Annotated in this window: 56 protein-coding genes (1 of these 56 running past the window's edge); 23 read left to right on the top strand and 33 right to left on the bottom strand. The window is 65.1% G+C overall.

All coding sequences use genetic code 11. From position 1 onward, the window contains the following. Both MTX35_RS23520 and MTX35_RS23515 read left to right on the top strand, forming a co-directional pair. A protein-coding gene (locus MTX35_RS23520; protein WP_243597240.1) for an Lrp/AsnC family transcriptional regulator crosses the window boundary here: on the top strand, positions 1-96 show its final stretch. Its footprint begins 402 nt before the window's first position; 96 of the gene's 498 nt are visible here — the last part of the coding sequence; its start codon lies off the left edge, out of view; its stop codon occupies positions 94-96. After that, positions 93-1,238: an FAD-binding oxidoreductase gene (locus MTX35_RS23515; RefSeq protein WP_243597239.1), complete on the top strand. Its 1,146-nt coding sequence runs from the start codon at positions 93-95 to the stop codon at positions 1,236-1,238. The genes MTX35_RS23520 and MTX35_RS23515 overlap by 4 nt, the downstream gene beginning before the upstream one ends. 38 nt (positions 1,239-1,276) lie before the next feature. Here MTX35_RS23515 and MTX35_RS23510 read toward each other — a convergent pair whose 3' ends face one another. Next, a complete protein-coding gene (locus tag MTX35_RS23510) occupies positions 1,277-1,924 on the bottom strand; it encodes a TetR/AcrR family transcriptional regulator (protein ID WP_243597238.1) in 648 nt (215 codons plus the stop codon). A gap of 147 nt (positions 1,925-2,071) precedes the next feature. On the opposite strand from MTX35_RS23510, the gene MTX35_RS23505 reads away from it, so the two are divergent. Further along, on the top strand, positions 2,072-3,541 hold the full coding sequence (locus MTX35_RS23505) for an MDR family MFS transporter (RefSeq protein WP_243597237.1): 1,470 nt from the start codon (positions 2,072-2,074) through the stop codon (positions 3,539-3,541). A 1-nt stretch (position 3,542) separates the two neighbouring features. On the opposite strand, the gene MTX35_RS23500 is transcribed toward MTX35_RS23505, so the two are convergent. From MTX35_RS23500 to pdhA, 4 genes are read right to left on the bottom strand one after another with little or no spacing between them, the layout of a single operon-like run. After that, positions 3,543-5,690 carry a thiamine pyrophosphate-dependent enzyme gene (locus MTX35_RS23500; protein WP_243597236.1) on the bottom strand — a complete coding sequence of 716 codons (2,148 nt, stop codon included), beginning with the start codon at positions 5,688-5,690 and terminating at the stop codon, positions 3,543-3,545. 37 nt (positions 5,691-5,727) lie between these two features. Continuing rightward, positions 5,728-7,020: a dihydrolipoamide acetyltransferase family protein gene (locus MTX35_RS23495; protein WP_243597235.1), complete on the bottom strand. Its 1,293-nt coding sequence runs from the start codon at positions 7,018-7,020 to the stop codon at positions 5,728-5,730. Between the two features lie 45 nt (positions 7,021-7,065). Continuing rightward, positions 7,066-8,061, bottom strand: coding sequence for an alpha-ketoacid dehydrogenase subunit beta (locus MTX35_RS23490; RefSeq protein WP_243597234.1), 996 nt, complete (start codon positions 8,059-8,061; stop codon positions 7,066-7,068). Continuing rightward, complete coding sequence (gene pdhA, locus MTX35_RS23485; RefSeq protein WP_243597233.1) at positions 8,058-9,140, bottom strand: pyruvate dehydrogenase (acetyl-transferring) E1 component subunit alpha; 1,083 nt, start codon at positions 9,138-9,140, stop codon at positions 8,058-8,060. The genes MTX35_RS23490 and pdhA overlap by 4 nt, the downstream gene beginning before the upstream one ends. A 134-nt stretch (positions 9,141-9,274) precedes the next feature. Between pdhA and MTX35_RS23480 the strand changes: the two genes are divergently transcribed. Continuing rightward, the gene (locus MTX35_RS23480; RefSeq protein ID WP_243597232.1) at positions 9,275-9,754 is read left to right on the top strand and encodes an Lrp/AsnC family transcriptional regulator; all 480 of its coding nucleotides are present in this window, start codon (positions 9,275-9,277) and stop codon (positions 9,752-9,754) included. Positions 9,755-10,003: 249 nt separating this feature from the next. Further along, entirely contained in the window at positions 10,004-11,032 is a 1,029-nt protein-coding gene (locus MTX35_RS23475; RefSeq protein ID WP_279396211.1) for a Glu/Leu/Phe/Val dehydrogenase dimerization domain-containing protein, read from the top strand. A gap of 88 nt (positions 11,033-11,120) precedes the next feature. Here the strand turns inward: MTX35_RS23475 and MTX35_RS23470 are convergent, their stop codons facing one another. Together MTX35_RS23470 and gabT are read right to left on the bottom strand one after the other, a co-directional pair. After that, positions 11,121-12,572, bottom strand: coding sequence for an NAD-dependent succinate-semialdehyde dehydrogenase (locus MTX35_RS23470; RefSeq protein WP_243597230.1), 1,452 nt, complete (start codon positions 12,570-12,572; stop codon positions 11,121-11,123). A 1-nt stretch (position 12,573) separates the two neighbouring features. Then, the gene (gabT, locus tag MTX35_RS23465) at positions 12,574-13,938 is read right to left on the bottom strand and encodes a 4-aminobutyrate--2-oxoglutarate transaminase (RefSeq protein ID WP_243597229.1); all 1,365 of its coding nucleotides are present in this window, start codon (positions 13,936-13,938) and stop codon (positions 12,574-12,576) included. Between the two features lie 130 nt (positions 13,939-14,068). Between gabT and MTX35_RS23460 the strand changes: the two genes are divergently transcribed. Beyond that, the gene (locus MTX35_RS23460) at positions 14,069-15,565 is read left to right on the top strand and encodes a PucR family transcriptional regulator (protein ID WP_243597228.1); all 1,497 of its coding nucleotides are present in this window, start codon (positions 14,069-14,071) and stop codon (positions 15,563-15,565) included. 40 nt (positions 15,566-15,605) lie between these two features. After that, on the top strand, positions 15,606-16,310 hold the full coding sequence (locus MTX35_RS23455) for a YoaK family protein (RefSeq protein ID WP_243597227.1): 705 nt from the start codon (positions 15,606-15,608) through the stop codon (positions 16,308-16,310). Here the strand turns inward: MTX35_RS23455 and MTX35_RS23450 are convergent. The 3 genes from MTX35_RS23450 to MTX35_RS23440 are packed head-to-tail and all read right to left on the bottom strand — an operon-like array spanning position 16,307 to position 19,454. Further along, positions 16,307-17,992 (bottom strand): NAD(P)/FAD-dependent oxidoreductase, encoded by a 1,686-nt coding sequence (locus MTX35_RS23450; RefSeq protein ID WP_243597226.1) that lies wholly within the window; start codon positions 17,990-17,992, stop codon positions 16,307-16,309. The genes MTX35_RS23455 and MTX35_RS23450 overlap by 4 nt on opposite strands. Then, positions 17,989-18,825: a carbon-nitrogen hydrolase family protein gene (locus MTX35_RS23445; protein ID WP_243597225.1), complete on the bottom strand. Its 837-nt coding sequence runs from the start codon at positions 18,823-18,825 to the stop codon at positions 17,989-17,991. Before MTX35_RS23445 ends, MTX35_RS23450 begins: the two co-directional genes overlap by 4 nt. After that, positions 18,822-19,454 (bottom strand): helix-turn-helix domain-containing protein, encoded by a 633-nt coding sequence (locus MTX35_RS23440; protein ID WP_243597224.1) that lies wholly within the window; start codon positions 19,452-19,454, stop codon positions 18,822-18,824. Before MTX35_RS23440 ends, MTX35_RS23445 begins: the two co-directional genes overlap by 4 nt. Before the next feature lie 104 nt (positions 19,455-19,558). On the opposite strand from MTX35_RS23440, the gene speB reads away from it, so the two are divergent. Continuing rightward, positions 19,559-20,518, top strand: a complete 960-nt coding sequence (gene speB, locus MTX35_RS23435) for an agmatinase (protein ID WP_243597223.1) — start codon at positions 19,559-19,561, stop codon at positions 20,516-20,518. 4 nt (positions 20,519-20,522) lie between these two features. Here the strand turns inward: speB and MTX35_RS23430 are convergent, their stop codons facing one another. Both MTX35_RS23430 and MTX35_RS23425 read right to left on the bottom strand, forming a co-directional pair. After that, a complete protein-coding gene (locus MTX35_RS23430; protein WP_243597222.1) occupies positions 20,523-21,422 on the bottom strand; it encodes a universal stress protein in 900 nt (299 codons plus the stop codon). Further along, on the bottom strand, positions 21,419-22,858 hold the full coding sequence (locus tag MTX35_RS23425; RefSeq protein ID WP_243597221.1) for an amino acid permease: 1,440 nt from the start codon (positions 22,856-22,858) through the stop codon (positions 21,419-21,421). The genes MTX35_RS23430 and MTX35_RS23425 overlap by 4 nt, the downstream gene beginning before the upstream one ends. A gap of 177 nt (positions 22,859-23,035) precedes the next feature. On the opposite strand from MTX35_RS23425, the gene MTX35_RS23420 reads away from it, so the two are divergent. The 4 genes from MTX35_RS23420 to MTX35_RS23405 all read left to right on the top strand — a co-directional run bounded on the left by MTX35_RS23420 (position 23,036) and on the right by MTX35_RS23405 (position 26,303). Next, positions 23,036-24,253: a CdaR family transcriptional regulator gene (locus MTX35_RS23420; RefSeq protein WP_243597220.1), complete on the top strand. Its 1,218-nt coding sequence runs from the start codon at positions 23,036-23,038 to the stop codon at positions 24,251-24,253. Between the two features lie 202 nt (positions 24,254-24,455). Beyond that, positions 24,456-24,611: a hypothetical protein gene (locus MTX35_RS23415; protein WP_183130214.1), complete on the top strand. Its 156-nt coding sequence runs from the start codon at positions 24,456-24,458 to the stop codon at positions 24,609-24,611. Continuing rightward, positions 24,608-25,675, top strand: a complete 1,068-nt coding sequence (locus tag MTX35_RS23410; RefSeq protein ID WP_243597219.1) for a TerC family protein — start codon at positions 24,608-24,610, stop codon at positions 25,673-25,675. Before MTX35_RS23415 ends, MTX35_RS23410 begins: the two co-directional genes overlap by 4 nt. A gap of 79 nt (positions 25,676-25,754) precedes the next feature. Continuing rightward, entirely contained in the window at positions 25,755-26,303 is a 549-nt protein-coding gene (locus MTX35_RS23405) for a Dps family protein (protein ID WP_243597218.1), read from the top strand. Positions 26,304-26,372: 69 nt separating this feature from the next. On the opposite strand, the gene MTX35_RS23400 is transcribed toward MTX35_RS23405, so the two are convergent. Further along, on the bottom strand, positions 26,373-26,834 hold the full coding sequence (locus MTX35_RS23400) for a hypothetical protein (protein ID WP_243597217.1): 462 nt from the start codon (positions 26,832-26,834) through the stop codon (positions 26,373-26,375). Positions 26,835-26,952: 118 nt separating this feature from the next. On the opposite strand from MTX35_RS23400, the gene MTX35_RS23395 reads away from it, so the two are divergent. Continuing rightward, positions 26,953-27,150 (top strand): CsbD family protein, encoded by a 198-nt coding sequence (locus tag MTX35_RS23395; protein WP_243597216.1) that lies wholly within the window; start codon positions 26,953-26,955, stop codon positions 27,148-27,150. Positions 27,151-27,241: 91 nt separating this feature from the next. Here MTX35_RS23395 and MTX35_RS23390 read toward each other — a convergent pair whose 3' ends face one another. Next, the gene (locus tag MTX35_RS23390) at positions 27,242-27,970 is read right to left on the bottom strand and encodes an EAL domain-containing protein (RefSeq protein WP_243597215.1); all 729 of its coding nucleotides are present in this window, start codon (positions 27,968-27,970) and stop codon (positions 27,242-27,244) included. Then, complete coding sequence (locus MTX35_RS26135; RefSeq protein ID WP_243597214.1) at positions 27,967-29,172, bottom strand: CdaR family transcriptional regulator; 1,206 nt, start codon at positions 29,170-29,172, stop codon at positions 27,967-27,969. The genes MTX35_RS23390 and MTX35_RS26135 overlap by 4 nt, the downstream gene beginning before the upstream one ends. A gap of 377 nt (positions 29,173-29,549) precedes the next feature. Here MTX35_RS26135 and MTX35_RS23380 point away from each other — a divergent pair, with 377 nt between their 5' ends. Beyond that, the gene (locus tag MTX35_RS23380; protein WP_243597213.1) at positions 29,550-30,737 is read left to right on the top strand and encodes a triacylglycerol lipase; all 1,188 of its coding nucleotides are present in this window, start codon (positions 29,550-29,552) and stop codon (positions 30,735-30,737) included. A gap of 56 nt (positions 30,738-30,793) precedes the next feature. Here the strand turns inward: MTX35_RS23380 and MTX35_RS23375 are convergent, their stop codons facing one another. From MTX35_RS23375 to MTX35_RS23360, 4 genes are read right to left on the bottom strand one after another with little or no spacing between them, the layout of a single operon-like run. Beyond that, positions 30,794-31,636 (bottom strand): glycosyltransferase family 2 protein, encoded by an 843-nt coding sequence (locus tag MTX35_RS23375; RefSeq protein WP_243597212.1) that lies wholly within the window; start codon positions 31,634-31,636, stop codon positions 30,794-30,796. After that, the gene (locus tag MTX35_RS23370) at positions 31,633-32,640 is read right to left on the bottom strand and encodes a glycosyltransferase (protein ID WP_243597211.1); all 1,008 of its coding nucleotides are present in this window, start codon (positions 32,638-32,640) and stop codon (positions 31,633-31,635) included. Before MTX35_RS23370 ends, MTX35_RS23375 begins: the two co-directional genes overlap by 4 nt. Then, positions 32,637-33,746 carry a glycosyltransferase gene (locus MTX35_RS23365; protein ID WP_243597210.1) on the bottom strand — a complete coding sequence of 370 codons (1,110 nt, stop codon included), beginning with the start codon at positions 33,744-33,746 and terminating at the stop codon, positions 32,637-32,639. The genes MTX35_RS23370 and MTX35_RS23365 overlap by 4 nt, the downstream gene beginning before the upstream one ends. After that, on the bottom strand, positions 33,743-34,828 hold the full coding sequence (locus MTX35_RS23360) for a glycosyltransferase (protein WP_243597209.1): 1,086 nt from the start codon (positions 34,826-34,828) through the stop codon (positions 33,743-33,745). The genes MTX35_RS23365 and MTX35_RS23360 overlap by 4 nt, the downstream gene beginning before the upstream one ends. Positions 34,829-34,996: 168 nt before the next feature. Between MTX35_RS23360 and MTX35_RS23355 the strand changes: the two genes are divergently transcribed. The 4 genes from MTX35_RS23355 to MTX35_RS23340 all read left to right on the top strand — a co-directional run bounded on the left by MTX35_RS23355 (position 34,997) and on the right by MTX35_RS23340 (position 39,401). Further along, the gene (locus MTX35_RS23355) at positions 34,997-35,932 is read left to right on the top strand and encodes a WcbI family polysaccharide biosynthesis putative acetyltransferase (protein WP_243597208.1); all 936 of its coding nucleotides are present in this window, start codon (positions 34,997-34,999) and stop codon (positions 35,930-35,932) included. Further along, complete coding sequence (locus MTX35_RS26130; protein ID WP_243597207.1) at positions 35,929-38,250, top strand: glycosyltransferase; 2,322 nt, start codon at positions 35,929-35,931, stop codon at positions 38,248-38,250. Before MTX35_RS23355 ends, MTX35_RS26130 begins: the two co-directional genes overlap by 4 nt. 84 nt (positions 38,251-38,334) lie before the next feature. Further along, the gene (locus MTX35_RS23345; protein WP_243597206.1) at positions 38,335-38,565 is read left to right on the top strand and encodes a hypothetical protein; all 231 of its coding nucleotides are present in this window, start codon (positions 38,335-38,337) and stop codon (positions 38,563-38,565) included. An 11-nt stretch (positions 38,566-38,576) separates the two neighbouring features. Further along, a complete protein-coding gene (locus tag MTX35_RS23340; RefSeq protein WP_243597205.1) occupies positions 38,577-39,401 on the top strand; it encodes a CDP-alcohol phosphatidyltransferase family protein in 825 nt (274 codons plus the stop codon). Here the strand turns inward: MTX35_RS23340 and MTX35_RS23335 are convergent. Next, positions 39,349-40,185 carry a YihY/virulence factor BrkB family protein gene (locus MTX35_RS23335; protein ID WP_243597204.1) on the bottom strand — a complete coding sequence of 279 codons (837 nt, stop codon included), beginning with the start codon at positions 40,183-40,185 and terminating at the stop codon, positions 39,349-39,351. The two genes, MTX35_RS23340 and MTX35_RS23335, sit on opposite strands and share 53 nt — an antisense overlap. 33 nt (positions 40,186-40,218) lie before the next feature. Beyond that, positions 40,219-40,611: an OsmC family protein gene (locus tag MTX35_RS23330; RefSeq protein ID WP_243597203.1), complete on the bottom strand. Its 393-nt coding sequence runs from the start codon at positions 40,609-40,611 to the stop codon at positions 40,219-40,221. A gap of 213 nt (positions 40,612-40,824) precedes the next feature. Between MTX35_RS23330 and MTX35_RS23325 the strand changes: the two genes are divergently transcribed. Beyond that, complete coding sequence (locus tag MTX35_RS23325; RefSeq protein ID WP_243597202.1) at positions 40,825-41,778, top strand: ferritin-like domain-containing protein; 954 nt, start codon at positions 40,825-40,827, stop codon at positions 41,776-41,778. Positions 41,779-41,844: 66 nt separating this feature from the next. On the opposite strand, the gene MTX35_RS23320 is transcribed toward MTX35_RS23325, so the two are convergent. Beyond that, positions 41,845-43,026: a zinc-dependent alcohol dehydrogenase gene (locus tag MTX35_RS23320; RefSeq protein WP_243597201.1), complete on the bottom strand. Its 1,182-nt coding sequence runs from the start codon at positions 43,024-43,026 to the stop codon at positions 41,845-41,847. 127 nt (positions 43,027-43,153) lie between these two features. On the opposite strand from MTX35_RS23320, the gene MTX35_RS23315 reads away from it, so the two are divergent. Continuing rightward, the gene (locus MTX35_RS23315; protein ID WP_243597200.1) at positions 43,154-44,152 is read left to right on the top strand and encodes an iron-containing redox enzyme family protein; all 999 of its coding nucleotides are present in this window, start codon (positions 43,154-43,156) and stop codon (positions 44,150-44,152) included. Here MTX35_RS23315 and MTX35_RS23310 read toward each other — a convergent pair. Both MTX35_RS23310 and MTX35_RS23305 read right to left on the bottom strand, forming a co-directional pair. Further along, complete coding sequence (locus MTX35_RS23310) at positions 44,134-44,298, bottom strand: CDGSH iron-sulfur domain-containing protein (RefSeq protein WP_243597273.1); 165 nt, start codon at positions 44,296-44,298, stop codon at positions 44,134-44,136. The genes MTX35_RS23315 and MTX35_RS23310 overlap by 19 nt on opposite strands. Positions 44,299-44,359: 61 nt before the next feature. Continuing rightward, positions 44,360-45,046 carry a HemK2/MTQ2 family protein methyltransferase gene (locus MTX35_RS23305; protein WP_243597199.1) on the bottom strand — a complete coding sequence of 229 codons (687 nt, stop codon included), beginning with the start codon at positions 45,044-45,046 and terminating at the stop codon, positions 44,360-44,362. A 200-nt stretch (positions 45,047-45,246) separates the two neighbouring features. On the opposite strand from MTX35_RS23305, the gene MTX35_RS23300 reads away from it, so the two are divergent. Both MTX35_RS23300 and MTX35_RS23295 read left to right on the top strand, forming a co-directional pair. Further along, a complete protein-coding gene (locus tag MTX35_RS23300; RefSeq protein WP_243597198.1) occupies positions 45,247-45,633 on the top strand; it encodes a hypothetical protein in 387 nt (128 codons plus the stop codon). Beyond that, positions 45,630-46,829 (top strand): NAD(P)/FAD-dependent oxidoreductase, encoded by a 1,200-nt coding sequence (locus MTX35_RS23295; RefSeq protein ID WP_243597197.1) that lies wholly within the window; start codon positions 45,630-45,632, stop codon positions 46,827-46,829. The genes MTX35_RS23300 and MTX35_RS23295 overlap by 4 nt, the downstream gene beginning before the upstream one ends. Here MTX35_RS23295 and glsA read toward each other — a convergent pair. Further along, complete coding sequence (gene glsA, locus MTX35_RS23290) at positions 46,785-48,032, bottom strand: glutaminase A (RefSeq protein ID WP_243597196.1); 1,248 nt, start codon at positions 48,030-48,032, stop codon at positions 46,785-46,787. The two genes, MTX35_RS23295 and glsA, sit on opposite strands and share 45 nt — an antisense overlap. A gap of 112 nt (positions 48,033-48,144) precedes the next feature. Here glsA and MTX35_RS23285 point away from each other — a divergent pair, with 112 nt between their 5' ends. Beyond that, positions 48,145-49,143, top strand: a complete 999-nt coding sequence (locus tag MTX35_RS23285; protein ID WP_243597195.1) for a fumarylacetoacetate hydrolase family protein — start codon at positions 48,145-48,147, stop codon at positions 49,141-49,143. Positions 49,144-49,147: 4 nt separating this feature from the next. Here MTX35_RS23285 and MTX35_RS25820 read toward each other — a convergent pair whose 3' ends face one another. From MTX35_RS25820 to MTX35_RS23250, 8 genes are all read right to left on the bottom strand, one after another. Continuing rightward, the gene (locus MTX35_RS25820; protein ID WP_279392721.1) at positions 49,148-49,282 is read right to left on the bottom strand and encodes a hypothetical protein; all 135 of its coding nucleotides are present in this window, start codon (positions 49,280-49,282) and stop codon (positions 49,148-49,150) included. 146 nt (positions 49,283-49,428) lie between these two features. Beyond that, the gene (gene katG, locus MTX35_RS23280; protein WP_279392820.1) at positions 49,429-51,624 is read right to left on the bottom strand and encodes a catalase/peroxidase HPI; all 2,196 of its coding nucleotides are present in this window, start codon (positions 51,622-51,624) and stop codon (positions 49,429-49,431) included. 75 nt (positions 51,625-51,699) lie between these two features. Beyond that, positions 51,700-52,179 (bottom strand): Fur family transcriptional regulator, encoded by a 480-nt coding sequence (locus tag MTX35_RS23275; protein WP_243597194.1) that lies wholly within the window; start codon positions 52,177-52,179, stop codon positions 51,700-51,702. Between the two features lie 157 nt (positions 52,180-52,336). Continuing rightward, a complete protein-coding gene (locus tag MTX35_RS23270; protein WP_243597193.1) occupies positions 52,337-52,606 on the bottom strand; it encodes a metal-sensitive transcriptional regulator in 270 nt (89 codons plus the stop codon). A gap of 52 nt (positions 52,607-52,658) precedes the next feature. Then, a complete protein-coding gene (locus tag MTX35_RS23265; RefSeq protein WP_243597192.1) occupies positions 52,659-53,078 on the bottom strand; it encodes a DUF302 domain-containing protein in 420 nt (139 codons plus the stop codon). A 24-nt stretch (positions 53,079-53,102) separates the two neighbouring features. Beyond that, entirely contained in the window at positions 53,103-55,169 is a 2,067-nt protein-coding gene (locus MTX35_RS23260; protein ID WP_243597191.1) for an MMPL family transporter, read from the bottom strand. 253 nt (positions 55,170-55,422) lie between these two features. Next, complete coding sequence (locus tag MTX35_RS23255) at positions 55,423-55,887, bottom strand: MarR family transcriptional regulator (RefSeq protein WP_243597190.1); 465 nt, start codon at positions 55,885-55,887, stop codon at positions 55,423-55,425. Positions 55,888-55,899: 12 nt separating this feature from the next. Further along, the coding region (locus tag MTX35_RS23250; RefSeq protein WP_243597271.1) for a biotin/lipoyl-containing protein at positions 55,900-56,036 on the bottom strand (137 nt) is incomplete at its 5' end.

Genomic DNA, 56,036 nt, shown 5'->3' with positions numbered 1-56,036 from the left:
GGGATACTCTCGACGCGAACCTGGCTGATCTTCGACGAGGCGATCGGCCCCGGCGCGCAGTGGACCGCAGAGACAACGAACGAGAGAAATCCATGACTACGTCCGAGCGAGAACAGAACTCCACCGACGTCGTCGTGATCGGGGGCGGAATCGGTGGCGTCTCGCTCGGCTACGAACTCGCGAGCGACCGACGCGTCACACTGCTCGAGCGCGAATCCACTCTGGCCTTCCACACCACCGGACGCTCGGCTGCCCTGTTCCTGGAAACATACGGCAACAACGCGATTCGCGCTCTGACGACGGCCAGCCGAGCCTTCCTGGTCGACCCGCCGGACTACATCCGATCCGAACTGCTCGCCCCGCGTCCGCTGTTGCAGTTCGCGGCCACCGGCCGAGGTGACGCTCTCGAGGCGATGTACGCAGACGTCAGCCGTCTGACACCCGACGCGCAACTGGTCTCCCCCACCGACGCACGCACGCTCTTTCCGCCGCTGCGCCCGGAATTGATCGATTGTGCACTGTACGAACCTCACTCGATGGAAGTCGACGTCCACGCACTGCATCAAGGCTTCGTGCGGGGGCTACGCGATCGAGGTGGGCGAGTCCGCACCGGGGCAGGCGTGACGCGGATCGCACGCGTCGACGGACTGTGGCACGTGCACACCACGGACGGTGCGGTCCATACCGCTCCCCTCGTCGTCGACGCAGCAGGCGCATGGGCAGACGTGGTCGGCGCACTGGCGGGTGCCGATCCGATCGGACTCGTCCCGATGCGTCGGTCGGTCTTCATGGTCGCCGCGCCCGAGGATCTCGACACCGCGAAGCTTGCGACACTGAGCGATATCGACGAGAAGTTCTACATCAAACCCGAAGGCGCACAACTTTTGTGCTCGCCTGCGGACGAGACGCCCACCGAGCCCAGCGATGCACGCCCGGACGAGTTGGAGATCGCCCGCGCGTTCGACGACATTGCCGAGGCGACCACGTTGACGGCGCGGCACGTCCGGTCGTCCTGGGCCGGCTTGCGCAGCTTCGTTCCCGACCGAACGCCGGTCGTCGGATTCGATCCGAACATCGAGGGTTTCTTCTGGTGCGCCGGTCAGGGTGGGTACGGAATTCAGACGTGCGCGGCACTGGCGCGGGTGGGCGCGGCAATCGTTCGCGGAGAACCGCTTCCGGCCGATGTCACCGAGCGCGGGCTACGGGCAGGCGACTTGGCTCCGCACCGCTTCGGGTAGAGGCGCTCCGCGCCACGTGCACGAAAGTTCGACCCCTGCTACGAAGTTCCACTCACGTGCGGCGCAGCCGCTCTACCGACGACGCGTCGTAGATCGCGCAGCGTGGTTCGGTAGATGTCCACCAGATCGGCGTCCTGCCCGGCGTCGATGCGCTCGGCCCAGTCGTCGAAGGCGATTCGCATCGCCATCCCGGCCCCCTCGATCAGCAACCTTGCGTACGAACGTGATTCGTGGCCATTGAGCGTGGCGGCCACCGAGTCGGTGACGCGACACAACGTCATGGCGTCGGTGGCGAAGGCCGCGGCACGCAGGTGGTCGTCGCGCCCGATCAGCCGCCGGGTACGCAGCAGGCGATCTCGCGCCTCGTCCGGTGCAGCGGAAAATCGTTCGACGGATTGCTCGTACAGTGCTTCGATTGCAGCGAGGGTGACGTCCTCGGGTGCCCTCGATGCCAGCCAGGCGTCGATATCGAGCTCGAACTCGGGGGCGAGGCCGAGTACCGATTCTTCCTTGGATGCAAAGCTACGAAAGAACGTGCTGGGCGATACACCTGCCCGGCGCGCGATCTGGTCGACCGTCGTCGCGGCGCAGCCCTGCGTCTCGAACAGATCGAGCGCGGCGCGGGTGATCTCGAGCTGGGTTTCTCGGCGACGTCGCTCGCGCAGATCCGGTACGTGCTCGCTCATCGTCCTCCAACCATCGACCACACCTCGGTATTCTCGCCGTCAACTTACCAGTAATGTTCAAGTTGACAGTCACTGTCACAATGAGTCAGGCTGTCTCAACACGATTTCTCTTCACACTTCGAGCCCATACGCGAAAGTTCTCGACACATGACCACACCTGAGACCGACCACGCACCCGACGGGCAGCTCGCGCCGGGCAGCAAATTACTGATCGGCATCCTCGTCATCGCGGCATTCGTGATGATCCTCAACGAGACGATCATGAGCGTGGCGCTGCCCACCTTGATGGTCGACCTGAACATCACGGCGACCACCGCGCAATGGCTCACCACCGGATTTCTGCTGACGATGGCGGTGGTCATCCCCGTCACCGGATTCCTGTTCCAGCGCTTCACCTTGCGCCAGGTATTCGTGGCGGCGATGACTCTGTTCACCATCGGCACGCTGCTCGCGGCCTCCGCCCCGGGCTTCGAGCTCCTCCTGCTCGGCCGCATCACCCAGGCCAGCGGTACGGCGATCATGCTGCCGCTGCTGATGACCACGGTGCTCACCGTCGTTCCGGCGAACAAGCGCGGCGCAATGATGGGCGTGATCTCGATCGTCATCGCCGTGGCCCCCGCCGTCGGCCCGACCATCTCCGGAATCATCCTGAACTCGCTGGACTGGCGTTGGATGTTCTGGCTCGTGCTCCCCATCGCACTCGTCGCGTTCGCCATCGGTACCACTCTGGTGAAGAACGTGACCCGAACCAGTCGGCCGTCGTTCGATCCGCCGTCGGTCGTGTTGTCCGCGTTGGCTTTCGGCGGGATCGTCTACGGCTTGAGCAGCCTGGGACACTCGGCCGAGGAATCCGTCGTGCCGGTATGGCTGCCACTGGTGGTCGGAGCGATCGCACTCGTGGTGTTCGTGCTGCGTCAGATCGCCCGGCAAGATCAGGGTGGAGCCCTGCTGGACATGCGTCCGTTTCGCACCCCCACCTTCAGCATCGGCCTCGGCATGATCGCGATCTCGATGATGGCACTGTTCGGCGCTCTGATCCTGCTACCGATGTACCTGCAGAACGTCCGCGGTCTCGACACCCTTGACACCGGACTGATGCTGCTCCCCGGCGGACTGCTGATGGGCCTGCTCGCGCCGTTCGTCGGACGTATCTTCGACCGAATCGGACCGCGTCCGTTGGTCATTCCAGGTGCAATGGTGGTGAGCGCCGCGTTGTGGTCGATGACCGTCCTGGACGCGCAGTCCGCCCTTCCGCTCGTGATCGGTATCCACATGCTGCTCTCGGCAGGTCTCGCGCTCATCATGACACCGCTCATGACCTCCTCGCTGGGATCGCTCCCCACCAAGCTGTACTCGCACGGTAGCGCCATCTTCAGCACGGTTCAGCAATTGGCAGGTGCCGCAGGTACCGCACTGTTCGTCACCGTGATGTCGAACACCGCAGCGGCCCGTATCGCCGACGGCGCAACCGCTGTGGGCGGCTCCGAGGCCGGCATCCACACCGCATTCCTCTACGGCGGGGCGGTCTCGCTGGTGGCAGTGGCGGCGTCGTTCTTCATCCGCGCCCCGGCTCACAGTGATCGGGACGAGGTCGCTCCGGCACAGCCGGTGCACTGAGTCACCTCGATTCGGCCATCTCCACGGCGGCAGAAACGATCTCGTCCTCCGAGAGGAGGACGAGATCGGCCGCGCCGCCGAGCGGAACGAACGAGTTCTTGCTCGCCACTCGGCCGACCGTACCCTCGTATCCACCCTCGATCAGCGCAGTCACGACACCTTCGCCCACTCCCCCGTCGTGCCGAGTCTCGTCCGCGATCAACACTCGATCGAAGCCGACCAATCGGCGCAGAAGGTCGCCGACCGGCAAAGGAACTATCCAGCGCAGATCGACGACTGTCACGCCGATCCCCCTCTCACGCAACCTCGACGCTGCCCGCATGCTCATCACCACCCCGTTGCCGAAGGTGACGATGGCCAGGTCCGGACCGTCCGAACAGGTTGCGACGGTGCCGAATTCGGCGTCCGAATCATCCCCGCTCCGCAATGCCCCGTCGCCGTCGTGCAGATCGGCTCGGTGGTACAGCGCAATCGGCTCCAGGAAGACGCACACCCGCCCCTCCTCGACAGCCAGTGCCACACAAGTTCTCAGGAGACCGGCAGCCTCCGCCGCCGAACTCGGAACGGCGACGACGATTCCCGGAATGTCGCGCAGGACGGCCACCGCATTGTCGTTGTGGAAGTGCCCACCGAAGCCGCGTTGATACGCCAGACCGGCGATGCGCACCACCATCCCGTTGGTGAACTGCGCATCGGAGAAGAACCTCAGCGACGCCGCCTCACCGCGTAATTGATCCTCGGCGTTGTGCAGGTACGCCAGATACTGAATCTCCGGTATCGGAACGAAGCCCGCGAGCGCGGCACCAAGGGCGGTGCCGAGCACGGTCTGCTCATCGAGCAACGTGTCGAAAACTCTTGCTGCGCCGAACTTCTTGCGCAAACCCTTCGTGACTCCGTAGACGCCGCCCTTGACCGCCACGTCCTCCCCGAACACGAGGACCTCCGGTCGCGCCGCCATGACGTCGGTGAGCGTCCTGCCGATCATCGCGGCAAGAGTCAGACGCTCCTCGCCATGCGCAGCTCGCAGGCTTCGCTCGGTTGCCGCCACCGCCCCCGGTCGCCGTTCGGTGAGCGGAAACATCACCGCGTCCGCGGTCGCGAGGCGTGTCGACGCTCCGGATCGCAGTGAGTGGACCGTCGCCTCGGCCTCGGACATGACGGTCTCGCGCATCGCCTCGTACCGGCCCTCGACGTCGGCTGCAGTCAGCACTCCGGCAGCGATCAATGCACGGGCACTGGCCAGCAGCGGATCTCGCGCATAGTCGCCGACGATGTCTGCGCTCGTTCGATACGCGAGTTCGGCGTCGGAGCCGGCGTGGCCCATCAACCGCACCGTCTCGAGATGCAGAACCACCGGCCTGCGCCCCGACCGCACTGCCGCGACGGCCGCATCGACGGTGCGCATCAACGAAACAGGGTCGCTGCCGCCGGCTCGGAGGTACTCGATCGAGGCGAACCGGCCGAGCGACTGCTCGATCCATCCCTTGGGCGACCGGGTACTGATGCCGATGCCGTTGTCCTCGCAGACGAACAGGATCGGCATCGGGATCGACTGGTGCGCACAGTACGCAGCCGAGTTCAGCGCACCCACCGTCGTCGAATGGTTGGCCGAGGCATCACCGAAGCTGCACACCACGATGGCATCCTCGGGCCACGGAGTGCGATGACGCAGCGCCTTCGCGCGACCGAGAGAGAACGCCAGACCGACTGCGCGTGGAACCTGCGAACCGATCGTCGACGTCTGCGGGACGATGCCCAGATCCGGGTGCCCGAACACCTTGTGTCGTCCGCCGGACATGGGATCTCGAGTCGAGGCGACCAGACTCGCCAGCACATCCTGGATCGGTTTCGAACCCGGATACTGTTGTGCACGTGCAGCATAGAAGCCGCCGGAGCGGTAGTGCAGCAACGCCGGGTCGGACACCTCGGTCGCGGCCCCGACAGCTGCGTTGGCCTCGTGGCCGGACGAACCGATGGTGTAATAGCCGGAGCCCGTGGACTGCAACCAGCGAGCGGCGAAGTCGAGATGCCGACTCGCGAGTTGCGCGTCGAAGTACCGGATCAGTCGCTGCGGTTCGGCGACGACCGACCCATTGAGTCCGGTCGAACGAACCTGCTGCAGGAAGTACTCGTCGATCGCCTCGGCCACGCTCGCACCTGTTTCTCCCTCTAGCCGAGCTGGGACATCAGCTCAGGGCGATCATATCCATGGGAGCACTCAGCAACCGGCCGACGAGCGCAAGGAATTGCGATCCCTGCTGGCCGTCGACGAGCCGATGATCGAACGACAGTGACAGTGTCGTCACGGACCGCAACGCGATCTCGCCCTCGTGTTCCCAGGGCATGCGGCGGATCGAACCGAAGCACAGGATGGCAGCTTCGCCGGGATTGAGGATGGGAGTGCCTGCATCGACACCGAACACTCCGACGTTGGTGATCGTGATGGTGCCGTCGGCGAGATCGGCCGGACTGCTCTTGCCCTCCTTGGCCGTGCGCGTCAGCTCCGACAGCGCGCGGGCGATATCCACCAGAGAGAGCTCGTGGGCGTCCTTGATGTTCGGCACCATCAGGCCGCGCGGAGTCGCCGCGGCGATACCGAGATTGACGTAGTGCTTGGTGACGATCTCCTGGGTTGCCTCGTCCCAGGACGAGTTCAGCGACGGATTCGATTTCAGCGCAACGAGAACCGCCTTGGCGACCAGAGCCAGCGGAGTCAGCCGTACGTCGGCGAAGTGAGCCGAGGACCGTAGGGACTCCAGCAGTGTCAGGGTTTCGGTGACGTCCACGGTCACGAACTCGGTGACGTGTGGAGCGGTGAATGCACTGCGTACCATTGCATCCGCCGTGTGCTTGCGCACTCCCTTGATCGGGGTGCGCACTTCGCGGCCGACCCGGGACGGGATCTGCTCCCCTGCGGTGTCGGCTCCGTGCAGATACGACTCGACATCGTCGCGGGTGACGTCGCCGCGGTCCCCGGTGGGCGGCACGTCGGCGAGGTCGACGGCGTTGTCCTTGGCGATCTTTCGCACCGGCGGTGCCGCCAGCGGTTTTCCGTTCTGCGCGGTCGGTGTCGGGGTGACCGCTGCAGTTCCACGGCCGCCGCGTCGACTGGAGCCTTCCTTCGCCACTCCGTAGCCGACCAGAACCGGTACGCGTTCGTCCTCGTCCTCGGCCGCAACCACCTCGTCCACCTCGGACGCGGCGGGCTCCGACTCCACACCGTCCTCGTTGTCGGCACCGACCCTGATATCTATGATCGGCACCCCGACTTCGACGGTGTCGCCCTCCGAGACATGCAGCGCAGCAACGACACCGGCGAACGGTGACGGAAGTTCGACGGCTGCCTTGGCCGTTTCGACCTCGGCGATGTTCTGATTCAGCTCGATGGTGTCGCCGACCGCGACGAGCCAGGTCAGCAGGTCGGCCTCGGTGAGGCCCTCCCCGAGGTCGGGTAGTGGAAAGCTCTTGATCGTGGGCATCGTCGAATCCTGTTCGGTCGAAATCGGCGGTCGGTGAGCGCGAGGTCAGTGCGAGCGGCAGCGGTCGACTGCGTCGAGAATGCGGTCGACGTCGGGGAGGTAGAACTTCTCGAGTTTCGACGCCGGGTACGGGGTCGCGAAACCACCGACGCGCATCACCGGTGCCTCGAGGTTGTAGAAGCACCGTTCGGATACTCGCGCTGCGATCTCCGAGCCGAGGCCCATGAACACCGGGGCCTCGTGGGTGACGACCAGTCGTCCGGTCTTGCGCACCGAGGCCTCGATGGTCTCGAAGTCGATCGGCGAGAGTGAGCGAAGATCGATGACCTCGATCGACAGTCCCTCGTGGGCAGCCACTTCGGCGGCCTTGCGCGCGGTGGCGACGAGTGGTCCGTAGGCGATGAGGGTGACGTCGGTGCCCTCGGTGACGACCCGCGCTCGGTGCAGTGGGTACGACGCGTCGGCGTCGAGGTCGATCGGGCTCTTCTCCCAGTACCGTCGCTTCGGCTCGAAGAACAACACCGGATCATCGCTGGCGATGGCCTGCTGGATCATCGAATAGCCGTCGGCAGCGTTGCTGCACGTGACGACGCGAAGACCTGCGGTCTGCGCGAAATACCCTTCGGGAGATTCGGAGTGGTGCTCGACGGCACCGATTCCGCCACCGTAGGGCACTCTGATCGTCATCGGGATCTTCACGTTTCCACTGGTGCGGTAGTGCAGTTTGGCCACCTGCGAAACGATCTGGTCGAACGCCGGATAGATGAAACCGTCGAACTGGATCTCGCACACCGGCCGGAATCCCCGCATCGCCAGACCGACGGCGGTACCGATGATGCCCGATTCCGCCAACGGCATGTCGAGCACACGGCCGGGTCCGAAGTCCTTCTGCAGGCCGTCGGTGATGCGGAAGACGCCGCCGAGCTTGCCGATGTCCTCGCCCATCAGCAGGACTTTCGGATCGTTCTCCATCGCTCGCCGCAGACCTGCGTTGATGGCCTTGCCCAACGGAAGACTGGTGGGCCGTTCCAGGGTGGTCATGACATGGCTCCTTCGAATCCGGCTTGGTACGAGGCGAATCGAGCGCGCTCGTCGTCCAGGAGAGGGTGGGGATCTGCGTAGACGTTGTCGAAGACCGACATCGCGGCCGGTTCGACGGTCTCGAGGCAACCGCGGCGAAGCTCGGCGGCCACGTCGTCGGCCGTCTGCTTCACCGAGGCGGCGAACGCGTCGTCGAACACGCCGATTCGCCTGAGCAGCTTCTCGATTCGGTCGATCGGATCCTTGGCGCGCCACTCGTCGTCGGTGGCACCCGAGCGGTACCGCGTCGGATCGTCCGAGGTCGTGTGCGGGCCCATGCGGTAGGTGACGGCCTCGATGAGCGTCGGGCCGCTGCCTTCACGCGCCCGCGCCAGCGCTGCCCGGGTCACGGCCAGAACCGCGAGAACGTCGTTGCCGTCGACGCGGACCGACGGGATTCCGTATCCCTCGCCGCGGGCGGCGATCGTCGCCTTCGTCTGCACCGTCACCGGTTCGGAGATGGCCCACTGGTTGTTCTGGCAGAAGAACACCACCGGCGCGTGAAAACTCGCGGCGAAACCGAGTGCCTCGGAAATGTCACCCTGGCTGGTTGCGCCGTCGCCGAAGTAGGTGATGGCTGCGCCCTCGGCACCCTCGAGCTGCATGCCGATCGCGTACCCGGTCGCGTGCAGACCCTGCGATCCCACGATGATCGCCGGTGTCGTCATGCGGTACTCGTACGGGTCCCACCCCGACAGCGTCGATCCGCGCCAGAACCGCAGCATCTGGGTGGGGTCTACTCCGCGGCAGTAAGCGACACCGTGCTCGCGGTAGCTGGCGAACACGAAGTCCTCGGTGTCGAGTGCACGAGCGGATCCGACCTGTGCCGCTTCCTGTCCGAGCAACGGCGCCCACAAGCCCAGTTCGCCCTGTCGCTGCAGTGCGGTGGCCTCGGAATCGATGCGCCGGACGACAACGAGATCGCGGTACATCTCCATCATCGCGGCTGTGTCGATATCGGCGACAAGGGGCGAGTAGGTCTCGTTGCGCACCACTGTTCCCGATTCTTTGATCAGCTGAACCAGCGAGTTGGTGTTCATGGTCGTGGCACTCTCCGTCCTGATGTGATGTCCTTCACAAGAACACCACCGACATCCACCCTGCACAAGTGATGACTTCAGAACTGCGCAGCGTGCACAATATTGGGTAACGACCGAGCTACAGGAAGTGCGCAATGACCGATCTGGACAAGACCGACGCTCGACTTCTGCTCGCCCTCTGCGCGAGGCCGCGAGCCACCGGCGTCGAACTCGCCACCACATTGGGACTGTCTCGGAACACCGTCCAGGCGCGCCTCGGTCGATGGGACGACAAGGGGTCGCTCACTCCGATCGACCACCGCATCCCACCGAAGTCACTGGGGCGGCCGCTGCAGGCATTCGTCACCGCACAGGTCAATCAACACACGCTGGCCGCGGTGACCGAGCACCTGCGCACCATCCCGGAAGTGCTCGAGGTGTTCGGGCTGTCCGGAGCCGCAGACATGCACATCCGCATCGCGGCCGTCGACGCCGACGACCTGTATCGCATCGCGGGTCTCATTCTCGATATCCCCGGAGTCGAGCGCACCAACATGTCCATCGCGATGTCGGAGTTGATCCAGTACCGCACCAAGCCGTTGCTCGAACAGCTCGCCGAGGAGGGCCGACGCTGAGCAGCCAGACCAGCGCTGCCGCGTCGATCAACGCACCACCGTGCAACATGCACGTTCTCGGCAGCGGCGGTTGACCAGCGTGCATGCTCACGGCACTCTTCGACGGACATGTTCCCGGATACCATCCATTTCCGGGTACCGCCGCCTCATCACCGAAAGAGACTGCCTGTGTCCGTCGTTGCCGACCGCCCCGCCGCCGTACCCACCTCGATCGATCCCTTGCCGGCAGGGGTCTTCGATCGTTCCGACATGCCGCACGACTCTGCCCACGAGCGCGTCGTGTTCTGCCAGGATCGTGACACCGGTCTGCGTGCGATCATCGCAGTCCACTCCACGACGCTCGGTCCTGCCCTCGGCGGAACTCGCTTCTACCCCTACGCATCCGAGCAGGATGCGCTGACCGATGTTCTACGGCTCTCCCGCGGAATGACGTACAAGGCAGCCGTCGCCGGAGTCGACCTCGGCGGCGGTAAAGCGGTGATCATCGGCAACCCCAACGCCATCAAGACCCCGACACTGTTGAGCGCCTACGGCCGGTTCGTCGAATCGCTCGGCGGGACCTACGTCACGGCGGGCGATGTGGGGACCAACAGCGACGATCTCGACATCATCGGTGAGGAGACGGCGCACGTCGTCGGCAAGAACACCACCGCGGGCGGCACCGGCGACAGCGGCCCGCAGACTGCACTCGGAGTCTTTCTCTCGCTTCGGGCCGCAGCCGAATCGGTATGGGGCTCGGACGATCTGACCGGCAAGCGTGTCGGCGTCGAGGGCGCAGGCAAGGTGGGGTACGACCTCGTCGCGCTGCTTCGTGAGGCCGGTGCCGAGGTGATCGTTAGCGACTCCTACGTACCCGCACTCGATCGCATCGCCCTGGACTTCCCCGGGGTCACCATCGGATCCGACATCATCGGTGCCGACATCGACGTCTACGCGCCGTGCGCCATGGGTGCCACGCTCGACGCCTCGTCGGTGGCTCGATTGTCGGCGTCCATCGTGTGCGGTGCAGCGAACAATCAACTCCTCACCCCCGATGTCGAAGCGATGCTGGCTGCGCGCGGAATCGTCTGGGTACCGGACTACGTCGCCAACGCCGGCGGCCTGATCCAGGTGGAAGGCGAACTGCGCGGCAAGGATTCGGCCGAGGTGATGGCCACGATCGGGAAGATCCGCGACACCGTAACCGGCATCTTCGCCATCGCGCGTGCGGAGGGCATTCTGCTGGGAGCCGCCGCCGATCGTCTGGCCGAAGACCGGATCACGGCCGCCAAGGGCTGAGAACGCACCGGCACGTATCGCTCCACTTCCGGCCGTCGATCGGGAATTCCCGCACTGACGGTCGAGGAGTGGAGCGACACGTGCAGGACTACCGAAGCGCGATGTACTTCGTCTCGAGGTATTCCTCGATGCCTTCGGACCCGCCCTCGCGGCCGAAGCCCGATTCCTTGACGCCACCGAAGGGAGCAGCCGCGTCCGAGATGGCACCTCGATTGACCCCGACCATGCCGGTGTCCAGTGCTGCCGATACCCGCAGGGCACGGTCGAGGTTCTCGGTGTAGAAGTAGGCCACCAATCCGTACCGGGTGTCGTTGGCTGCGGCCACTGCCTCGTCCTCGGTGTCGAATCCGATGATCGCTGCCACCGGGCCGAAAATCTCGTCCTGCAACAGATTCGCGTCCGCGGGGATTCGGTCGAGCACCGTCGGCGCGTAGAAGAATCCGGGTCCCTCGGGCGTCGTACCTCCGGTGCGTACCCGGGCACCCTTGGCCACTGCATCGTCCACCAGTGCGGTGACCGTTCTACGCTGCTTGTCGTTGATGAGCGGCCCGATGTCGGTGCCCTCTCGGTCACCCGCACCGACCGTCAGGGCCTCGATCCGCGCGGTCAGTTTCGTGGTGAATTCCTCCCGCACCGAGTTCGCGACGTACAGACGGTTGGCCGCCGTGCATGCTTCTCCGCCGTTGCGCATCTTGGCGAGCATCGCCCCGTCGACGGCCGCATCGATGTCCGCGTCGTCGAACACGATGAACGGAGCGTTGCCGCCGAGCTCCATCGACGTCCGCAGGAGGCGGTCGGCTGCGTTGCGCACCAACAGCTTTCCCACGCCGGTCGATCCGGTGAACGTGACCTTCCTCAGTCTCGGGTCGTCCATCAACGGTCCGGTGACCGCCGCCGCGTCGGAGGCCGGAAGGATCGAGAGCACCCCACTGGGCAACCCGGCGTCGGCGAACACCTGCCCGAGCAGCAGCATCGTCAACGGGGTGTCCTCGGCCGGTTTGACGATGACGGTGCAGCCCGCCGCGAGTGCGGGGCCGATCTTACGGGTACCCATCGCCAGCGGAAAGTTCCACGGCGTGATGGCCAGCACCGGGCCGACGGGCACCTTGGTCACCATGATTCGGCCGTTGCCCGCAGGCGCGGGGGTGAACCGGCCACCGATCCGAACGGCTTCCTCGCTGAACCAGCGCAGGAATTCGCCGCCGTAGGTCACCTCACCGCGGCTTTCCACCAACGACTTTCCCATTTCGAGGGTCATCAGCAGAGCGAAGTCGTCCGCGCGCTCCTGCAGCAGATCGAACGCACGCCGCAGAATCTCTGCTCGCTCACGAGCGGGCGTCGCCGCCCACAGCGGTTGCGCCGCAGCGGCCAGATCGAGCGCGGAGACGCCGTCGGCCGCGGTGGCGTCGGCGACGGTGGTGAGTTCTTCGCCGGTCGCCGGGTTCAGTACGGAGAATCGGCCACCCGACGCCGACGGGGTCTGCTCACCACCGAGCCACAGATCGGTGGGCAGCGAGGAGATCAGATCGTGGGCCGACATGTCAGTTCCCCTGTGCCACAGTGCGAAGCGCGCCTTCGAGGACGGTGAGCGCGTCGTCCAGCAGCTCGTCGGAGATCACCAGGGGCGGCAGCAGGCGGATGACGTTGCCGTAGGTACCGCACGTCAGCACGATCACCCCGGCCTCGAGTGCCGCGGCCGCAACCGCTTTGGTGGCCTCGGGATTGGGCTCACGTCCACCGGGCACCACGAGCTCGATCGCGAGCATGGCTCCGCGGCCACGCACGTCGCCGATGATGCCGAGCTCGGACGCCAACGCGTTCAGTCGCTCGGACACGGTGCGTTCGATGTCGCGGGCACGGGCATTGAGGTCGAGCGTCTCCATCTGCTCGATGGATGCGATGGCCGCGGCGCAGGCCACCGGGTTGCCGCCGTAGGTGCCGCCGAGTCCACCGGGGTGCACGGCGTCGATCAGATCGGCACGGCCGGTGACGGCGGCCAGCGGCATACCACCTGCGATGCCCTTGGCCATGGTGATCAGGTCCGGCACGACGCCTTCGTGCTCGCTCGCGAACCAAGCTCCGGTGCGGGTGAATCCGGACTGCACCTCGTCGGCGATGAACACTACGCCGTTCTCCCGCGCCCAGTTCGCCAGTGCAGGCAGGAATCCTTCGGCAGGCACGACGAAGCCGCCCTCACCCTGAATAGGCTCGATCAGGATGGCCGCGAGATTGTCTGCGCCGACCTGCTTTTCGATGACGGAAATCGCCCTCGCCGCAGCCTGAGCACCGGTGACCGCGGAACCGTCGGCGTTCAGACCTTCGCGGAACGGATACGACATCGGAGCGCGGTAGATCTCGGGAGCGAACGGTCCGAATCCACTCTTGTACGGCATCGACTTCGAGGTCAGTGCCATCGTCAGGTTGGTGCGACCGTGGTACGCGTGGTCGAACACGACGACAGCGGAGCGTCCGGTGGCGTGCCGCGCGATCTTGACCGCGTTCTCGACGGCTTCGGCACCGCTGTTGAACAGGACGCTGCGCTTGTCGTGATCGCCGGGCGTCAGCTCGGCCAGCTTCTCGGCGACCTCGATGTAACCCTCGTACGGTGCGATCATGAAGCACGTGTGGGTGAAGTGCGCGACCTGATCCTGCACGGCGGCAACGACTGCCGGGTTGGATGCACCGACTGTCGTCACGGCGATTCCGGCCCCGAGGTCGATCAGCGAGTTCCCGTCGACGTCGACCACAACGCCACCGTCGGCATCGGCCACGTACACCGGCAGCGTCGACGCCACCCCTGCACCCACGACGGCCTTGCGGCGCTGTGCCAGCGCCGCCGATTTCGGCCCGGGGAAGGCGGTGACGATCCTGCGTTCCTGCGGAAGTCGGTACTCGATCGAGGCCATGGTCGCACCTTTCGTGTGGGCTGGTCGAGTCAGTATGCGACCGCTCCCACCCGAAAGTCCGGTGCCATTGTGTACACCCCAGGGTTCGATTGCACTCCAATTCGGCAGCCAGGGCGTTACAGTTCGTTCGGTGAGCATCGAGATGTCCTGGCTGCTGAGACAGCAACACCTCCGCCTGAGTCACCGCGGCGGGCCCGAGCGCAGTCCTTCACCCATCACCTTTGCGCAGGCGACCGAACTCACCGATCCAAGTCCGTGGTTGTCCGGCGGCGAACTGATCCTGACGACAGGACTGGGATTCGACTCCGACGGTCCGGCACTCGGCGCGTACGTCCGCACACTGGCCGCCGCTGGTGTCGCCTGCCTGGGATTCGGAGTCGGGTTGTCCCACAGCACTGTTCCCCGCCATCTGCTCGACGCCGCCGAGGAGGTCGGACTTCCCGTCGTGGAGGTTCCCTACGACACCCCGTTCGCCGCCGTCATCAGATCGGTCATGAAGCGGATCGCCGAGCAGGAGTACGAGCAGGTACTGCGCGCCGCCTCGGTGCAGACCCGAATCACGCGGGCGGCCCTGCACGGCGGCGTCGACGCGATCGTCCGTGAGCTGGCCGTCGCCACCTCGACATCGGTGGCACTGATCGGCAACCGAACCGAATCGTTCCATCCGGCAGCGGCAGCCGACCTCGTCGAGAGTTCCCGCCAGATTGCGCGGAGCATTCGACCGTCTGCGTCGCCGGCCACCGTGTCGGTCAGCGAACCCGGCTGCACCGTCACCCTGCATTCCGTCGCGGCCTCCGGCGGAGCATCGAGTTTTCTCGCCATTCGCACGACGGGTCCGGTGACGGGCATCGAACAGATCCTGCTCGGGCATGCCGTGTCGCTGGTGACTCTCGAACTCGAAAAGCCCACGCGGCTGCGCGCCGAGCAGTCCCGGCTCAACACGCTGGCTCTCGGTTTGTTGCTCGACGGGCACCTGCCCTCCCCCGACGACACACAGGTGCCGAGCTATCTCGCCGAGGCCGCCGACGACGACTCGCGGATCAGGGTGGCGGTGCTACGCGGACCGTCGGCACGCATAGTCGAGGCGATCGATGTGGAATGTCGCTCCCGGGCCCGTCCGACGTTCGCCCGGAAGACCGACACCGGAGCCGTGGTGTTGTTACGCGCGACGGACGACTCCGATTTCGTTGCACACCTGCTCGATTCACTGCCCCGATCGGTGTATGTCGGCCTCAGCTCCAGCCACCACATCGCCGATGCCGCCGTGGCGTCGAAGCAGGCGTCGCTCGCGTGTGCTGCGGCCGGGTCGAACGATCGCGTCGTCGAATTCACCGGATCGATGCTGCTCGCCGCCGAACCGGTCCAGGAGTCGTTGCGCGCCATGGCGGCCGTCACCATCTCGGTGCTGGCCGAGTACGACCGCACCCACACCGCGGATCTGGTCGGCTCGCTCCGGGCCTTTCTCGAGGCCAACGGGCATTGGGAGACTGCTGCGACGCATCTCGCCGTCCACCGGCACACCCTGCGAAACCGGATCACTCGCTGCGAGGAGTTGCTCGCGGTCGATCTGACATCGGCGCGGGTGCGAGCGGAATTGTTGCTCGTACTCCTTGCGGTACAGGCGTGAATGCGCTCGTGACCGCATGCCTGTGTGCCAAGCTCGGTCGGTGACCACGCCGCAGCCCCACATCGCCGTCGCGACCGCAAAATCGGTTCGGCTCGGAGTACTGCTGGCGGCGGTCGGTGGATTCCTCGACGCGTACACCTACATCACCCGCGGCGGCGTGTTCGCCGGCGCGCAGACCGGAAACGTGGTGCTGCTCGGGGTCGATGTCGCCGGCGGTCGGTGGGTCGAGGCGCTGGCTTTTCTGCCTCCGCTGGCGGCCTTCGTGCTGGGAGTTGCGACCGCGGAGTTCATCGCGTTGCCCGCGGTGGCGAAGATCGTGCGACGACCGGTACGGGCAGTGCTGGTGTTCGAGATCCTGGTCGTCCTCGTCGTCGGTTTTCTGCCGGCGACCGTCCCCGACGCCGTGGTCTCGGTGATCCTCGCTCACGTCGCCGGCGTGCAGGTGACCACCTTTCGCGTGCTGGTGGATTCGCCGTTCAACACCACCATGACGACCGGGAATCTCCGCAGCATGGCGATGGCCGCATTTCATCGGGTGGTCGAACACGATCTGGAGGCCGGAACGCGCGCCCGACGGTTCGGCGCAGTGATCTCCGGATTCTTCGGCGGGGCACTGATCGGCGCAGTCGCGGTCGAGCTGTTCGGGCTGCGGGCGATCTGGATTGTTGCCCTCATGCTGACCATCGCGCTGGCGCTGTTCGTGTTCGACGAGCGCTCCCCCCGGCCGCTGCGACCGAAGCGCTAGTCACCCAACCGAAGCGGCGCGATGGCGTCGAAGACATCGCCAGGTCCCGGGTTACCGGGTGCCGACGTGCCGCCCAGGTGATGCACGACGCCCCACACCGCATTCAGTGCGGTGTGAATGGCACCCTCGGCCCAGCCTGCAGTCCACGAGATGTCGTCGCCGGCAAGGAAGATGCCTCGATGTCGTGGGTCGAGCTCGTGCTGGACGAAATGCGTGAACAACCTTTCCTGGTAGCGGTAGTGGCCCGGCAGGTTGGCTTTGAAGGCACCCATGAAGTCACGTTCGGTCTCCCAGGACAACGTCACCGGTGTGGAGATGATGTGGCTGCGGAAATCGACACCGGGATAGATCTCCTCGAGCGATCGCAGCATGATGTTCATGCGTTCGGTGGGGTCGAGGGCCAGTAGCTTGAGCGAGTCGTCGGACCACGTGTACGACAGGCAGATCAGTCCGGGACGGCCCTCGCCCTGGTCGAGCAGATACGTGCCGCGGCTCATTCGGTCGGTCAGAGTCATGCTCACCAGATCGCGGCCGGTGACCGGATCCTTGTCCTTCCAGAACGGTCGATCGACGAGCGCGAACACCTTGGTCGACCCCATGTAGTGGGTCCGTTCGATGGCGGTCCAGTGGTCGATGGGGAACAGATCGTCGTCACACCTGATGTTGCTCAACAACATCCAGCTCTGAGCGGTCACGACGGCGGCGGCGTAGGTGCGGATGTTGCCGCGGTCGTCGTGGATCGTGGTGCCGCCGTCGGTGCGCCTGATCTCGGTGACGCGCGACATCGTGGTGCCGCCGTTCAGCGAGGCCACCGACGTGCCGGCGGGCCAGTGGGCCATGTTTGCCGGCGAGTCGGTCCACAGCCGCATCGGCAGTTGCTCTGAACCTCCGACGATTCCGCGGTGGTGGTCGTCCGCTGCCGTGATGACGACGCGAAGGATCTCGAGGATCGAGTTGGGATAATCGGTGTCCCATCCGCCCGTTCCGAAACCGACCTGGCCGAACAACTCCCGCATCCGAAACGACGAGAAGTGTTCGGAGGCGGCAAGAAAACCGTAGAAGGTCTGATCGTCGAACTTCACGATCAGCTCGTTCCAGATTCGTTTGATCTCGGCCACGTCCCGCTTGCGGATCGCACGCTGCAACGGAATCAGTTCGGCGTGGTCCTCCAGCGTTCGGTTCCACGCCTCGGCGACCTCGGCGAACACCGGTGGAAGATCATCGAGTTTGCGTGCGTAGTAGCTCTCACCCTTGAGATCGATCACCGTACTGGGCGTCACCTCGGCCAGCGGATTCGGAAACGGTGTGGTGTCGAGTCCGACGGCGTCGAGGTAGTGGAACAGCGCGGTCGACGACGGCGGAAACCGCATCGCACCCATTTCGGCCACCACTCCTGGATGCCCCTCGAACGGCACCGACCGCATCCGGCCACCGATTCGATCCGATTCGTACACAACGGGTTCCAAACCGAGCTCGAGTAGTTCGCGAGCGACGACCATGCCTGCCAATCCGCCGCCGATCACCGCGACCCGGGTACCGAGGGCCGCGTCGGGAACACGTCCCAGGCCGGCCGGATGCGCGAGGTAATCGTCGTACGCGAACGGAAAGTCCGGGCCGAACATCGTCAGCGGCTGGTCGTCCTCGGATTCGATTGCGCTGTCCGGGGTGACGGGTGTGCTCATCGGTCGGTCTCCTGCTCGGGCCGCGAGGACCCTGTCGGGTAGAGGTCATGGCGGCGATCGGCCAGATGCGTGTTGACGGCGCGGGATCGAGCGAGCTCGGCCGGATCCAGATCCACCGTCAGAAGTTGTTCGTGCGCACCGGCGCGCGCAAGGTCGGTGCCGTCCGGCGCGACGGCGCAGGTCAGTCCGCAGTACGTCAGACTCGTCTCGGTGCCACAGCGGTTGACGTAGGTGACGAACAGCTGGCTCTCGTACGCCCGTGTCGGGACGACGTGTGTTGCGATGATCTCGAACGGGGTCATCAGGCCGGTCGGAACGATCAACCACTGCGTTCCGGCGTCGGCGTGCGCACGAACGGTTTCCGGGAATTCGACGTCGTAGCAGGTGAGCAGACCGCAGCGCAGACCGCCGAAGTCGAACTGCACCAACAGGTCCGGTCCAGGCGAGAAGTGAGCGCGATCGAGTTCACCGAACAGGTGGGTCTTGCGGTAGCGCGCCACCGACCGTCCTGATGCATCGACCACCTGCACCGCATTGAACACCGTGTCGCCGCCGATCTCCGAACGAGTGCGTTCGGGATACCCGTAGACGATTGCGACGCAGCGAGATCGAGCGATTGCCGCCACCCTCTCGAAGATCGGCCCGTCGAACGGTTCGGCTCGTTGGAGCACGAGATCGCCGATGTCGTATCCGCTGACCGACATCTCCGGGGTCACCAGGATCGACGCGCCGGCTGCGGCCGCTCGCATGGCGGCGTCGTCGAGTGCCGCGAGGTTGGCGTCGACGTCGCCGGCCAGTTCGGGGCCTTGGAAGAGCGATACGGTGATCGTCATCGATGCAACTCCTGTTTCCTCATTGCCAACTCCTCGGGCAGCGCCGGTGCCAGCACCCAGAGAACTCGAGCGCCGCCGCTGCCTTCGGTACGGAAGCTGTGCCTGCGCCGCGGCGAGAAGGTGAACGCATCTCCGGGACCGAGCAGTACCTCCTCACCCGCGAACGTGCCGTCCGCCTCGGCTTCGAAGGTCACCCGTAACTCACCCTCGATCACGTGCACGAAAGTGACGTCGAGCGGAAGGGTGTACGCCTCGGCTCCGCTCCCGCCGCCATCGTCGATGTGGCCCAACAGCACCTGCACGCGACGCTCCCCCACCGGGGTCAGTAGGTACTCCGTCATCGCCTCACCGCCGAACATGATGCGCGGTAACGACTGTGCGCGGACCACCTCGCCGGACGGGGCGTCGTCGAACAGGGAGCCGACCGGTACGTCCAGGGCCGCGCAGACGCGAACCAGCGACGCCACCGAGGCGTTCACCTGATCTCGTTCGAGTTTGGACAGGTACCCCTTGGTCACCCCGCAGGTATCGGCGAGCGCGTCGAGCGTCAACCGCTTCTTCTGGCGCGCCTCTCTCAGCCGCGCGCCGATACGCGGCGCGTCGTTGTCGACCTGCGAAGCCACCGACACCGTTCTCGCCTCTCAGGAAACTCATGTTGACAAGACCGTGCATCAGAGTAACGCTTGCCGGGCGACCTGGTCGACCCGTCACCCCACTTCGGAAGGAATTCTCGATGAACCCGAGCAATCCCGAGCACCCACCGATCGGTCCGGTCGACGCCACCAAGGTCCCCCGCTTCGCCGAGCCGACCACCTTCGCCCGGCTGCCCCGACTCGACCAGGTGTCTCGGGCCGACGTGACCGTCCTCGGTGTCCCGTTCGATTCCGGCGTCAGCTACCGCCCCGGCGCACGTTTCGGCCCGGGTCACATCCGAGCGGCCTCGAAACTGTTGCGGCCGTACAACCCTGCGCTGAAGGTGTCGCCCTTCGCCCGTCAACAAGTCGCGGACTTCGGCGACATCGGGGTCAATCCCTTCGACATCACCGAGGCTCTGAACACGGTGCACGACGCGGTGACCGACCTGCGCGCCGACGGCTCGTCGGTTCTCACCCTCGGCGGTGACCACACCATCGCACTGCCGATCCTGCGGTCGCTCGCGCGTGATCACGGGCCGATAGCGGTCTTGCACTTCGATGCCCACCTCGATACCTGGGACACGTACTTCGGTGCTCCCTACACTCACGGCACCCCGTTCCGACGAGCCAGCGAAGAAGGTCTGATCGATCTGGAACGCTCACAGCACATCGGCATTCGCGGCCCGCTCTACAGCGAGCAGGATCTCGAGGACGATCGGGTGCTCGGCTTCCAGGTGATTCGCTCCGACGATTACGAGGTCGACGGGGTGGCCAGCATCGTCGAGAGGATGCGCAGACGACTCGACGGCGGTCCGGTCTACGTCTCGGTCGACATCGACGTTCTCGACCCGGCGCACGCGCCCGGTACCGGCACGCCCGAGGCCGGTGGCATGACGTCCCGGGAGTTGCTCAACACCTTGCGCGGACTGGTCGGCCTGAACGTGGTCGGTGCCGACATCGTCGAGGTCGCACCCGCGTACGACCACGCCGAAATCACCGGCATCGCCGCGGCTCACGTGGCCTACGAACTGCTCTCGGTGCTGGCCCTCAACCGATAAACCGTCACCGACGCGGCAGCACCAGGATCGGCACCGGCGAATGACGGATGATCTTGGTGGCCCGCGACCCGAGGAACACCCGAGCGATCGGCCCCAGCGGCCCGGACGATCCGATGGTCAGCACCTCACCGTCCTGCCACTGCACTTCGTCGAGGGCCTCGCGCCAACTGCCTGCCGAGGCCAACTCCGTCGTGACCTGGTCCGCCGGGAGTCCCACCGCGACAGCGTCGTCCACCGCAGCGGTCAGCGCCGCACTCAGCCCTCGGGCGAGTTCGGCGGCAACGTCGTCCTCGGCGCGCAGTCCGATCTCGGGCGGGTACATCGTCGCCCCGCGAACGACGAACGAGGCCAAGCGCAGTGGAATGCCCGCAGCCCGAGCCAGTTCCGCGGTGGGTCCCACCACGCGCGAGGCCTCGCTGTCACCGGAGAAGGCGCAGGTGATCCGCGTCAGAGTGGCGCGTTCGCGCATGCGGTAGCCGCGCGGAGCGAGGGCAACCGTCACCGGGGACGAGTGCAGCAGCTTGTCTGCGGTCGACCCGACGACCACCTGTCCGAGAGCGCCGTCGCCCGAGGAGCCGAGCACCAGAACCGAGGCCGAGATGCTCTCGGCCGCTTCGGTCAACGCCGTCGACACCGATCGGTGTGCCAAGCGATGGAACGATGCGGTGATGTCGGGAGCCCGGTCCTCCAGGTAGTGCCGCGCCTTCGCCTCCGATTCGGCTGCCGTCGCCGCCGCCCAATCCGCGAATTCGGCATCCACCCGTGCCATCGACGGCGTCGACCACGGCTTGGGCACCACCGTCGCCACATCGATGTCGCCGCCCGACGACCGAGCGAGTTGGGCACCGAGATCGAGAGCACCGACACTGCCTTTTCCCGGCGCGAAGGCGATCAGAACGCTCATTCCGCGTCCTTTCCAACCGATCGGAGCGCCGAATGATGCCGACCCCACAGGAAATAGAACGCGAGAACCACGGCGAGCCAGAGGCCGAACCAGAACCACGTGGTCCACCGCAGACCGGACAGGATGTACACGCACGCGGCGATCGACAACACCGGAGTCACCGGATAGCCCGGCACCTTGAACGGACGCTCCAGGTCCGGCATCGTCCGACGAAGCACGATCACCCCGATCGCCACGACGATGAACGCGACGAGGGTACCGATCGACACCAGATCGGCCAGCTTGTCGAGCGGAATGAACGCAGCGAGAATCGAGATGATCACCGCGACCACGATCGTGTTGTTGACCGGGGTGTGCGTGCGCGGACTGACTTTGGCAAACGCTTTCGGCAACATGCCGTCTCGGCCCATGGCGAACAGAATGCGAGTCTGCCCGTACATCGTCACCAGGGTCACCGAGAAGATCGAGATGACCGCACCTGCGGCCAGAATCGTTGCCGGCCAGGCCTGCCCGGTTACGTTCCGCAGGATCTCCGCCAGCCCGGCTTCCTCCTGGCCGGCGAAGTCGGTCCAGGGCTGAGTTCCCAGGGCGGCCACGGCCACCACGAGATAGAACACGATGACGACGATCAGCGCCGCGATGATGGCGCGCGGCATGGTCTTCTGCGGATCTTTCACCTCGTCGCCCGCGGTGGACACCGCGTCGAGTCCGATGAACGAGAAGAAGATCGTGCCGGCGGCCGCCGTCACCCCTGCTGCGCCCAACGGCATGAAGTCCGAGAAGTTGCCGGAGTCGAAGGCGGTGAATCCGACGATCGCGAACAGGGCCAACACACCGAGTTTGATGACGACCATGACTGCGTTGACGGCCGCCGACTCGCTCGCACCGCGAATGAGCAGAACGGCGCACAGCACGATCAGTACGACTGCAGGCAAATTCATGATGCCGGGATCGGAGTCACCCGGCGCAGCGGACAGCGCGTGCGGGATCGTGAACCCGAACAGGTTGTTCAACAGCTCGTTGAGGTACCCGCTCCACCCGACGGCGACGGCAGCACTGGACACTCCGTACTCGAGCAACAGGCAGGCCGCGACGCCCATCGCGACCACCTCGCCCATCGTCACGTAGGCATAGGAGTAGGTCGAGCCCGAAACCGGTACCGCCGATGCCATTTCGGCGTAACAGATAGCCGCGAGACCGGCCGCGATACCCGCGGCCAGGAACGAGAGCACCACTGCGGGACCGGCTTCGGGAACCGCGAGCGACAGTACGAAGAAGATGCCGGTTCCGATGGTCGCACCGACGCCGAACATCGTCAGCTGAAAGGTGCCGATGGTTCGTTGCAAGCCCCCGGTCTGCTGCTCTGCATCCACGATCGGTTTCTTGCGAAGCAACTGCGACCGCAGACTCGCTGCAGGCCTGTTCGACGAGGTCATGGCCGACACTCCCAACGTGGATACGAACTGTGCGGATCGGGTGATTGTGCTCCCGGATACCGGCTCTTGCACGTCGAACACGCCGCGCAATCGGAAGACGCGGACAGCGATCCGTTTCACCACCGACGCCGCGATGCCTACCATTGACCTTCAGTCGGATGGGAGACACGAGAACAGATGGCCACACAGCGGGATGCGCTACCGCTCGACTCGGTCGCTGCCCGGGCCGCTGCCGATGCCGGCGGGCTCGACGTGGCACTCCTGGGCAGCTTCCTCGACGTCCTCACCGACGCCGTGGACGCGGGTGTCCCACTGAGCCGGGCACAGCTGCGCGAGTTTCGCTCGCAGGGGGACGCCGCGGCGCGCGCGGGCGTTGCCCTGCGCGCGTTGCTCGACCTGTACCTGACCTCCGCGTGGCGGCTGTGGCGCGAGCTGCCCGCGGTGGTCGCAGCCGCCGACGACCCGGCCGGGGTCGTCACGGCGGGCGAGGTGATGCTGCGCGCCGTCGACGACGCGGTGGCCGAACTGGCCGAAGGATTTCAGCTCGCCCGCAGAACTCTCGTCAGAGCCGAGGTTCTGGCACGCCGCGAATTCGTCGACGATCTGCTCTCGGGCACCTCCGACGTCGCCGGGGTGCTCGGGCGAGCGCAGACGTTCGGGCTCGATCTGTCGAGTCCGCACGTCGTAGCGGTGGTGACGTCGTCCAAGCCGTTCACCGACGCCAGTTCTGCCATCGGCCTCGTCGAGCGCAGCGTGCAGGGCAGCAAGGGCGACGCGGAATTGCTCGTCGCCACCAAGCAGGGCCGGTTGATCCTGGTGTTCCCGGCTCCCGATCTCGAGGCCGTCGACCATGTACTGACCCGGGTGGGGCGCGTCCTCACCACGTCGTCGGCACCGGTCTCGAGGGAATCGGTCGATCTTCGGCGCAGAGGAGAATACGGCCGGACTCAGATCGGGGTCGGCCGTGCCCGCAGCGGTGCGGTCGGTGTGGCGGCGTCGTACCGGGAAGCGCTCGATGCCCTCGATCTGGCGTCCTCGCTCGGACTGGACGCGCCCGTGGTCGATGCTCGGGATCTGCTCGTCTATCGCGTTCTGATCAGCGATCGCGCGGCGATCGCCGATCTGGTCGACACGTTGCTGACGCCGTTGCTGGGCGCGCGAGGCGGAGCGGGTCCATTGCTGGAAACCTTGCAGGCGTACTTCGACACGGGCGCAAACACCGCGTCGACTGCACGCCGCATGCACCTGTCGGTGCGGGCCGTCACCTACAGATTGTCCCGAATCAAGGATTTGACCGGGCAGAATGTGGGCAACCCGGTCGAGGCGTTCGCCCTGCACACAGCGGTGCTCGGGGCGAAGCTGCTCGACTGGCCCGAGGTTCGTTCGTCCTCGTGACACATCGGGGCCGCCGAGGTTGCCGTAACCCGGCAACGAAATCGGTCGAAACGTGTCCGCAAAACGACCATGCCTGCAGGAAAGCGAACAGTCACACTGGAGTAGTTGCGGAATGACCCGAAGTTTTCCGCCGAGGCCCGAACGCACGGCCGGAACACCGGTAAGACGAAGACAGACGAGAACGAAAAGGAGCGTGTGACAGATGGCGTCGTTGACACAGAAGTTGACATCGTTCGCTCGCAGCCCACAGGGCAAGAAGATGATCGACCAGGCGCGTCGGTACGCGACCAAGCCCGAGAATCAGGCGAAGTTGAAGCAACTCGGCAGCAAATTCACGAGTAGAGGTGGCCGTTCATGAACGTCGTCCCGTGGTGGGCATGGGCGGCATTCGGTGCCGTCGTCCTCATCCTGTTGGCCATCGACCTGCTGGCGCACCGCGGTGCCCACATCATCGGTTTCAAGGAAGCCGCATGGTGGAGCGCACTGTGGGTCGGCGTGGCCATCATCTTCGGCATCGTGGTGTTCTTCACCTTGGGAACCACGGCGGGAGTCGAATACACGACGGCCTGGTTGCTCGAGAAGAGTCTGTCCGTCGACAATCTGTTCGTCTTCGCACTGATCTTCGGTTACTTCAAGGTTCCCCGTGAGTATCAGCACCGCGTGCTGTTCTTCGGTGTGATCGGTGCCCTGGTCTTCCGCGCGATCTTCCTGGCTGCAGGTGTGGCCATCGTCAGCAAGTTCGCTGCCGTTCTGTTCGTCTTCGCGGCCATCCTGCTCTACAGCGCCTACAAGCTGATGAAGGACGAGGAGGAGTCGTACGACCCGGGCAACTCGATCGCGGTTCGTTTGCTGCGCAAGATCATCCCGGTCCAAGACGAGTACTCCGGTACCAAGTTCTTCGTCAAGGAAGCCGGCAAGCGGGTGGCCACGCCACTTCTCGCCGTCGTGGTCGCAATCGAAGCCGCCGACCTGGTGTTCGCCGTCGACAGCGTTCCCGCCGTCCTCGCCGTGACCGACGACCCGTTCATCGTCTACTCCTCGAACGCGTTCGCCATCCTCGGCCTTCGCGCGCTGTACTTCCTGCTCGCAGGGTTGCTCGAGAAGTTCCACTACCTGTCCAAGGGACTGGCGATCATCCTCGCCTTCATCGGCGTCAAGCTGATCCTCCAGGCCGGACACAAGGTGATCAGCACGTCGATCCCCGAGATCCCCTCGCTGGTCAGCCTGGTGGTCATCATCGTGGTCCTGGCAGGCTCGATCATCCTGAGCCTGAAGAATCCTCCGGAGGAGGACAGTGCGGACGTGATCGCCGAAGTCGCTGCCGACAGCCCGATCGTCGAGCCGACGGACGGAACCTCCTCGGCCGGCACCTCGACGACCGGAACGTCGGGCACGGATTCAACGCGACTCGACAAGTCCTAGCCGCTCACCACTCGTGCCCCGCCGAATTCGATTCGGCGGGGCATGTTTGTGTTCCGGGGGGATGGGGCAAACCATGCACATGGCTGAAAAGAACTCGTACACCGTTCCCGGACTCACCTCGGAAGTGGGCGCGCGCGTCGCCGCGATCCTTCAGGATCGACTGAACGCCTACAACGATCTTCATCTGACTCTCAAGCACATTCACTGGAATGTCGTCGGACCCAACTTCATCTCGGTTCACGAGATGCTCGATCCTCAGGTCGAAGCGGTTCGCGGTTTCGCGGACGACGTCGCCGAGCGCATCGCGACCCTCGGCTCCTCGGCAAAGGGCACACCGGGCACCATCGTCTCCGAGCGCAGCTGGGACGACTACTCGATCGGTCGCGCGACGGCCATCGAGCACCTCGGAGCACTCGACCTCGTCTACACCGGAGTCATCGAGACCACTCGCAAGAACATCGAAGAGGTCGGCGAGATCGACCCCGTCACCGAGGACATGCTCATCGGACAGAGTGCGCAGCTCGAACTCTTCCACTGGTTCGTGCGGGCACACCTGGAGAACTCGGGCGGCCAGCTCTCCACCGCGAACGCATCCAGTGAGGTCGACGCCGCGCAAAAGGCAGGCTAGAGACTCACCGCAAAGCACCGATCTCGCCGTTCGCCGGCGAGATCGGTGCTTTTCTTTGTCCGATCGGCGTCAGTCGGCCGGTCTCGCCTCGTGCCCGCTGCGTCCGTGGGTCCGACGCCGTTCCTTCATCTCGGCCTCGAATACGTGGCGACGCCCATCCATCAGCTCGTCTCGCACCGCCCGGTCATGTTCGCGAAGCGGACCCCAATAGCCGTCGTCGAATTCCTCGACGAGCTGAAACGTCCAGCGTCCCGGCGCGATGTTGCGGCCGATCATGTCCGCGTCGATACGCTGCGAGATCGTGGCGTGGCCGGCATCGGCGAGCGCGTCCACAGCCTCTCCCAACAGCAGGTCGGAGTGCCCCATCAATTGATGAAACGAATAGAGGTGGCCCCGGGCACGCTCGACGCATTCGAGTGCCTCGGACAGTTTCCCCGCCGCAGCAACGGTCGCGTCGTCCACACCACTCGGGCGCCGATGCTCGGGCGACTGCATGTCTGGGGCGGACGGGTTGTCGGTCTCTGAATCCATGGGTCCCGGTTACCCGGATCACGTCGGCACAATCCGCACGGTCCACCCATGATTACTGTGTCCGATCGCGGGTATAGCTCTCGGGCACGGAACGAACAATCGATTTCGAGGAGTTCACATGGCTGATTTCATCGACAAGGCAAAGCACAAGGCAGAAGAGCTCGTGGGCGAAGCCAAGGAAAAGATCGGCCACAAGACCGACAACGACGATCTTGCTGCCGAGGGCGCAACGGATCAGGCGTCGGGCAAGACCAAGCAGGTCGGCGACGACGTCTCGGACGCCGCAGGCAACATCAAGGACAAGTTCACGAACTGATCTTCCGAATCGGAAGCATCCGAACCCCGCACCCCGGCCCACAGGCCGTCGAGGGTGCGGGGTTCGTCGTTGTCGGTTCCCGGCCGAACGGTCAGACCGATGGATTCGGCAGAGGCATCGGGCGGCCGAACATCCAGCCCTGACCGAGCGTTGCTCCCAAGGCCGTTGCACGACGCAGATGCCTGGTGGTTTCGATTCCCTCGGCCAACAGAACTGCGTCGCTGGACCGGACGTAGTCGCGCACCTGCCTCATCGCGGCGCGCGACCGATACGGTGACCGGACGATCGACGCGTCGAGTTTGACGATGTCCGGCGCGACCGAAGCCAACAGATGCAACGTCGCAGGCGTCGCACCGACGTCGTCCATGGCTACCGCCATTCCGCGGGCCCGCGCTCCTCGAACCAGCGCCATCAACATCGGAACGTTTCGGTCGAGATCTCTCTCGGTGATTTCGAGGACGACGTCCAGATCGTCGCCGATCGCATCGAGGTGGGTGTCGACATCGCGTTCGTCGACGAAGCACCCCGGCTCGATGTTGAGAAAGAAGCGAACCCGACGCGAGTACGAGCGCTCGCGCGCCGCCCGGAGCGCCGCCGCCCGGCACGCGACGTCGACGCGACCCACCATGCCGCGTTCTCGAGCGAGAGCGAACACGTCTTCGGGTAGAGCGAGGCTCGGCGAGGGCCACCTCGCCAGGGCCTCGTATCCGACGACTGTTCCTGTGGACAGTTCGACGACCGGCTGGAACATCGCAGCCACGGACTCCACCGAATCGAGCGCCGCCGATGCTGCGAGCACCGCGCCGTCCGACACGGTCACAGTGATCGCTCGCCCACCGGAACACGACGTGCCTCCAGGCGGTCGGCGATCAAGGCAGCATGCAACCGTCTGAGCCCGGACGGCTTCATCGGATCGAGCCCGGTGAGCTGTTCGACTCGCTTCAAGCGGTAGTCGACGGTGTTGGGGTGCACCGTCAGCCAGGTGGCCGTTTTCTTTCGGTTGGAATCCGAGTCGACGAACGCTTGCAGCGTGGGCAACAGATCGACCGAGTCGCGGAGCGGATCGATCAGTGTCACAAGGTGTTTGCGGCCCAGACCCGGCCTGCTCACCTGGTACTCGAACACCAGATCCGAAATCTCGTAGGTCCCGGGGGCGTACCGCAGCCGGCGTACGAGGCTCAGAAGTTCGTACAGGTGAGGCGCAGTCGAGGCGACGTCGTCGATGGAGGCCGATCCGGTTGTCGCAGTCACTGCAACCTCACCCGCTTCGGCGAGTCGACCGACGAGGTCACCGACGTCGACACCGGGGACGTCGGGCAGCAGCACGGTTCCGCCGGTGGGGCTGAGGGACGCGATGGGAGTGCAGGCCGCGTCGACCGTTGCCAGCGCAGCGTGGATCCTGCGGAGCTTTCGCGCTGCCATCATCGTGGCGTCGATTCGGCGTCCGCCTTCCTCTGCGTGAGCCGGGAAGTGCAGAGCGACAACGTGATAGTCCTCGGCGAGCAGCGCTCCCATGCGATCGGCGATCTTACGAGCGGTCCCGTCTCCGGTCAGCAGCGCGTCGAGCAGTTCCGCATCGTGCCGGGGACCGCTCTGAGTCAACGTTCGGAACTCCGCCAGATATGCATCGGAGACGGCCTCGGTCAGGACGTCCAACAGTTCCATGACCAGGACGGCCCCGTCGACCGAACGTGGTGCAGTGCGCACCCCCGACACACAACCGTCGCTGATCGCGTGCTGGATGCGTCCGAGCGGCACACCGTCGCGAGCCCATCGCGTGGCGGCATCGCGAAATACGTCCAACGCACCGGGTGTCGGCAGTCGACCCGACTCGATCACCCCTGTTGCCAATTGGCAACAGGTCGTTGCCATGTCGTCGAGTTCACCGCGGGCGCACTCGCGCGGCGGTGGCGTGTCCTCGGGTTCGCCGATGTACTGATCCAACATCCGCGCGGCAGTCTCCCGCGGCGTCCGCAGACGGTCGGAGGCACGCCGCCCGTTGACGTATTCCTCCTGCGGCACGTGCACGCTCCCTGTTGCCGTCACCCCGACCCCACCCCCCGAATTCGACAGCTACTTCTGGTCTGTTGTCGAGTCGGACCGATCTCTCGCACACCGTGCACGGTCTCGACGTTCGACACCCACATCCACACCGATCGGCACCGGAGTGAACGTGGTCATCGAACAATAGAACAAAAATAAAACCTTGGGATTGTTTTGGTCAACATATCCGGCACTTCATCCTGATTCGGCCGGGCCTGCGTCACTTGTGACGCTCCCTCACCGATGACGTGTCGGTTACGGGCAGATTCCAAACGCCCGATCGGAGCCCACAATCGGCCGAAATTGCCGCCTACTGTTCCGCCTTGTCCAACAACCTTCGTCGAAAGTCAGCCTTCATGACCACTTCTCGGTCCACCTTCCGCGCAACGCGGAAGGCCACCACGGTGCGCGCTGCAGTGATCGCGGCAATGGCGTGCTCGCTTGCCCTCGGTTCCGGTGTTGCAGCCCACGCTCAGCCCACGACCGCGCCCGCCCCGCCCGCCACCGTGCAGGGCGACGACGTCATCCCGCCCGCACCGACCGAGGCGTCACCCAAGGCCGCAGACCAGGGCATCGTTCCCCCGAGTATCGATTCCGCAGCTCCTGCGACCAGCACCTACGATCCACAGGCCGAGACGAAGGGGTACGGCCCGGCATTCACGAACTTCCTCGCTGGCTTCCTGTACAGCGTCGTCAATCCGAACGTGGCACCGCAGGGTGCCAACGACTGGAACTGCAAGCCGTCCGCTGCGCATCCGCGGCCGGTCGTGCTGCTGCACGGCACCTGGGAGAACGCGTTCAACAACTTCGCGCGTATGTCGCCTGCCTTGAAGAAGGAAGGGTACTGCGTCTTCGCACTGAACTACGGTGACACCGATTCGAGTGCCGTCGGTCAGATCAAGTCACTGCGCGGCACGGACTCCGTTGCCTCGAGCGCCAAGGAGATCGCTACCTACATCGACGCAGTGCGGGCCGCTACCGGCTCCGCTCAGGTCGACATCGTCGGTCACTCGCAGGGTGGCCTCGTCACCCGCCAGTACCTGCGTTTCGAGGGCGGCGCCAACCCGGCCGATCCCACCAAGAACAAGGTGAACACCGTCGTCAGCGTCGCCGGCTCGAACCACGGCACGACTCTCGTCGGAATCGGCACTCTGGGTCGCACCATCAACAACCTGGGCCTGAACGTGCTGGGCGTCGTCGGTGCCATCGCGGGCCCCGCGGCCTCGGACCAGGTCATCGACTCTCCACTGGTCAAGGGACTGGCTGTGGGCGGTGACACCGACCCCGGCATCAAATACACCGTGATCGGCACCAAGTACGACGAGGTCGTCACCCCGTACAAGACGACGTTCCTCACCGCGGGTCCCGGTGCCACGGTCAACAACGTCACCCTGCAGGACGGCTGCGGAATCGATCTGTCCGATCACCTGTCGATTTCGGTCTCGCTACGCGCGATCGGCATCGTGAAGAATGCACTGGATCCGAAGGGCTTCCCCACGAAGTCGATCCCGTGTGCGTACAACTCACCCATCACCGGCGGATAGCCATCGGTAGGGCTCAACCCCCGATGAGGGCGATCGGCCGTCGACGCCGATCGCCCTCATTGCCGTCGATCCACGCTCGTCGGACGCGAGCGACGAAGCTCGGTGCCGTCGAACTCCACGAGTCCGCGCGCGGCGAAGGCATCCAGCCAACCGATCATGGGCCACCGGCCCCATCGATCGTAGAACGTGCGTGCATTGGCGACGATGTCGTCGAGATGTTCCACCGGAGGATCGGAGACGGGGTGGAACTGGTGATACGCGTGCGCCCCGCCGACCCACCGCAACCCCATGCCCGACGCCTCCGCGGTGGCCGCGAAATCGGTGTCCTCACCGCCGTAGCCGGTGTAGTCCTCGCAGAAGCCACCGAGTTCGAGCCAATTCGCCGCACCGATCGCGAAGGACAGGGACCAGAACAGGTCGAAGTTGTCTCCGCGCTCCACGGTGTTCGCCGGCGGGTCGGGCCGCGCTCGGTGCGGCGCAGTCAGCAACGTCAGCGTCTCACCCTCGGCGCCGAGGTCCTTCTCTTTCAGGTACGTCACCGGGCCGCAGAGCAGCACACGCTCGTTGTCGGGCAACGTTGCCGCGCACCGGTATCTCTCGATCATCTCCGGGCCGGGGATGCAGTCCACATCGAGGAACACCAGCAACTCCCCACCACGATCCAGTGCCGCGGCCGCGCCCAGGTTGCGGGCCCGAGCCAACGGCAACGGGTGCTGCTGGGGCATCTCGATGCACGTTGCCGTCGAACCCGAGCGAGCGAGCACATCGACGATCGCGGTGTCGCCCATCGAGACGACGATGTGCTCGACCGGTCCCCCGGTCGAGTCGTTCAGACCGCGCACCTGCGCGGCCAAGTGTGCGTGGCGACCCGACACCACGGTGACGACGACGATCTTCACTGTCGCACCGTTCGAGGTGCGGCCTGCTCGATCGCCCGGGCGGCGCGGGCGGGAGCGCCGTCGGTGCGCAGGGCGGACCAGCGTCGTCCACCGAGCTCGAGGGCGCGGTCCGCCGCCGCGTGCCATCGCGCGACGGACGGCCATGTATCGAGCACTTCTGCCACCGCACCGTCGGCCAGGGCCCGTCCGGTGGCCGACTGCTCGTCGAAGGGTCGAGCCTGCGGCACCACGATGGCGGGCGCGCCGGACGCGGCGACGTCGGCGATGGCATTCTGCCCGGCGTGCGTGACGACGAGTGCTGCCGAGCACAACACCGGCCAGACGTCGTCCACCCAGTCGCCGCCTGCGACGCCGAGTGCGCGGAACCGGAAGCGAGGATCCACCGCCGACCACGAGTCCACCAGATCGTCGGTCAGCGACGTACCACCGGCAGCACCCAGCACCACCACGGTGGGGTCGGCGTTTCCCGCGGTTCGCTCACGTCCGGCGAATCGACTGATCGAGCCCGCGTAGGTGGTCTTCTCGCTGTAGGGATGCAGCCAGGCCGGGTCGTAGACCTGCTGCGACCACGGCGCGACGATGCGCGTTGCCGACCGGTACGCGAGGCTGTGGACCGGATCCGCCCTCTCTCCCGGCACCGCCATCACGACGACGCGAACTCCCATGAGCCGCAGGAACATCGCCACTTCCACCGAAACGTCGACCACCACCGCCCGCGGGCGCTCGCGAGCCACCCACTCCGCGATGATCGCCATCCGTTCGGTCAGTCCGTCCACGTCGTGCGGAGCCCAGTGCAGTACACCTCCAGCGGAAGGATCCGCTGGAGAAGCATTGTCCGAGTCCTCGTCGACATCGAGAGGCAGAGTGATCCACTCGGCCGCCGCATGCCCTGCCGGTCGAGACCGCGAGGACAGCACTGTCATCGGCTCGGCCATCGACCGAGCGATGGCGTCGGAGCGCGTGATGTGGCCGACCCCGTGGTGGTGCGCGTAGTAGCCGATCATGCGATCGCGAGCCGATCCTCGATCGGGTCGGCAGCGGCGGCCAATGTGGAGCGGTATAGCGCCTCGTACTCGTCCACCATGCGGTGCATGGAGCACACCTTCTCCGCCCGCGCACGAACGTCGGATCTCTTCAGCGCCGCCGCCTCGGGAATCGCTGCGGCCAGCCCGTGTACGTCGTCGGCCGCAACCAGCACTCCCGACGAGGCATCGACGATCTCCGGAATCCCACCCCTGGCGAACGCAGCGACGGGAGTCCCGCACGCCAGTGCTTCCGCCACCACCAGGCCGTACGGCTCGGACCAGACCGGTGAGACGAGCGCTACCTCGGCACCGGCCACCAACGCCGCAAGCGCGGGCTGATCGAGGTGCCCGACATAACGGATGTTCTCGTCGAGCATCGGCTCGACGAACTCGTGAAAGTAGTCGAGATTGCTCAGCGGTCCGGCGATACGCAGCGAACGTCCTGCTTCCTTCGCAGCCGCGATGGCCAGGTGCAGTCCTTTCTCCGGAACGACCCGACCCGACCACACCACGTAGTCGCCGCCGACACCGAACGGCCACTCCTCCAACGAAATTCCGTTGCGAACCACGACTGTTCCGGTGGTGACATCCGCCCATTGCGAGGCAGCGAATTCACTGACCGCGGCAAACGTATTGGCACCGGGCGGGGCCAACGCGACGGCGGACTCGAGCCACGCGAACGGCGGTGTGTGCAGTGTCGTCACCATCGGCACGGACAGCGTCGACGACATGGCGAGCGGCAGATAGTGCAGGCTGTGGTTGTGCACGATGTCGAAGGACCGAGACATCGTCCCGGCGAGCTCCATCATCACCGCCAGATACGCATGATGCTCGCGGATCGCGGTGGGAGTGATCGCGACGTCCGCGATCGAAATCGGCGTCAGGTCCAACGTTCGCACCGGTAGCAGCGTCGCATCCAGATCGACACTCGACCCGTCCGCAGCGAACAGACTCACCTGATGCCCGCGCTCGGTGAGTGCCCGCACCAGGTTGTAGACATGTGCCTCCAGACCGCCCGCGAAAGGCTGTGCCACCGGAAAACTCGATGACGCCAGCACCGCGATGCGAAGTGGCTTCTCGTTCAACGCATCTCCTTGATCACTGCTCGATAGATCTCTGCATGGGTTTCTGCAATTCGTTGCCGCTGTTGGGCTCTGGTGCCGGAGTCGACGGCCGGAGTGCGATCTGCGTGCGATGCGCGCAGTGCAGCGACGAGGGTGGCGGGATCGAACGAGTCGACCCCCATTCGGAAGCTGTGTACCCGAGCCTGGTCCGCGTAGTATCCGCAGTCCGACGCAACAACGGCCGTTCCGAGATCGCGGCAGGCCTCCAGCCAGCCGGAATGCGTTCCGAAGCGATACGGAAGCACCGACACATCGATCGCCGACAGGTAGTCCCACAGCGCGTCGTCGTCGAACCGTCCGTGCACGCGTACGTCCACGTCGGGAAAGCTGGTGTAGTCCAGCAACTTCGCGCCGATGGTGGGGTTGTACCAGTGGCTGGAGTGTTCGAAGACGTCCTCGTCGATGTCCAACCGGACGGTTGCGTCGGGTAGCGAACGTGCGGCCTCGACGACCGCATCCATCACGGCCAACGGGTCCATGTTGGACCGCAGGTTCTTGGCGTGGACACCGATGACGAACGACTCCGACGGCGGGCGCGGGCGATCCATTCGATCGAGGGGCACGACATGCGGATGTCCCACCACCGTGGATCGAACGCCCCACCGATCGTGGATCCAGGCGGCCGCACCCGAAGTCAGGGTGATCACGGCATCGGCTGCCCGCACGAGTACGTCGAGTTGCCTCAGATGCTGCACGTTGTCCGTGAAATGAGGGTTGTGCAGATCGTGGACCGTCAGTACCAAGGGCAGGCGGCGGCCGTGCAGATGGTCGACGGTGCGCGTGAGTTCCTCCGGCGCGAAGGACTCGAATCCGAAATGCACGTGCAGAACATCGAAGTGCACGTCGGTCTGTTCGGCGAGCCACCGGGCATCGAGCAGTCGGGGTGGCCACCACTGCCCGGGTACGTCGACCCGGACGGGTGCTGGATCAGGAAGCAGCTGCACCGATCCGGCGGACAGCGGCTCGCGCTCGGAGCCGGAGCGGACGGGTAGGAGGTGTTGGACGTAGGCATGCGAGGACGGAACCGATGCGACGCGAATCATGAATTCCTTCGGGTACGGGCAGGACGATCGTGCCTGGTCCCGACACGCGATACGTGGCCTGTACCCACTTGTGCCGGGGTTCAATCGGGGTTGGCGCAGCAGGTTCACCGGGTCTACGTTGACGAGTGAACGGTCCACCATCAACACGCACACGACGTCGGGGCAAGCATGGACGGTCGCACCCGCCACTACGGCGATTTCTACGCAGCAGCGCACGATCCGGGTCGATCAGACGACGACAGACCCCTCCTGCTCGTCTGGGGAAATTGCCAGGCCGAGGCACTTCGCATCCTTCTCGGTTCCGATCCGTCCATGCCGCTGCGGACTGTGCGGATTCCCCCCGTGCACGAGCTCGAGTCCTCGGACCTGGTACACGTCGACCGACTCGTGCGCCGGACGTCGGTGCTACTCAGCCAACCGGTTCGAGCCGGCTATCGTGCACTGCCGCTGGGGGTGCCCGATCTCACCGAAGCGCTCCCACCCGACGCCACAGTCATCCGCTGGCCGGTGCTGAGATACGCGGCACTGCATCCCTTTCAGGTCATCGTTCGACATCCGAGCGACCCGTCCGCAGTCCCGAACACGGTGCCCTACCACGACTTACGCACCATCCTGGCCGCTCGTCGCGGCCTCGGCAGCCATGAGGACTGGGATCGATCGGTCTCGGACGACGGTCTTCGACAGGCAGCCGAGTCGAGCCTCGACGAGTTGCGGCGACGCGAGAGCCGGGACACCGACATCGCTGCGTCCGACCTGTTCAGCGCAGCCGGGAGCAACGCCACCCACACGATCAACCATGCGACCAACACGGTGCTCACTGCTCTGGCCCAGCGGATACTCGATCACCTGGGAACCGGTAGTACGGTCCGAGATCCGGGGCGCGAATTGCTCGGAGGTGTTCGTGCGCCGGTCGAGCGACGAGTGCTGGACGCACTCGGCCTGGACGGCGAGCCGCGTGCGAATTGGTCGGTCGACGGCAATCCTCTGTCGCCGGATTCCGTTCACCGCGCTCACCTGCTCTGGTACGCCGAACGTCCCGAATTCATCGGTGCCGCGCTGGAACGTCATGCAGAACTGATCCGAACACTGGAGCTGGCACCGTGAGCCGGCCTACTCTGCACCTCGCCCTCGGCCCACCCGAACATGGGGTGGTGCGTTGTGCGCGCGAGTTGGCCGCTGCAACAGCGAATCCGGTGATCTCCGATATCGAGCAGGTCCCCCTCGATGCGCCGATCCACGTGCACTTCACCGACAGGCTGTTCGGCCGCACCGCGACGGAGGCCGCGGATGCGTTCGTCGACTTCGCACGGCGGCACCGCGCGCCGGTCACCGTCACGGTGCACGATGTACCGCAACCATCGGACGGCCATGCCTTCGAGGTGCGTACGGACTGCTACCGGCGGGTGATCGACTGCGCCGCTGCCGTCGTCGTCTCCAGCATGCACGAGCGAATGCTGCTCGAGGACGTCGTGGCTCTGCAACACGATGTGCGGGTGATTCCGCTGCCGATCGGACGCACGGCACCGCCGATGGAGGACCGCGTCGCACCTCGACGAGTCGTCGGCGTTCTCGGGTTCGTCTATCCGGGCAAGGGCCACGAGGAGGTACTCGGTGCCATGACGTCGCTGGACAGCGACGTCGACTTTCTGTCGATCGGGTCCGCGTCACCGGGCCACGAATCCATGATCGGCGAACTCGCTTGTACTGCAGATCAACTCGACCGATCGTTCGTGTCGACCGGCTTCGTCCCCGACGACGAGCTGGACGAGGTCCTTCGATCCGTTGCAGTTCCCGTCGCGTTCCATCGCCACGTATCGGCATCGGGTTCGATCAATTCCTGGATCGCGGCAGGCCGTCGCCCACTCGTCCCCCGTGGACGGTACGTGGAAGAGATGGAGACCAATTCTCCCGGGGCACTGTGGATTCACGAAAATTCGGTCGAGGGCCTCGCCGCTGCGATGGCGGAGGCTCTCCGCCATCCCGACAGGACATGGCAGCGGGACGACGTAGTCACCTACCCCACGCTGGGCCAGGCCGCCGCGCTGTACCGCGCACTGTTCGACGAGCAGCGCGTGAAGACGGCAGACCGGCTACCCGACGGCCGGTGGGTGGTACCGGGCAATCGGTGGGATCTCGCCGAGACCGTGGACCGGGATCCACGAGTGTCCGTGGTGATCCCGTACTTTCGCCAGCAGCGCCAGCTCGAACTCGTCCTCGGCGCGCTGGCCCTGCAGAGCTACCCGGCCTGCCGACTTCAGGTGATCGTGGCCGACGACGGCTCCCCCGAAGCACCGGCCGTCGACGGCTTTCGTTCGGCGCTCGACATCACCGTCGTGCGGCAGCCCGATCTCGGCTTTCGTGCGGCGGCGGCCCGTAATCTCGGTGCCTCGGTCGCCGAAGGCGAGATTCTGTGTTTTCTGGATGCGGATACCGTTCCCGAGCCCGGGTACATCGCGGAATCGGTTCGGCTGCTCGCGTCCCTGCCCGATGCCCTCACCGTCGGTCGTCGGCGGCACGCCGATCTGACGGGTCGGTCCGCCGAGGACGTGGCGGGGTGGTTCCGCGGTGAGTCGGCCGCTCCGCCGGAATTGACGGAGCCGCAATGGCTCCGCGACGGGTATCGCCGTTCACGCGACCTACTCGACGCAGATCGGCGCTCGTACCGGTACATCATCAGCGCCGTGATGTCGTGCAGCCGTGAGCTGTTCTCCGAGATCGGCGGATTCGACGAGACATTCGTCGGATACGGCGGAGAGGACTGGGATTTCGCACATCGCGCCTACGACGCCGGTGCCGTCCTGGCGCACCTGCCCCACGCGGTCGCATGGCACGACGGGCCCGAATGGGCCGAGCGGACAGGCGGAGATCGCGAACGCAAGAATCTCGAGGCCCTGATGCTGTCCTCCAGGATCACCGACCCTGCTGCTCGCACTCACGGCCTCGTCTACGCCGTCCCCGAGATCGTCGTCGTCGTCGATTCGACCGGGCACAGCTCTGCGTCGCTCCTTGTCACCGTCGGATCCGTTCTGCACGAGACAGATTGCGCGGTGTGGATAGCCGGGCCGGACGCGGCGCAGTTGCGGCAGCGGTGGGGCGACATCGACCCACGCGTCCATCTGGGCAGGCCCGGCGACGCCGGCCGCAGCCACATCGTCGTGCACGTGCGCGGATTCGTGCTGTTCGGTGAGCAGGCTCTGCGCCGAATGCTGGCGATCGGAGCCGATCGCCTGACCGTCGACGTCGGCGGTATCGGCTCCGTCGAGCTACGCAGTTCGCGGTCGAATGCGCGCGCAGCGAGGTGGGCCGGCGCGCTGGGCCGTGAACACCAGGACGTGGCCGAATCGCTGTTCGGTCATGTGCACCGCACGGGACTCGAATTCGGGATCTCGCCCGGTGAACAACAGCCGAACCTGGCCTGGTGATGGGAAGACAGTGCGGTCGCGATTGATGAAAGAATGCATGTCGGCGGTCGTCGGGGACGGCGGAAGAGCAAGGTCGGGTGGACGATGAACAGAACTCTGTATTCGATGATCTGGATGATGGCGATCATCGCTTTCGTTGCATTGATCTGGGGCACAGTCGGTTACGTGTACGCCGACGAACATCCGCTGCGTCGAGCGGCATTCGTCGGTGGCGGAGTTCTGATCTCGGGATGGCTGATCGTGCTCGCGGCCGTGGGTATCAAGATCTCGCGTCTGAAGGCACGCAGGCGAGCGAGCAACTCCGACGACGACTGACGGCACCGAGGGTGCGGATTGAGAACGCCGTGGACGGGTACTCCGCTTCGAAGTCTCGACGTGCAGTCGCCGGTCACCTGCTCGCCGAGTTCCTCTCAGTCGGTGCCGAGCAAGGGTCCTCGATGGTCAATCAGCGCAGTTCTGCGAAGCAACACGTCACGACGGTACGGCCGGCGACGCGCGAGGAGTATCTGTCGACCTGGTCGACACTGCACAACGGCATCGATCCGTCCTCGTCCGCGTTGGTCTCGGGCTGGCTTCGCATCGTGTACGCGCTGAGCGCTCCCCTGGTTCGTGCGTCCGTGTCTGCCCATGCCGTCACCCTCACAGCCGTTGTCGTGGCCGGGGCGGCAGTGGCTCTGTCCAGACCGGGGACCTCGGCCCCACTGATCGCAGCCGTGCTGATCGTGGTCTCCGGCCTGCTCGACGGTATCGACGGCGGAGTCGCGATGATCGGCCGCTCCCAGTCCCAGTGGGGCTACCTACTCGACACCGTCGCCGATCGCTGCAGCGACCTGCTCCTCGTGGCGAGCGGCCTTGCTTTGGGAGCGCCGATGCCACTGGTGGTGGCTGTCGGCGTGACGACGTTGCTGCACGAGATGGCCCGGGCCCGAGCGGTGGGTTCCGGAATCGAGGACGTCGGCTTTCTGACGGTGTGGGAGCGTCCTTCGCGGGTGATCGCGGCTGCGGTCACGGCAACGGTTGCCGGAGCCGCACCGGCGGCTGCCGAAACGTCGGCAACGATCGGTGTTTCCGTCACGTGTGCGCTCGCGGTGGTCGGGTTCACCCAGTTGATGTTCGGATTGCATCGTCGGGCCGATCGAATTCCGCGGTGATCAGCCAGCCGGCAAGCGCCAGGATGTGGAACACGAACATCCACAACATGATTGCTACTCCGCCGCCGATCGCGGTGAGGCCGCCGAACGGTGCACCCAGATCCACCGGAATCGCCAGGAACAAGATGAATCCGTGGACGAACCCGGTGACGATGGACGAGGTGACGAGCGATCCGACGATGAGCGCCCGCCAGCCCACCGCTCGTGGCGCTATCACTCGGTAGGTCCACGCCAGAGGGACCGACAGAATGAGCCACAGGCAATTGAAGCCGAGGAACACGCGTAGCGCCATGTCTCCGATTCTACCGCCTCCGGTCGATGCATCGAGCAATCGAGCCACGCCGAGTACGCCCGCGAGCAGTACCGGTGCGGCGGCGAAGAACGGCACCATTGCCAGGCGACCGCGCCAGCCGGTGAACGATTCTCGAATCGGTGCGAACCGCACGATCGCCCTGCGCAGGCCCTCCCCGTAGAACGTCGCAGGGAAGACGGCGATCAGGACCCCGACCGGGCCGAGCTCGATTCCGGCCGTGGCCAATCCGTCCACCGCCGCGCGAGCCCCCAGAGCGTCCGGCAGCAACCCCGACATCGCGTCGAACCCTCCGCGGACCCACTCGTCCGACACCAATAGTGCACAGGCGCGGATGGTGAGGAGCAGCAGCGGAATTACCGCTATGACGGCATAGAACGTCAGGCCACCCGCTATCAGGGTGGTGTCCTCACGAGCAAACCCGGCTTTGATGGCGGCGAGAGCGTCGGCCACCCGGGTTCGAATCGTTGTCATGCCGGAAATGTGCCACAGGATCCCGACGCGGCGTCAGGCAAGGGTGACGTCGACCCCGTCGATGGCCTTGAGGAACGGGCAGATCGATGTCGCCTGAGCCAGTACCGCTTCGGGGTCGTCCGTACCGGGCAGGGAGACCGAGAGCGCGAACGTCGCGTCGTATCCGGATGCCTCGGAGTCGGTGAGAACGACAGTCCCCTTGACCGCCAGTTCGTCGACGCTGCCGCCGACCGTTCCGAGCGCGATACGAAGGGATTCGACGAGGCAGCTCGACAGTGCGGCTGCCATCAGCTGTTCGGGGTTGGTGCTCTCTCCGGGCCCACCCAGTTGTTCGGGCTCACGCACGCCCAGTGACAGGACGCCGTCGTCGGAGGTGACGCCGGTCGCGGTGGCGGAGACGGTCGCGGTGTAGAGCTCGGTGTTCATGCCTGCCGAATGTCCAGTGATCGGTCGATCGAAACCGTCGATCACTGGACTCTCGGACTGCCGCGGAGCCCCACGTGTCGATGCTCACACATCGACAGCACCCGTTTGACCGAACCTACTCACGGGTAATGACACGAACAGGGCCGGGCATCACGCTGTGACCCACAGGCATCGGCCAGAAACAATCGACCACCCGACCGAAAGGGGAGCACCATGAGCACATCCACGTTGATCGCGCAGTTGCGCGTTGCACTGCAGCTGACGAACACCGAGATCCAGATCGCGGAAACTCGCGTCGTTCAGGCGCGCACCGAGGCGGTACGCAGGGAGTTGACACAGAACGCCGCGAACGGACGTGAGCGCGCGGCAGCCATCGAGGAGGCCCTTCGCGGTCTCGGCGGACTGCCCGAACTCGTCGCGCCGTTCCTGGGGCGCACGCTCGCTGCCGTCAAGACGGTCGCAGAGCAGGCACAGCCGTTCGACGAGGCACTGTTGGGCGATCTCGCACTCGAGCAGCAACTGCTGGGCCGCGCCAAGTACATCAAGGCACTGGCCACGGCAGCGAACGAGCCCACCGTCGTCGCACTGGCGACCCGGCTGGCCACAGCGCACAGCGCAACGGTGGAATGGCTGGAGACGGTGCTCGCGGAAGACGCGCTCGGCGGACCCGCAGCACTGCGACGCACTCCGTTCCAAGCGGCCGCAGGCACTGCCGTGAAGATCGTCAACGCACCGGCGACGTGGTCGGCACGTGGACTCGATCGCGCGCTGGACGCGGCTCGCTCCACCCCGGACCGCTTCGGAGCGCTCCTGGGCCGTGGCGCTCACGCCGGTGGCGTGGCCGTCAAGACTCTGACGGCAAGCCGCGACGCCGCACTCGAAGCAGCCGAGGACGTCACCCGTAGCGAGGGAGTCGACACCGTCGCCGACGCGATCCACACCGCGCGGTCGGCCGGCGGAATCCTCGATGCCGACGAGCTTCCGATCGCAGACTACGACGACCTCAATGTCTCGGACGCTGTTGCCGCCATCAAGGACCTCACGAACCCGACCGACGTTCGCACCGTCGTGACGTACGAAGAGGCGCACAAGAACCGCCACGGAGTCGTGTCCGCAGGACAGACGCGCGTGGCAGCCATCGCCAAGGATGTCATCTCGATCGACTGACCCTTCTGCGAATACCGATGCGGCCCGTGAACTTCCGGGCCGCATCGCTGTATTCGAAGCAGTGCGTCAGGGTTTCAGCAACACCTTGATGGCACCGTCCTGCTTCTTCTGGAAGATGTCGTATGCGTGCGGAGCCTCTTCGAGGGAAAGCTCGTGCGTGGCAAACGAATCGACGCCCAGAGGATCCTCGTCGCCGAGTAGCGGCATGATGTCGTCGACCCACTTCTTGATGTTCGCCTGACCCATGCGAAGCTGAATCTGCTTGTCGAACATGGTCATCAGCGGGAGCGGGTCGGCCATGCCGCCGTACACGCCGATGATCGAGATGGTTCCGCCGCGTCGAACGATATCGATTGCCGAGTAGAGCGCGCCCAGTCGGTCGACACCGGCCTTCTGCATCATCGGCGCTGCCACGGCATCCGGGAGCATTCCGACTATCTGCTGCGCCAGTTTACCGACCGGAGACCCGTGTGCCTCCATGCCCACCGCATCGATCACCGAGTCCGTGCCTCTGCCGTCGGTCATCTCGCGGATGACGTCGCCGACGCCCCCGCTGTGCTCGGCCAGGTTCACCGTTTCGATTCCCCGGGCCGCGGCCCGCGCCAAGCGCTCGGGAACGAGGTCGACTGCTATGACACGAGCGCCCTTGTGCTGTGCGATGCGCGCCGCCATGTCTCCGATGGGCCCGAGACCGAGAACCGTCACCGATCCCCCGTCCGGAATGGCGGCGTATTCGACAGACTGCCATGCGGTGGGCAATACGTCGGAAAGGTAGACGAAGCGCGAATCCGGCGGCCCCTCCGGAACTTTGATGTGGGTGAACTGCGCCTGCGGGACGCGCAGATACTCGGCTTGACCGCCGGGAACTTGGCCGTACAGCTTGGAGAAGCCGAACAGAGCTGCGCCCATCCCTTGCTCACGAACCTGAGTGGTCTCGCACTGGGTGTACAGACTCGAATTGCACATGTAGCAATGTCCACACGAGATCTGGAACGGGATGACCACGCGGTCGCCGACGGCGAGATCGCCTGTCTCCGAACCCACTTCCTCGACAATTCCCATCGGCTCGTGGCCCAGAATGTCACCCTGGTCCATGAAGGCACCGAGGGTTTCGTACAGGTGCAGGTCCGATCCGCAAATGTTGGTGGTCGTGATCTTCACGATCGCGTCCGTCGGCAGTTCTATCCGCGGATCGGGAACCGTATCGACGCTGACGTTCCTCTTGCCCTGCCATGTCACTGCGCGCATGGAGGCTCCTCTCTGTTACTCGACCCCGAAACTCGGCGTCGCACGAAGCGGATTACCTCGTTCGTATGCATGCAAACGCATTGGACCGACACGATTGACCGTGACCGGGAGCGGGTAGGCGAGCACAATGAGTGTCGTGACCCCCGCCATCGCCCGCACCCTCGTAGCGCCTAGCCTGCCGGTGCCCTGTGGTCCGCTGTCGGACGCCGTGGTCCGATACCTCTCGACCGGAGGTGGCACTGCACTGCCCAGCGCATCGGCTGCCGATCCGACCTCGCGTGATCTGCAACTGGCGTTGCTCATGACCTACGAACTGCACTACCGCGGATTCGAGGGCGTCGACGACGATTTGGAATGGGATCCGGCTCTGTTGCAGTTCAGGGCTCGACTCGAATCCGCGTTTCTGGACTACGTTCGTTCGGGTGTCGAACCCGGCGACGACGTCGTCGCCGAGATGGATCGCCTGTCGATCGAGACGTCGTCGGGTACCGGACCCTCGTGGTTCCTGCAGGACGAAGGATCGTGGGAGCAGATGCGCGAGTACTTCGTTCATCGGTCCGTCTACCACCTCAAGGAAGCAGATCCCCATGCATGGGCGATCCCCCGATTGACCGGCCAGGTCAAAGCCTCGTACGTCGCCGTGGAATTCGACGAGTACGGCGGTGGCAGGGGCGATCGCGTGCACCAACATCTGTGGGCCGAGTCGATGAGGGCCGCCGACCTCGATGCGTCCTACCTCGGATACGTGGACCGCGTTCCCGCCCAGACGCTCGCGTGGGTGAACCTCATGTCGTTGTTCGGACTGCACCGCAGCCGCCGAGGTGCCACCGTGGGTCATTTCGCCGCCACGGAGATCACGTCCTCGCCGGGTTCGCAGCGGTTCGTGCAGGGACTCCGCAGGCTGGCTGCACCGGCCGCGTGCATCGCGTTCTACGCCGAGCATGTCGAGGCCGATGCCGTACACGAGCAGGTACTGCGCCACGACGTGGTGGGAAATCTGATCGGTCAGGAACCACACATCGAATCCGACATCGTATTCGGTATGCGCGCACTCGACTTCGTCGAGAACGAGCTTGCGGAACACGTGATGCAGCGGTGGTCCGCCGGTCAGTCGTCGCTGGACTGAGGCACCCGTCGCTTCGCGCGATGGCTCGTATCGCACAGCGGGTACGTCTTGCTGCGCTTACACGTACACAGCGCTACGACGAACCGATCCGAGGTGACGACGGAGCCGTCATCGAGTTCGATCTCCACCGGCCCGTCGATCAGCATGGGTCCGCCCCGGACGAGTCTCACGCGAGTGCGCGCGGGCGCGGCGTCTCCACCCGTCGGCTCATCGCTTGTCGCCACGTAACACCACCAATTCTTCGGTTCTGCGGCCTGGTTCGAGCAAGCCCCTCGCCTCGAGCCATTCGGCGCGAGACATCATGACCGGCCCGAAGTCGATTGTGCGGCATGCCGCGTCCGATACGCCGAAACCGTGAGCACCGAGCATCTCCCGTGTCCGCTGCGGACCCGAGAACTCCGAGTGGACCACCAGAATCACACCGCCGGGCACCAGCAGTTCCGCGCCTCGCGTACACAGTGGATCGAGCACCACTCGTCCGTCCTCGCCTGCATCCCACGCGCGATGCACACCCATTCCGGTGGGCGCGTTCTCCGACGGGACATATGGAGGATTGCACAGCAGAACGTCGAACGGCTCCACCTCGGCTGCGTCCGAGAACGACCCGAGACGCACATCCACATCGACTCCGACCGACCGGGCATTGCGCTGTGCACAGGCAACTGCCCGCGGAGAGATGTCGAAGGCCATCACGTCGCGGGCACCGAGCAGTGCCGCGGTGATGGCCACTGCGCCGCTACCGGTACACATGTCCAGTACGCGTGCTCCGCAGACGAGCCCCGACTCGGCTGCAACGTCGCACAGCAGGAGTGAATCCTGCTGGGGCTCGTACACTCCGGGATCAGCGTGCACTCCGGCCAGTGAGCGGACGGAGTCGAATTCGGCTGTCGTCACGGATGTTCCTCCAAGTGTCGATTGTCGGATTCGTATTCCCGCCCCGAAGTCCCGCAAACCGGTTGCCCGGAACATGCTTACGAACACGATCAGCGGGGTAAGCCCTGAATGCGTGGTTGAGGAGCAGCCCGCAGTCCTCACCGTCGACTGCCGCACTCCTGCTCCACAGGCTCAGGGGTTCGGCTCCACAGGAGTTGCCCATGATCGTCGTACCGTCCATTACGCCCCCGGTCGCGGAAGTGGTTCCGTCGCTGACCGACTCGCAGAGCCTCGCTACCGAGATGAGGCTGTCGGTGGACGAAAGTGCAGGTGCCGACATCGTCGTGCGAGTGATCGGCGCAGTGGGCGATTCGGACGTTCCGGTACTTGCCGAAACGCTCGGTGAGGTCGCCGAGCGTGGCCGAGCCTTGATTCTCGACCTGTCTTCGGTGACAGGTGTCGCCGCAGGTGTTCATTCCGTGCTCGACGCCACCGCCATTCGCCTGGGTCGATGGAATCAACAGCTGACCGTGGTGCTTTCACCCGCCTTGGAATCCGAAGTCGGTCTCGTGACCGACCGAGTCGTGGTGCGTCGGTCGGTTCTGTGAGCGCCCCGCGCAGAACGTACGACGTCCTCGTTGTCGGCGGCGGCAACGCAGGCATCAGCGCGGCCGCGCGATTGCTGAAGAAGGGCATCTCCGACGTCGCGGTCATCGAACCCAAGCAGGTGCATACGTATCGCCCCCTGCTCTCGTACGTGGGTTCCGGGCAGGCATCTTTGGCCGAGGCCGAGCGAACTCAGCGTTCGGTGATCCCGGCTGGATGCCGCTGGCTGGAGGATTCGGCGGTGGCGATCGACCCGGTGAATCGCGTGGTGCGATGTGCGTCGGGTTCGGACTACGGCTACCGCGATCTCGTACTCGGCCAGGGACTCGTCGTCGATACCGATGCGCTGCCCGGGGTGTGGGCTGCGCTCGCATTCCCCGGTGTCGCCAGCAATTACCTCGACCGAGCCGAACGCACCTGGCAGCTCGTGCGTGACCTACCTGCTCACAGCAGTGCTGTGTTCACCGTCCCTCGCCCGCCCGTCGGGTGCACCGGCACCACACTCAAGCCGTTGTTTCTCGCCGCGGATCACTGGAGTCGTACCGGGCGTATGCCGGGAATCGACATCACGCTGGTGTTGGATCGGCATCGACTCCTGGGCGTGCCGGAACTCGACGCCATGGTCATCGCGCGGCTCCGCGAGCTCGGCGTGCGAATTCTGAACCGTACCGCGGTGACGGCACTGCACCCGGAGAGCAGGCACATCACGGTCACGGACCAGGACGGCATCGACGAGCGTCTGGACTACGACATGCTGCACCTGGTACCGCCGTTCCGAGGTCCGACGTGGTTGGAGGAATCGAATCTGACCGGCTCTGCGCCGCACGGTGTGGTGGACATCGACGGACGAACTTTGCGCCATCGGGTGTACCCGAATGTCTGGGCCGCGGGTGACGGTGCAGCCATCGACACCGACTCCTCGGGTGGCGCACTGCGCAAACAGGTTTCGGTTCTCGTCGACAATCTGATCGCAGCTCGCAACGGGCAACCGTCGACGGAGTACGACGGCTACACCGTCGCCCCCATCGCAGTCGGCGCACACAAGTTGATCGCGGCCGAGTTCGACCGCACCGGGACCTTGACGCCATCGTTGCCGTCGTTTCTCGATTCACTGAAACCCAGGCGATCGGCCTGGGCGTTCGACCGATACGGCCTACCGTTGTCCTACTGGAACATGATTCTCGCCGGTCGTCTCTGACCGGTCGGGTGAATCCATGAATCCGTCGGGGTCCTCCACGGAAACTTGATGGCCGTCGTCCTCCAGTGCGTGGACCGCTTCGGTGAGGAGCCGTCGAGCCGCACCGTCGACGGCCCGAACCTCCTTGAAATCAATTGCCACACTACGATTTTCGGTAACTGCGGCCAGCAACCGCGATATGACGGCCTCCGCACCGGCGAACCGCAGATCTCCCTGCAGTTCCACGCTGGTCGTGTCCTCGCTCTCGGTCACGCTCCTGATCGCCGATTCACCGCTGGGTGCCACGTGCATCATGTGCAGGCCCAGATCGCGCGAGAGTCGCTCGAACACCGCCACCCCGCGCACACTGTTGCCGTGCTCGTTCAGTCTCGGCGACAGGACGGCAATACCCACCTGGCCCGGCAGCACGCCGATGATCGCGCCGGCCACCCCACTCTTGGCCGGGATGCCCACGCTCGCAAGCCAGCTGCCGCTGCCGTCGTACATTCCGCAGGTCGCCATGACGGCGAGAACGTGGCGATCGACCTCCGGGTCGAGTATCTGCACACCCGTCTCGGGATTCTTGCCGCCGTTCGCCATCACCGCGGCGATCCTCGCCAGGTCGCTACAGGTCACGCTCACCGCGCACTGACGCGCGTAGCCGTCGACGACATCGGCGGGCTCGGCGTCGAGGTGGCCGACCGACTTCAGCAGGTGTGCAATGGCAGTGTTCCGGTCGTCGGATGCGAGTTCGGCCTCGTACACCGATTGGTCGATCGAGAGTTCGCGGTCGGCCATCGTGGACAGCAGAGCAGTCATACGCGCGGCGCGCTCCTCGCTCCCGCTGCCTCTGATCATCGAATGCACCGCCAGCGCACCGGCATTGATCAACGGGTTCCGCGGTCTTCCGGTTTCCGCTTCCAGGGAGATCTCGTTGAACGAGTCGCCCGAGGGTTCGACGTCGACGGCCTCGAGCACCGCCTCGATGCCGTTGTCCTCGATGGCCAGTGCATACGCGATCGCCTTCGCGATCGACTGGATCGAGAATTCGGTGTCGGTATCGCCCGCCTCGTGCAGCGATCCCGCGACGGTGGCGAGGGAGACTGCGAACGTATCGGGATCTGCCGAGGCCACTACCGGGTTGCCCTCGGTCACCGCCCCTCCGTCGAACCGTCGACAGTCCTCCAACACGGAAGCGAGGTACTCGGGAACAGGCGATCTCATGGGTCCACGCTAGTCCCCGCCGAGCAGGTCTTGACACCACAGCCGTACCGCCGTTTACACTCCTGGTTCCTCAACCGTTGTGGAGCCCCTCCCGCGAAGATCGGATCACCCAGTGCGATTACGACGCCTGATCGCTGCCGACTCGGCAGACCGTCTCGCCGTGTACGCGCCCGAGACGAATTCGTGGGTCGATCTCGACGCCGCGGTGTCGACGTTGGGTGCCGACGAGGCTCTGCGCCCACTCACCCGCACCGTGCTCGGGTTCCTCGACGCCGGTGAACGCGTGCGCGACGCGGCCACTGCCGTGGTGCAGCGCGCGGTCTCCGAAGGTGTCGCGGTGGTCGACCGACCGACACCGACGCTTCCCGTCGCCCCGGCGTCGCTCCGCTGCTTCCTCGGTTGGGAGGCGCACTGGGACCTGGCCGCGCACAACCTGGTTCGCCGCAACCTTCCGAAAGCCGTCCCCTTCATCCGCGGATTCGAGACCGTCACTCGATCGACGTTTCCGGCACTCCGCCCTGGTCCGGGATTCGACGACCACCCGGTCTACTACACCGGCAACCACCTCACCGTTGTCGCCGACGAAGCCGCCGTCGAGTGGCCGTCCTACAGCCGGGCGCTGGATTTCGAGTTGGAGTTCGGAGCCGTGGTGACCAGGCCCGTTCGCGACGTGTCCGCGCGCGAGGCCGCCGCTGCGATCGGCGGGTACGTGGTGTTCGACGACATCAGTGCTCGCGACACTCAATGGGAGGAGCAGCGCCGCACTCCGTTCGGACCGGTGGTCAAGACCAAGACCTTCGCCAGCTCCATGGGAGCCGATATCGTCACCGCCGACGAGATCACGCCACGGCTGGACTCGTTGACGGCCACCGTCACGGTCGACGGCGAGCTGTGGTCGACGACCGGCACTGCAGGCATGCGGTACTCGATCGGCGAATCACTCGCGTACGCGTGTCGCGGTGAAAACGTCTACCCCGGTGAGCTGTTGACGTCCGGCACGCTGCCGCGCGGATGCGGCCTCGAACTCGACCGCTGGATCGCCCCGGGCGATCGCGTCGAACTGAGCATCGAAGGAATCGGCTCGGTCACCAATACGATCGGGACTCGCTGACGATTCAGCGCTCGAAGTCGGATTTGTCGGTAGAGGCATCCTGGAACATCTCCAGGAACGATCCGAACCCGGAGGCTCCCTTGCGCGATTCGTCCATGTTGTTGTCGACGGCTCCCGCCGCCCCCTCGTCGTGTGTCATGTCTTGTAGCCTGCCGCTCGGAAATTGCAGCGAGCCTGGGACCGAGGACACGAATTGGCAACGAAAGATAACGGACCCATAACGACGAACTCGGAGCTACGGACGAGGATTCGTCCATAGCTCCGAGTTCGGTGGAGCAGCGAAGACTAAGCGAGCTCGAAGCGATCGAGCATCATGACCTTGTCCCAGGCCGCGACGAAGTCGCGGACGAACTTCTCCTTGGCGTCATCGCAGGCGTATACCTCTGCGAGAGCGCGCAATTCGGAATTCGAGCCGAAGACCAGATCGTTGCGGGTTCCGGTCCACTTCTTCTCACCGGTGGCCGCGTCCTTGGCCTCGTAGATGCCGTCCTCCGCGGTGGGAACCCATTCGGTGCCCATGTCGAGGAGGTTGACGAAGAAGTCGTTGGTGAGCGTGCCGACCTTGTCGGTCAGAACGCCGTGCGACGACTGCTTGTAGTTCGCGCCGAGCACACGCAGACCGCCGACGAGCACGGTCATCTCGGGCGCACTGAGCGACAACAGGTTTGCGCGATCGACGAGGTTGAACTCGGCCGGCAACTTCTGGCCCTTGCCCAGGAAGTTGCGGAAACCATCGACCTTGGGCTCCAGATCGGAGAACGAGTCGACGTCCGTCTTCTCCTGCGTGGCATCCATGCGGCCCGGAGTGAACGGCACCGTGACGTCGACGCCCGCGTTCTTGGCTGCCTGCTCCACGGCTGCAACGCCACCGAGAACGACGAGGTCGGCGAACGAGACCGTTCCGGAGAACGACTGCTGGACACCTTCGAGAACTCGGATGACCTGTGCGATCTCGTCGGGCTCGTTGACCTCCCAGCCGGCCTGCGGCTGCAGTCGCAGACGGCCACCGTTGGCTCCGCCGCGCTTGTCGCTCACACGGAACGACGATGCCGCTGCCCAGGCAGCCGAGATCAGCTGGTCCTGAGTCAGTTCGGAACCGAGGATGGTCTGCTTGAGCTCGGCAATCTGAGCGTCGTCGATCAGCTCGTGATCGACGGCCGGGATCGGGTCCTGCCAGAGCAGGGGCTCCGCCGGAACCTCGGGGCCGAGGTAGCGCGAGACCGGTCCCATGTCGCGGTGCGTGAGCTTGAACCAGGCCTTCTGGAACTCTTCTGCGAGCTCCTCGGGATGGTCGAGCCAGCGACGGGTGATCTGCTCGTAGATCGGATCGACGCGCATCGCGATGTCGGAGGTCAGCATCGAGGGGTGGCGACGCTTCGTGGGATCGGCGGGATCGGGAACGAGATCCGCACCCTCGCCGTTCTTCGGACGCCACTGGTGCGCACCTGCGGGGCTCTTGGTGAGCTCCCACTCGAATCCGTACAGGGTCTCGAGGAAGCTGTTGTCCCACTGGGTCGGCGTCGGAGTCCAGATGACCTCGAGGCCACTGGTGATCGCGTCCGCACCGACACCGCTCTGGTAGCTGTTCTTCCAGCCGAGGCCCATCTGTTCGATGGGTGCGCCCTCGGGCTCGGCACTGATGTGCTCGTCGGGATCCGCTGCACCGTGCGTCTTGCCGAAGGTGTGTCCGCCGACGGCCAGTGCCGCAGTTTCGATGTCGTTCATGGCCATGCGGCCGAAGGTCTCGCGAATGTCCAACGCGGACTGCACGGGATCCGGGTTGCCGTTGGGGCCTTCGGGATTGACGTAGATCAGGCCCATCTGCACTGCGGCGAGCGGGTTCTCGAGGCTCGTGCGATCACCGTTGTAGCGCTCGTCGCCGAGCCAGGTCTGCTCTGGGCCCCAGTAGACGTCCTCGTCCGGCTCCCAGGCGTCGACGCGTCCGCCGGCGAAACCGTAGGTCGGCAGGCCCATGGACTCGATGGCGACATTGCCGGTGAGCACGATCAGGTCGGCCCAGGAGAGCTTGCGGCCGTACTTCTGCTTGACCGGCCAGATCAGGCGGCGCGCCTTGTCCAGCGACGCGTTGTCGGGCCAGCTGTTGAGAGGCGCGAAACGCTGCATGCCTGCACCGGCACCGCCGCGACCGTCCTGCTTGCGGTACGTGCCCGCTGCGTGCCACGCCATGCGGATGAAGAACGGGCCGTAGTGACCGAAGTCTGCAGGCCACCAGGGCTGCGAGTTCGTCATGAGGGCTTCGATGTCACGCTTGACCTCGGCGAGGTCCAGGGAGTTGAACTCGGCAGCGTAGTCGTAATCCGCACCCATCGGATCGCCGACAGCCGGGTTCTTCTTGAGAATCTTCAGATTCAGAGCCTTGGGCCACCACTCACGGTTGCCTCCGCCTTCGACGGGAGTCGGCATCGAGTCGTGCATGACCGGACACTTGCCACCGCTCTCCTGCGGCTGATCCTCGTTCATCTCTTTTTCGCGTGTTACGTGATCTTCAGACACGTGCTTCCTTCCAGGGTGTGACGATCGGGCTGTGATCGGTGGTCACGAACTTCGGTGTGCTCGAGACCGGGGAGGGAACTGAACGGGAACTGCCGGCTGCTCGCGAGCAGCCGAACACTGTGCGCAGAAGCCCCAGTAGATGACTTCCGCCTCGTCGATGGTGAAACCGACGGAGTCCGATGCGGTGAGACACGGCGTCTCACCCACCGCGCAATCCACGTCTGCGATCACGCCACAGGCGCGACACACAGCGTGGTGGTGGTTGTCGCCGACACGAGATTCGTACCGAGCAGGAGATCCTGCCGGTTCGATTCGCCGTACGAGGCGCGCCGTGCTCAACGCATTGAGAACGTCGTACACGGTTTGCCGAGACACCTCGGGCAGCACCGATCGTACGAGTCCGAGGATCGTGTCGGTGTCCGCATGAGGATTGGATCCGACGACCTCGAGCACCGCGACCCGGGGACGGGTCACGCGCATATCGGCGGCGCGTAACTGCTCCGCATACGGTGAGATCGGCATCACAGCAATACTATCCTCCGCTTTTCTGGACAAAGTCAAGTATGCAGCCGAACTCATCGGATGTCGACCCCGACGTTGCACAACAGCGTCGTCACGGGGCAAACACGACTCCCACTGTTCGCCCTCCCGTCGCTCCCTCGTGGGATTCGACCCGGCCTCAGGCCAGTGCCAGGAACAGTTTCTCGAGTTCGGCCTCGGTCATCGGCTCCTTCACGCCCGCACTTTCCCCCGTCATGCACTCGCGCAGACCGGTGGCCACGATCTTGAACCCCGCCTTGTCCAGTGCGCGCGAGACGGCGGCGAGCTGGGTGACGACATCCTTGCAATCGCGACCGTTCTCGATCATCCCGATGACCCCGGCAAGCTGACCGTGCGCGCGCTTGAGTCGATTCAATACCAGTGCGATGCTGTCTTCGTCGCCGATCATGTCGATCCCCTCGATGGTGGTGATAGTGCCCCCGATGGTACCCCCGGGGGCATCAGGCGGGATCGGATCCGGTACCGCCCAGTGCCGCGATGGCCGCCTGCAGCTTCGTCGTGGCCTCGGAAGCAACCGCGTCCAACCCGGACTCACCGGTGACCTCGACCATGATGGCCGGGTTCATGGCCTCGACGACGACGGATCCCGCTACTGCCGTGTTCTCGCGAACCACCACGTTGCACGGCAACAGCAGACCGATCTGCTTCATGACGCCCACCGCACGGTGAGCCAGTCCCGGGTTGCATGCACCGAGGATCACGTAGCGCTCCATGTCCTCGTCGAGCTTCGCTTTCAGAGTCGCCTGCATATCGATCTCGGTGAGGACTCCGAAACCCTGCTCCGACAACGCTTTTCTCGTGCTGTCGATCGCGGTGTCGAAGTCGGTGTCGTTCAGCGTGGTGGACAATGCGATGTTCATGGTGTCTCCTCGAAAATTGTTGTGTCAGTGAGAAAAGCGGATGGAGGGCAGCACCGCGCGCAGCCACGCCGGCGACCACCAGGCACCGTGCCCGGTCAACCGCAAGAGGACAGGAAGCAGCACGAGTCGAACGAGAAACGCGTCGAGCAGTACAGCGACACCGAGGATGATGCCCATCTCCTTGGGTGGCAACGGATCGGACAGTGCGAACGTGAAGAACACTGCCACCATCACCGCTGCTGCGGCAAAGATGACGCGCCCCGAGTGGGCCAACCCGTCGACCTGAGCAACCTTGGAGTCACCCGAGCGTTCGTAGTGTTCCTTGGCGGTGGCCAGCAGGAACACCGTGTAGTCCATGGCGATGGCGAAGATCATCGCGAAGAAGAACACCGGGCCCCAACCGTCGAGGAATCCCTGAGGCGTGAAACCCAGCAGCGAGGATCCGTGACCGTCCTGGAAGATCAGCTTGGCGACGCCGAACGCCGCCGCGGTGGACAGCAGGCTCACCACGGTGCCGAGCAACGCGATGAGCGGAGCCTGAAGCGCCACCAGAAGCAGCACGAATCCGAGAACCAGGATGATCCCGACGACTATCGGCAGATAGTCGTTCAAGGCCTGCTGCAGGTCCAGGTTCTCTGCCGGCGCTCCGCCGACGAGTGCCGAATCGGGCAGTGTCGATCGCAGATCGGCGAGAATGGAGCCCATCGCTTCGTCGGACGGATCCACCGACGGAATTGCCTGCAGCAGTGCATATCCCGAATCGTCGGCGGCACTCTGCGGCGGCGTCACCATCGAGATCCCGTCGACCCTCGCAGCGACGGTTGCGGTCTCGACGGCATCCGCGTCGGGAACCACGACTTGGAGCGCACCCGGTGCACCCGGCCCGAACTGGGCCTGCACGAGCGCGTAACCCTGGCGCACCGGTGCATCCTCGGGCACCACCGCGATCGACGGCATCGCCACCTTCAAGCCGAGCACCGGAAGCGCCAGGGCGATCAGTATTCCCACGGAGACGAGAGCGAACGGCCACGGGTGCTTGTGCAACAACTCGCCCCATGCCGCGAACTTCGGCGATCGATGCGCCTGACGCTTGGCATACGGCAACGAAGCTGCGTTGACCTTGGGGCCGAGCGCCCCCAAAGCCGCGGGCAACAGTGTCATCGTCGCCAGCAATACGAAGGCGACGGCCAGCATGATCCCGACAGCCATCGTGCGCACCGCGGGAGCGGGGACGAGCAGCACAGCCGACAGACTCACCAGCACCGTCAGACCGGACAGCACAACGGCTTTACCCGCCGTATCCATGGTTTCGGCGACGGCCGCCCGAGGGTCGGCGTTGCGCAACGCGTCGCGGAAGCGAGCGACGATGAACAGCGCGTAGTCGATTCCCAGAGCGAGGGCGAACATCATCGCGAAGTTCATGGCCCACACCGAGATCGGCGTCACACCGTTGAGTAGAACGAGACCACCAGCGGACGCAACGAGCCCGGCGACGGTGAGCAGCAGCGGCAACCCCGCGGCGACCAGTGACCCGAACGCCAGCACCATGATCGCCAATGTGACCGGCCACGAGAACAGTTCGGCTTGGATCATCGCATCGTGGTTCGCCTTGTTGAAGTCCGACCACAGGGCCGACGAACCGGTGGGATACACCTCGATTCCGTCGGCCGAGAGCGCGGTCAACCGCTCCTTCACATCGTCGACGGCTTTGACCATCTCATCGGTGGTGCCGTTCGCCCCCGCGATGACGATGCCGGTTCGGCCGTCCGGGCTGATCGTCATACCCGGTTGCGGCGCAACGACGTCGCCGAATCTGGTGTCGCCGGTGAATACGCCGGACACGTCGGCAATCACATCCTGAACAGCGGGATCGGTGATGGGTGCCGAGTCGGAGTGGACGACCACCTGCACCGCCGCCGAGGAATTACCGCCGAAGTGCTGCTGGGCCAATTCCCGAACCTGTACCGATTCCGATCCGTTCGCCTGCCATCCCGCTCCGGCCAGCGACGAGAACACCGAGGGCGCAAGAGAACCAAGGCCCACGAGCACGATGAGCCACACACCGAACACCCAACGTCGGTGAGTCACCATCGAGCCACCCGCGCGACCGAGCAAGCCCGGCCCGGTTACAGGTCGATCATCCGGTGGACGAAGAACTTCGGCATCACGCAGCGACATTGTGCTCCTATACGGGTGGGGGTATCGAACGGGGCAGACGAGACCCTCGAAACGAACGAACGTGCCCACCTTCGCACATACCCAACGGGGTATGCAAGTACCCCTGGGGGTATCACCCCAGGGGTACTTGTTTCAGAGCCGACGCACCGGTGTCGTCACCCGCCGATCAGCGCCGACCGTTCCACTGCTTCTCGATGCCACGCAGCACCTCGAGCGTCCGAGCAGAATCGGCATCGACGGCCATCCTCGACCGAGCGCGCTCGAGCGCACGCTCGGCCCGCGCCACCGCGCGATGGCCCGAGTCGGTCGCTTCGACCATGTACTGCTGTCGATTTCGCGGATTGACGCTCCGCACCAGCAGTCCCGCCTCGACGAGACTGGCCGTCGTGGCGGTGATACTCGTCCGGTGCCGCACCAACTCCCGCGACAGCGCACTGTAGGACATCGGCCCTCGCCTGGACACCAGCTCCAGCACCTCGTACCTCGCCCAGCTCAGCCCCTGTGCGTCCAGCGCCTCCGCCAGACGAACCCGCGCGGCCGACGCCATGCGCAGCACCGTGGACACGATTTCGAGCTCGGTGGAATGCACCGGCGAGGTACCACCGTCGAACGATTCAGCGAGGGCGGTCATCGGAACACTCCCCTACTTGATTTCTGCGAGGACGGTGCCTTGGGTGATGGCGTCGCCTGCGGTGACGGTCAGGCCGGTGATGGTGCCTGCTTTGTGGGCGTTGACGGGGTTTTCCATTTTCATCGCTTCCAGGACGGCGACGAGGTCAC

Origin of the sequence: Rhodococcus sp. ARC_M12 (genome assembly GCF_022810385.1) — a bacterium.
GTDB classification, from domain to species: domain Bacteria; phylum Actinomycetota; class Actinomycetes; order Mycobacteriales; family Mycobacteriaceae; genus Rhodococcoides; species Rhodococcoides navarretei.
This window is presented reverse-complemented; position numbering and strand designations above follow the sequence as displayed.

What these genes read in the sequence shown, in the direction of transcription:
- MTX35_RS23515 (WP_243597239.1), top strand. Translation starts at nt 93, where the DNA reads ATGACTACGTCCGAGCGAGAACAGAACTCCACCGACGTCGTCGTGATC.
- MTX35_RS23510 (WP_243597238.1), bottom strand. Translation starts at nt 1,924, where the DNA reads ATGAGCGAGCACGTACCGGATCTGCGCGAGCGACGTCGCCGAGAAACC.
- MTX35_RS23505 (WP_243597237.1), top strand. Translation starts at nt 2,072, where the DNA reads ATGACCACACCTGAGACCGACCACGCACCCGACGGGCAGCTCGCGCCG.
- MTX35_RS23495 (WP_243597235.1), bottom strand. Translation starts at nt 7,020, where the DNA reads ATGCCCACGATCAAGAGCTTTCCACTACCCGACCTCGGGGAGGGCCTC.
- MTX35_RS23490 (WP_243597234.1), bottom strand. Translation starts at nt 8,061, where the DNA reads ATGACCACCCTGGAACGGCCCACCAGTCTTCCGTTGGGCAAGGCCATC.
- pdhA (WP_243597233.1), bottom strand. Translation starts at nt 9,140, where the DNA reads ATGAACACCAACTCGCTGGTTCAGCTGATCAAAGAATCGGGAACAGTG.
- MTX35_RS23480 (WP_243597232.1), top strand. Translation starts at nt 9,275, where the DNA reads ATGACCGATCTGGACAAGACCGACGCTCGACTTCTGCTCGCCCTCTGC.
- MTX35_RS23475 (WP_279396211.1), top strand. Translation starts at nt 10,004, where the DNA reads ATGCCGCACGACTCTGCCCACGAGCGCGTCGTGTTCTGCCAGGATCGT.
- MTX35_RS23470 (WP_243597230.1), bottom strand. Translation starts at nt 12,572, where the DNA reads ATGTCGGCCCACGATCTGATCTCCTCGCTGCCCACCGATCTGTGGCTC.
- gabT (WP_243597229.1), bottom strand. Translation starts at nt 13,938, where the DNA reads ATGGCCTCGATCGAGTACCGACTTCCGCAGGAACGCAGGATCGTCACC.
- MTX35_RS23450 (WP_243597226.1), bottom strand. Translation starts at nt 17,992, where the DNA reads ATGAGCACACCCGTCACCCCGGACAGCGCAATCGAATCCGAGGACGAC.
- MTX35_RS23445 (WP_243597225.1), bottom strand. Translation starts at nt 18,825, where the DNA reads ATGACGATCACCGTATCGCTCTTCCAAGGCCCCGAACTGGCCGGCGAC.
- speB (WP_243597223.1), top strand. Translation starts at nt 19,559, where the DNA reads ATGAACCCGAGCAATCCCGAGCACCCACCGATCGGTCCGGTCGACGCC.
- MTX35_RS23430 (WP_243597222.1), bottom strand. Translation starts at nt 21,422, where the DNA reads ATGAGCGTTCTGATCGCCTTCGCGCCGGGAAAAGGCAGTGTCGGTGCT.
- MTX35_RS23425 (WP_243597221.1), bottom strand. Translation starts at nt 22,858, where the DNA reads ATGACCTCGTCGAACAGGCCTGCAGCGAGTCTGCGGTCGCAGTTGCTT.
- MTX35_RS23420 (WP_243597220.1), top strand. Translation starts at nt 23,036, where the DNA reads ATGGCCACACAGCGGGATGCGCTACCGCTCGACTCGGTCGCTGCCCGG.
- MTX35_RS23415 (WP_183130214.1), top strand. Translation starts at nt 24,456, where the DNA reads ATGGCGTCGTTGACACAGAAGTTGACATCGTTCGCTCGCAGCCCACAG.
- MTX35_RS23410 (WP_243597219.1), top strand. Translation starts at nt 24,608, where the DNA reads ATGAACGTCGTCCCGTGGTGGGCATGGGCGGCATTCGGTGCCGTCGTC.
- MTX35_RS23405 (WP_243597218.1), top strand. Translation starts at nt 25,755, where the DNA reads ATGGCTGAAAAGAACTCGTACACCGTTCCCGGACTCACCTCGGAAGTG.
- MTX35_RS23400 (WP_243597217.1), bottom strand. Translation starts at nt 26,834, where the DNA reads ATGGATTCAGAGACCGACAACCCGTCCGCCCCAGACATGCAGTCGCCC.
- MTX35_RS23395 (WP_243597216.1), top strand. Translation starts at nt 26,953, where the DNA reads ATGGCTGATTTCATCGACAAGGCAAAGCACAAGGCAGAAGAGCTCGTG.
- MTX35_RS23380 (WP_243597213.1), top strand. Translation starts at nt 29,550, where the DNA reads ATGACCACTTCTCGGTCCACCTTCCGCGCAACGCGGAAGGCCACCACG.
- MTX35_RS23370 (WP_243597211.1), bottom strand. Translation starts at nt 32,640, where the DNA reads ATGATCGGCTACTACGCGCACCACCACGGGGTCGGCCACATCACGCGC.
- MTX35_RS23360 (WP_243597209.1), bottom strand. Translation starts at nt 34,828, where the DNA reads ATGATTCGCGTCGCATCGGTTCCGTCCTCGCATGCCTACGTCCAACAC.
- MTX35_RS23355 (WP_243597208.1), top strand. Translation starts at nt 34,997, where the DNA reads ATGGACGGTCGCACCCGCCACTACGGCGATTTCTACGCAGCAGCGCAC.
- MTX35_RS23345 (WP_243597206.1), top strand. Translation starts at nt 38,335, where the DNA reads ATGAACAGAACTCTGTATTCGATGATCTGGATGATGGCGATCATCGCT.
- MTX35_RS23335 (WP_243597204.1), bottom strand. Translation starts at nt 40,185, where the DNA reads ATGACAACGATTCGAACCCGGGTGGCCGACGCTCTCGCCGCCATCAAA.
- MTX35_RS23330 (WP_243597203.1), bottom strand. Translation starts at nt 40,611, where the DNA reads ATGAACACCGAGCTCTACACCGCGACCGTCTCCGCCACCGCGACCGGC.
- MTX35_RS23325 (WP_243597202.1), top strand. Translation starts at nt 40,825, where the DNA reads ATGAGCACATCCACGTTGATCGCGCAGTTGCGCGTTGCACTGCAGCTG.
- MTX35_RS23320 (WP_243597201.1), bottom strand. Translation starts at nt 43,026, where the DNA reads ATGCGCGCAGTGACATGGCAGGGCAAGAGGAACGTCAGCGTCGATACG.
- MTX35_RS23315 (WP_243597200.1), top strand. Translation starts at nt 43,154, where the DNA reads ATGAGTGTCGTGACCCCCGCCATCGCCCGCACCCTCGTAGCGCCTAGC.
- MTX35_RS23310 (WP_243597273.1), bottom strand. Translation starts at nt 44,298, where the DNA reads ATGCTGATCGACGGGCCGGTGGAGATCGAACTCGATGACGGCTCCGTC.
- MTX35_RS23300 (WP_243597198.1), top strand. Translation starts at nt 45,247, where the DNA reads ATGATCGTCGTACCGTCCATTACGCCCCCGGTCGCGGAAGTGGTTCCG.
- glsA (WP_243597196.1), bottom strand. Translation starts at nt 48,032, where the DNA reads ATGAGATCGCCTGTTCCCGAGTACCTCGCTTCCGTGTTGGAGGACTGT.
- MTX35_RS25820 (WP_279392721.1), bottom strand. Translation starts at nt 49,282, where the DNA reads ATGACACACGACGAGGGGGCGGCGGGAGCCGTCGACAACAACATGGAC.
- katG (WP_279392820.1), bottom strand. Translation starts at nt 51,624, where the DNA reads ATGAACGAGGATCAGCCGCAGGAGAGCGGTGGCAAGTGTCCGGTCATG.
- MTX35_RS23275 (WP_243597194.1), bottom strand. Translation starts at nt 52,179, where the DNA reads ATGCCGATCTCACCGTATGCGGAGCAGTTACGCGCCGCCGATATGCGC.
- MTX35_RS23270 (WP_243597193.1), bottom strand. Translation starts at nt 52,606, where the DNA reads ATGATCGGCGACGAAGACAGCATCGCACTGGTATTGAATCGACTCAAG.
- MTX35_RS23265 (WP_243597192.1), bottom strand. Translation starts at nt 53,078, where the DNA reads ATGAACATCGCATTGTCCACCACGCTGAACGACACCGACTTCGACACC.
- MTX35_RS23260 (WP_243597191.1), bottom strand. Translation starts at nt 55,169, where the DNA reads ATGGTGACTCACCGACGTTGGGTGTTCGGTGTGTGGCTCATCGTGCTC.
- MTX35_RS23255 (WP_243597190.1), bottom strand. Translation starts at nt 55,887, where the DNA reads ATGACCGCCCTCGCTGAATCGTTCGACGGTGGTACCTCGCCGGTGCAT.